This window comes from Escherichia sp. 93.0816, assembly GCF_013368855.2.
GTDB classification, from domain to species: Bacteria; Pseudomonadota; Gammaproteobacteria; order Enterobacterales; family Enterobacteriaceae; genus Escherichia; species Escherichia ruysiae.
In genome coordinates this window covers 115343-173013 of the sequence record NZ_JABWNC020000004.1, presented here as the reverse complement: position 1 = coordinate 173013, position 57671 = coordinate 115343, and the positions used below count along the sequence as shown (strand labels likewise).

Sequence of the window (57671 nt, the reverse complement as noted above, 5' to 3'; positions counted from 1 at the left end):
ACTGTAAATTTCTGATTGCCAACATAACTAAAGGCGCCAGGCCAGGGATCGGCAACGGCACGCACCATGTTGTGGAGTACACAAGCCGGTTTATGCCATTCCAGGCGGCTGTCCTCCGGTGTTCTGCAACCAAAACAGGTGGCTTCGTTCTCACGCTGGGCGATTTCCAGAATATTACCGTGTTTAATCGCGGGTAATGTCTGTTCCAGCAACTGACGCGCGGCGTGGCACAATTTATGATGTAGCGTAATGGCAATATCGTCTGGCGCAATGGCAACGCGCAGTTGGGCAATAATGGCTCCGGCATCGGCGCGTTTCACCATTCGGTGCAACGTAACGCCTGTTTCCGTTTCACCGTTCACCAGCACCCAGTTCAGCGGCGCGCGACCACGATATTTCGGTAACAGCGAACCATGCAGATTAAATGCGCCTGCGGTAGCAAGCTGCAAAATATCGCCACTGATCAGATGGCGATAATAAAAAGAGAAAATCACATCAGGTGACAGTTGGGCTATGCGTTCTACCCACAGCGGATGATTAACATTATCTGGCGCATAAACCGGAATGTCTCTTTCCGCCGCCAGACGAGCCACCGAACCATAAAAGGCTTTTTCACCGGGATTATCAGTATGGGTAAAAATGGCGCTAATTTCGTAACCGGCAGCCAGCAGAGCTTCAATACCGAGGCATCCCATATCGTGGTAGGCAAAAACGACGGTTTTCATTATTCATTTTCCTTGCTGGATGGACGGATAACTTGCTGAACAAAATAGCGGGGGCGGGCGCGGACATCGGTGTAGATCCTGCCGATATATTCACCGAGCAAGCCCATGCCGATAAACTGAGCACCAATAAAAGTAAACAGCACGGCAAACAGCATAAAGACGCCCTCTGCCGCCCATTGTGGCCCGAGGGTCAGGCGTAAAATCACCAGCAGTACCGCGATGCTAAAACCTCCAATCGCAATAATGCTGCCGAGCAGACTCAGCATACGTAGCGGCGTAGTGGTAAGGCAGGTCACCAGGTCGTACATCAAATTAATCAGGCGCATAAAGCTGTATTTGGATTCACCAAATTCACGCTCGGCATGATGCACTGGAATTTCAATGGCGCGGCGGGCAAAGATATTCGCCAGAATCGGGATAAAGGTGCTGCGTTCATGGCAGTGCAGCATGGCATCGACAATATGCCGGCGATAGGCGCGCAGCATACAGCCGTAGTCGCCCATCGCTTTGCCGGTGGTGCGCTGGATCAACCGGTTAATCATCTTCGAGGCGGATTTACGAAACCAGCTGTCCTGGCGGTTCTGGCGCACAGTCCCTACCACGTCGTAACCTTCATCGGCTTTTTCCACCAGGTGGGGGATTTCTTCTGGCGGATTCTGGAGATCGGCATCAAGAGTAATAATTAAGTCGCCGGTAACGTGACTGAATCCCGCCATAATTGCCGAATGTTGTCCGTAATTGCGATTAAGCAAAATAGACACAATATGGCTGCCCTCCGCTTGTGAGGCATCGACCAGCATTTGCGCGGAATTGTCGTTGCTGCCGTCATCAATCAGCAGAATTTCATACTCTTTCCCCAGCGATTCACAGACTGTGGTGGTGCGCCTGATTAATTCCGGTAAACTTTCCTGCTCGTTATAAACGGGAATAACCACCGAGACTTTCTTAACAGGGTGGATTTCAAACATGGCTTAATGTCCTGCGAGTTGCTGAAGGGCAGTGATGACGCGGTCGGCATCGGTGGTGGTCATATTCGGGAAAAGCGGCAACGAACAGATGCGTTCGCTATTCCATTCCGTATTCGGCAACGACAGCGTGGGAAAACGCTTGCGATAATATTTTTGCGTGTGGGCGGCGCGGAAATGTAACCCGGTTCCAATGCCTCTTTCTTTTAACGCTTCCATCAGAGCATCGCGGCTGATACCACAACGTTGTTCATCAACACGTATGATAAACAGATGCCAGGCGTGAACGTGCGACCATGCAGGAACGCTTAAAGGCTGGAAAGGGAGAGTTGCCAGTGCTTGCTGATATTGCAGGGCAATGTCGCGACGGCGAGTATTTAGTTGCTCTAATTTATTCAACTGCGTCAGAGCTATTGCAGCGTTAATATCGGTCAGATTGTACTTATAGCCCGGCGTTAATACTTCAGCCTGCGGCGCGCGTCCCCAGGTTTGCCTGTCATATGCATCGACCCCCAGACCGTGAAATTTCAGCATCCGTAGCTGACGGGCGAGGTTTTCATTATCGGTAACGATCAGGCCGCCTTCCGCGCAGGTAATATTTTTGATGGCGTGGAACGAAAAAATAGCGGTGCCCTTTGCACCAGTATGCTGACCTTTGTAATACGTACCGACGGCGTGGGCGGCATCTTCAATGACCGCGATACCGTGGCGTTCAGCAATGGCGCGAATGGCGTCAATATCTGCTGGCGCTCCGGCATAATGCACCGGGATAATCGCTTTGGTGTAGGGCGTAATGGCCGCTTCGATCGCTTCAGGCGTGATCATCAGCGTATCGCGATCAACGTCCACCATCACCGGCGTTGCGCCCAACAGGGAGATCATATTGAGGGTTGAAACCCAGGTCATGGAGGGTGTGATGACTTCATCATCAGCGCCAATCCCCAGCGCCATCAGCGTGATATGCATTCCAGCAGTGGCCGAGCTGACTGCGATGGCATGTTGATTTCCTGTCAACTGGCAAAAGGCCGCTTCCAGTGCCTGATTCTTCGGACCAGTGGTTATCCAACCGGATTCGAAAACCTCTTGAACTGCAGCGAGTTCTTCCGCGCTTATTGCCGGACGCGAAAAAGGTAAAAAGTCTGACATTGTTTTTCCTTCGGCCATTGAATACCTTTCCCTGCTATTCGCTAATATTTGTCATAGGGAATGTTATGTGTATTTTGCCATTTGGAATGAAATTCTAAGGGTGGAATATTAATTTAACCTTAAGGAATGAATATAAGGCTTAAATATTATTTTTTTTGTTTTTGTATCTTATTCAGGCTTTTAATTTGACAAAATTTAAGGCATTTTGCGTGCATCGTAATGTTTTAATACTATCCCAGCCACTATTTACCGGTGAAAATGTCGTTTGTTTTTGCGGTCATTTAGCTGGCTACGCTTGTCTATAGGTGGAGCTTAAGTGTTAGCTTTTAGTCGGACTTCGTTGAAGTCTAAAAAATATATCTACATTTTACTGGTGCTTGGGGCGATTGCGGGGCTGGGTACACATGCTGCCTGGAGCAGTAATGGTTTGCCGCGTATCGACAATAAAACGCTGGCCAGATTAGCGCAGCAGCACCCGGTTGTGGTTCTGTTTCGCCATGCGGAACGCTGCGACCGTTCCTCTAATCAATGCTTGTCAGACAAAACAGGCATTACGGTGAAAGGTGCTCAGAATGCCCGTGAACTGGGCAAAGCTTTTAGCGCGGACATCCCTGATTTCGATCTTTATTCCAGTAATACCGTTCGGACTATTCAATCAGCGACCTGGTTTTCTGCTGGAAAAAAACTGACGGTAGATAAACGGTTTCTACAATGTAGAAATGAGATTTATAGCACAATTAAGGAGTTGCAAAGGAAAGCGCCAGATAAAAATATCGTTATTTTCACCCATAACCATTGTCTGACCTATATCGCTAAAGATAAACGAAACGTGACATTTAAACCAGATTATCTGGATGGGCTGGTAATGCATGTGGAAAATGGCAACGTTTTACTGGATGGTGAGTTTGTTAATCGGTGATTTGTTAATATGACAGCCAATAATGGCTGTCATTACTGTTACATCAGGCCTTTCAAACGTAATGTTTTCTGAGTGGCGACATTCAAATCATAGTGAGCAAGATCTTCAGGTTTTACCCATGCGTATTCCTGAAACTCTTCGTTAATTTTCACTTCACGGTTGGCAGAGACGCAGTCAAAGATCAGGTAAATCATATAAATCTCTTCCTTGCGACCATCTGCATACGTCTTGATGCGGATGTCATCACTGAACGTCCACGGCGTGATGTCAGTAAGAATCAGTTGCTCGCCCAGCTCTTCTCTGATTTCACGACGTAATGCTTCTTCAATGCGCTCACCGGGTTCTACGCCGCCGCCAGACAGCGCCCATTGTCCGGGGAAAACGCCGCGATCATCGGCCATTTTACACAGCAGATAAGCACCATCATTTTGAATTAAGGGACAAACTATAGTCCGTTGCCGCATGGGAATATTCCTTACAACTGAAAATAAAACAAAAGAATACGGCAATGGATCAACACGTGAAAGCGGCATTGGCCTTTTTTGCGACGATAACCGCGATGATTATTTTTCTGGCAATCAATTTTTGGTGGCTACTTTTTCTGCACTTAATTATTAAAGAAGTATTTAGTTACAATAAGTTAGCAGATCGCTTTTTTCACGCATTGAATCCTCTGTGTCAGGCAGTACAATCCCGCAGCTTTGGGGACTTTTAATTATCTTCTTGCGGGAAAAGGTAAAAATGAAAAAATTTGCACTGCCAGTTCTGGCTGGAATGCTATTGGTTTCTGCATCGGCAAATGCGATAAGCATTAGCGGTCAGGCGGGAAAAGAATATACCAATATTGGCGTCGGTTTCGGTACTGAATCGACCGGTCTGGCATTAAGCGGTAACTGGACACATAACGATGACGACGGTGACGTCGCGGGCGTTGGTCTGGGATTGAATCTGCCGCTGGGACCGTTAATGGCAACTGTGGGCGGTAAAGGCGTTTACACCAACCCGAACGACGGCGATGAAGGCTATGCCGCAGCGGTAGGCGGTGGCTTGCAGTGGCAAATTGGCGATAGCTTCCGTCTGTTTGGCGAGTATTACTACTCTCCGGATTCGCTCTCCAGCGGTATTAAAAGTTATGAAGAAGCGAATGCTGGCGCGCGTTACACCATCATGCGTCCGATCAGCATTGAGGCGGGCTACCGCTACCTGAACCTGTCGGCTAAAGACGGCAATCGCGACAACGCGGTGGCTGACGGCCCGTATGTTGGGGTTAGCGCCAGCTTCTGATGCCTTCCGGCGCGGCGTTCTGCCGCGCCATTCAGTTTCTTACTACGCCTTATCTCCCTTTGCGTTATAGTGATTCGATAACAAAAGCAGGAGATAACCATGTTAAAAGTGGAAATGTTATCCACCGGGGATGAAGTATTACACGGGCAAATCGTTGACACTAACGCTGCCTGGCTGGCGGATTTTTTCTTTCATCAGGGGGTGCCATTATCTCGCCGCAATACAGTGGGCGATAACCTTGATGATTTAGTGACCATTCTTCGCGAACGTAGTCAGCACGCCGATGTGCTGATCGTCAATGGCGGACTGGGGCCGACCAGCGATGATTTAAGCGCACTCGCCGCAGCGACCGCCAAAGGTGAAAGCCTGGTTCTTCATGAAGCCTGGCTCGAAGAGATGGAACGCTATTTCCGCGAACGCGGTCGTGTAATGGCGCCGAGCAACCGCAAACAGGCGGAGCTGCCTGCCAGTGCAGAATTTATCAATAATCCGGTTGGTACGGCCTGTGGTTTTGCTGTGCAACTTAACCGTTGCCTGATGTTCTTTACCCCAGGCGTGCCGTCGGAATTTAAAGTGATGGTTGAGCACGAAATCCTGCCGCGCCTGCGTGAGCGTTTTTCTTTGCCGCAACCGCCGGTTTGTCTGCGGCTGACCACTTTTGGTCGTTCAGAAAGCGATCTGGCGCAAAGCCTGGATTCGTTGCAACTGCCACCAGGTGTGACGATGGGCTATCGCTCCTCCATGCCGATTATTGAACTGAAACTCACCGGACCGGCAAGCGAGCAACAGGCAATGGAAAAACTGTGGCTGGACGTTAAACGTGTTGCCGGACAGAGTGTGATTTTCGAAGGCACCGAAGGGCTGCCAGCGCAAATCAGCCGCGAACTGCAAAGCCGCCAGTTAAGTCTGACGTTGAGCGAGCAATTCACCGGTGGCTTGCTGGCTTTGCAACTTTCTCGCGCGGGGGCGCCATTACTGGCGTGTGAAGTGGTTCCTTCACAGGAAGAAACCCTGGCGCAAACTGCGCACTGGATAACGGAACGCCGAGCTAACCATTTCGCCGGGCTGGCGCTGGCGGTTTCTGGTCTGGAAGATGAGCATCTCAACTTTGCGCTGGCTACGCCAGACGGCACTTTCGCCCTGCGAGTACATTTCAGCACCACGCGCTACAGCCAGGCTATCCGTCAGGAGGTGTGCGCAATGATGGCGCTTAATATGCTGCGCCGCTGGCTAAACGGCCTGGATATTGCCAGCGAGCATGGCTGGATTGAGGTTGTGGAGTCGTTGACGCTGTCGCCACAGGGGGCGTGAAAGAGGGCGTGCCGGAGAGAAGGCTTTTACCCGGCACGTTGTCGCGTTCATTGCAGGCTTAATGGGGTGAGATCGGCATCGGTTAGCTGGGTTGTTGCCAGCACAATCTTACGTTCAAAGCCTTGTTCCAGCATTCGCAAGGCGATTTTAATGGCTTGTTCATGCATGCCTTCCTGCAAACCTTCTAATTTACCTTCTTGCAAGCCTTCAATCTTACCTTCTTGCCAGCCAATTTGGTGTCCTTCCTGCCGTAGCCGTTCAGCAATGGTCATTAATCTCTCCTTTTAATGACAGTTCGGAATATCAGCATCAGTGAGTTGGGTTGTCGCCAGCACAATCTCACGTTCAAAGCCCTGCTCCAGCATACGCAAGGCGATTTTAATGGCTTGTTCATGCATGCCTTCCTGCAAGCCTTCTAATTTACCTTCTTGCCAGCCTTCAATCTTACCCTCCTGCCAGCCAATTTGATGTCCTTCCTGCCGTAGCCGTTCAGCAATAGTCATCAATCTCTCCTTTTGTAGTGGTGAACGTTCGGCAATCTCCTGAATAAAGCGGGTGAAACGGGAGGTATCGCCACATTGCAGGAGATAATTAAACAGTGTTTGCAATTGGCTGTCATTAGTGAAGCCCTTAATCAAAAGCGTGGTGATCCTGTCGACCATGCCGATTAAATCGCGGTCGCGAATATGTTTTTGAATAAGTTCCAGCAGGGCTATACGCCGATGTTGCATGATCTCATCGTCAGGTACGATGGTGATATCCACCAACGGAAAAGCTTCGGTGTACAACTGCCGGGCAAGTTGCGGATCGTTAAATTCATCCAGCCAGTTGAGAGAATACGGGTAGGGCGAGGTTTCGCCATGATAAAACAGCAATGGCACTACCAGCGGGACTTTGTCATAACCTTTATCCTGGTGACGCTGCATGGCGGCGGTGGCATAGCGCATCAGCCGAAAGGCCATATTCTTTTCCGCAGAACTTTGATGTTCAATTACGCAGTAGATATAGCCGTCACCTTCGCTGGTTTCTACCGACCACAAAACATCCGAGTAGTAAGCGCGTAAGCTTTTTTCAATAAAACTTGTGGGTTCCAGCCTTAACGTATGCAGATTACACAGCTTACGTAACGGTTCCGGTAGATGTATTTCCAGAAAATCCCGTGCGGTATCGGGTGAGAACATAAAGGTTTTAAATACCGCATCATGCGGGGAAGAGGTTGTTGATTCAGTCATGGTTGTCCGTCACCTGATATTTATGATGACGCGACATTACGGTTATCCCAGGCCTTTGACATCTGCCAGTTTCAGCCTTTGCGAGACGTTTTCAGAGGAATTTTCATTGTGATGAAACGCATACATTGGGTACGGAATCGCGCACGCAAAAATGCCCGATAAGCAATGCGCTTACCGGGCATCAGAAGGGAGTTTAAGCCAGCGCCTGAGCCAGCAGCGTAATCGGATGTTCGCAGCGAAGACTTGTGGACATCTCAATCTGCCATTTGCAGGTTTCGCAGTCGGTAACCACCAGATCCGCGCCGCTCTCTTCTATCTGGCGGAACAGCGGTGCACCGATGGCTTGTGAGGCGGGGTAGTTCTCTTTTTTGAAACCGTAAGTACCCGCAATACCGCAGCACTGGGAATCCAGCACCGTTAACTCAAGCCCTGGGATCTTACGTAAAAGTTCCAGGGTGTAGAGCGTCCAGCCCATTTTTTCCATATGGCACGGGGTGTGATAGACCACTTTTAGCGGCAGTGATTTCAGCGGCAAGGTTTTGCCTTCGTCCAGCTTGCGCCACAGCCAGCGGGTCGCCAGTTCGATATGATCGCGCAAGCCTTTGTTGTCGACATTCAGCACTTCCGGGTACTCGTCGCGCAAGGCAAACGTACAGGTAGAGGAGGTGGCAATGACCGGAATGCCTTTTACCCCCACAGCTTCGCGGATCGATTCCACGTTAGTGATTGCCTGTTTACGCGCTTTATCGGTAAAACCGTTGGCGATGAGTGGCACACCGCAGCATTTCTCTTTGCTGAGCAGTTGTACGCCGGTGCCCATCGCGTTGAGCACTTTAATTAAATCCTTGCCTAACTGTGGATGGTTGTAGTTAACGAAGCAGCCGTGGAAAAAGGCCACCTGGTCTTTATATTGCGCCTGCTGCGCAGCCACGCTGCGATACCAGCGACGGAAAGTGCCGAAGGAGTATTTCGGCAGCGTGCGGCGATGGTCAATTTTTAACGCCGCATCAAGCAGTTGTCGCACTGGTTTCAGCGAGGTAGCGGTGTTGACGATAGGCGCGAACGGCGTGGAAACACTGCCCATCAGGTCGGTATGACTCAAAACGAAATTGCGCAGCGACGGGCGCGTGGTGTCATATTTCGCCCGCGCGCGCTGGATGATATCGCCAATCTTCACATCGGACGGGCAGGCGACTTCGCAACGTTTGCAGTTAATGCAATATTTCAGCGCCTCGTCATACAGGGCACCATCTTTCAGACGCAGACGTTCACCGTCCGGCCCGGCCTGTTTTGGCCCCGGATAGCCAGGATTAACCCGGCTCACCGGGCAGGCGGTGGTACAGACGGTGCACTTAATGCAATTTTCGAAGCTGGTATCGTTCATTGTTGGCCTCCTGCGCGTTGGGCAATCTGTTGAGCAGCATGTAATGCACTGACAGCACAAACGCCGCCGCCGCATCCCTGAGCGATAGGATCATATCCGCCCAGCACCGATCCGATGGCAAACAAGTTTTCTACCGTCTGGCCTGCCTGCGATGGGCGTAGCGCCTCATCAGTGGTTACACCGAACTGCTGCCATGGTTGCGCCGCAAAAAAATCACTTCGATACCACTCACCCCGCGTGGCGGTTTGCAGCACATCAAGGCCGAGAATCGGCTCGCGAATGCCGTTGCGTTCCGCGACCAGTCCGCCGCTAAAGAAGCTGCCGCTGGCGAGAACCGCGAAACGTGGACGCAGCGGGATGTCGGCGTGATTGCGGGTCCAGATTTCATTCACCACGCCATTTTTACAGGTCACTTTTTTCACTTCATCGCCCGGCATCCATACACCGCCCTGGCGCACGAACTGACGTTGAAGCTGATTTTGCAGACGAATGCCCAGCACGGAAGGTGGCAGTGTCGGCAGTAACATTAATGAACAGGGTAATTGTTCGTTCAGCCAGCGCCAGAGTCTGTCATCAGCCAGGCCGAAGCAGGCTGGCATCAGGATCATTTCACAGGTGTTGGCGACAGGGATAAGCGCATCAAGCAACAGTGGCCAGTTTTCTTCGTTATCAAGGAAACGGGCAATATTTACCGCGCGGAACTCGGTGGCGTTATTACGTAGCACATCCAGTTCCGGCAGTTCAATTTCTGCGGTTTCAACCGAAAGATCCAATTCACGTAACGAAGCTGCTGCAAGATGCGCCTGAAAATCCATCAGCCCGCTGATACCCACCACACATATTTTCTTCGCTGGCAACGGCCAGACGGGGACTTCTGGCGAGCTTAGCCAGGTTGAGCGCAGAGTGCCGAGCGGTGTAACTCGCTGGTGAGCCAGTTCAACGCTACCCTGCAATTGCGCACCGCTTTCAGCGATCAATGCCTGCGCCTTGCAAGCGAGATCGAGCACGCGCTGTGAGCCGAGAACACTGTAAGGATGGGCAGGAGCCTGATGGTACAAAGATTCCAGGCCGTCGTGAATGTCTGTCACCGTTTGACCGTCAGGCAGATGGCTCAGTAAATCCAGCGATCCGGACGAAAAATGCAGCGCGCTTTGACCACGAGTGACAATCGCACAGCGCAGGCCGTGTTTTTGCAGTTGCAGACCGCAGAGTAATCCGGCAAGACCGCCGCCCATAATGACAGTATCAAATCGCATCTTTCTGCTCCTTCTCCAGACCACACAGTCCCTGATAAACCCAGCGGGTAAATTCGCTTTCGCGCAGCGCATCGCCCCAGGCAACAGGTTGCACGCCTTTCCAGCGTTCGTTCAGGAAGGTGGAAAGTTGCTCGATAGATTGCGCAGAGGTGGTGACATTAAAGCGTTGCAGCAGTCCGGCGGCGCGGCAGGCGCAGAGTTCGCCCTGGCAGGTGCCCATTCCCACACGGGTACGACGGCGCAAATCTAACAGACTGTTAACGTTTAAATTTTCTACTGCATATTGCACTTCGCCTGCGGTAACGGCTTCGCATTCACAGACCAGGCTGCGGTGCAAACGGCCTTCACTTAACCAGGCGGGCGTACGATCGCCGTGACGGTAAACCGCAGAACCGCGCAGCGGGGCTGGGAGGGAGATGATTTTTTGTAGCGTGGCTTCAGCCGGTTCCTGTGAACCTGGTAGCGGCGTATCGGCAGTGATGCAGGGGCGCGTGTTGCCCAGTTTGCGGCACACCGCGTCAGTAGCCCATTCAGCCATCAGGCGGTAGGTCATCAGTTTGCCGCCGGTGATGGTGATAAATCCGTCAAGACCATCGCGTTCGGCGTGGTCGAGCAGCACGATGCCGCGACTGACGTTACGTCCGCTCGGGTCATCATCGCTGGCAACCAACGGGCGCACGCCAGAGTAGGCTCGCAGAATACGCGTTTTCGCCATCACCGGAGCCAGTTTTTCCCCTTCACGCAGCAGAATATCCACTTCTTCTGCCGTCACTCTGTTGTCGTCGATCTCATTGTAATCAATACGTAAAGAGGTGGTTCCAATCAGCGAAATGGTATCGCCGGGAACCAGAATATCGGCATCAGAAGGTTTACGGCAGCGGTTGATCACATGCTGATTAATGCGGTGATCCATGATCAGCAGCGATCCTTTTGCCGGGAACATGCGAATACGCAGATCGGCATATTCGGCAATATGTTGTCCCCAGATCCCGGCAGCATTAACCACCACAGGTGCATGAAGTGCCTGGGTTTCGCCGGTGAGATGGTTACGCACACGAACGCCACACACCGTCGCGCCTTCACGAATCAGGCCAGTGACTTCGTGGGCGGTAAGGATAACCGCACCGTGTTCTTTTGCATCGAGCATATTTGCTGCGGTCAAACGAAATGGGTCAACGGTGCCATCCGGGACTTTCACTGCACCTATCAATGCCGGGTTAACGGAAGGTTCGATAATGCGCGCTTGCTGCGGATCGATGGCTTCTGCGCTTATTCCTGCTTCTTCGCAGGCGCGAATAAAAGTGGTTTGAAAGGAGAGGTCATCTTCCGGCAGGGTGATAAACAGGCCGTTGGTCGGCTCAACACAATGACGCGCAATGCGTTTTAATATCTTGTTTTCACTAATACATTCGCGGGCCGATTCCGTATCGGTTACCGCATAGCGCGCGCCGCTGTGTAGCAGACCGTGGTTACGCCCGGTCGCGCCTGTGGCGATGTCATGGCGCTCAACCAAAATCACGCGCAGCCCGCGTAGGGCACAGTCGCGGGCAATCCCGGCTCCCGTTGCGCCGCCGCCAATGATAATCACGTCACTTGATTGCGAGTCGCGAGTTTTCATTGTTATCCCTCTGAAGTTCGTTTTTTACCATTTAGCCATAGTAAAAACATGAATTGTTTGATTTCGCGCATATTCGCTCATAATTCGAAAGTGAAACGTGATTTCATGCGTCTTTCGGAACATTTCAATCATTGTGTTTAATAATGTGTGCGGTAATTCACATTTAATTTATGAATGTTTTCTTAACATCGCGGCAACTCAAAAAACGGCAGGTTCTTCTACTGAATCAGGCTGTTAATCATAAATAAGACCATGGGCCACGGAGGCTATAAATGTTGAGTATTTTTAAACCGGCGCCACACAAAGCGCGCTTACCTGCTGCGGAGATCGACCCGACCTATCGTCGATTGCGCTGGCAAATTTTCCTGGGGATATTCTTTGGTTATGCTGCTTACTATCTGGTTCGTAAGAACTTTGCTCTCGCTATGCCCTATCTGGTGGAGCAGGGATTCTCGCGTGGTGATTTAGGTTTTGCGCTTTCAGGGATCTCAATCGCCTATGGATTTTCGAAATTCATCATGGGCTCGGTATCGGATCGCTCGAATCCGCGCGTTTTCCTGCCAGCAGGTTTGATTCTTGCTGCGGCAGTGATGCTGTTTATGGGATTTGTGCCGTGGGCGACTTCCAGTATTGCGGTGATGTTCGTGCTGTTGTTCCTCTGCGGCTGGTTCCAGGGGATGGGGTGGCCGCCGTGTGGTCGTACCATGGTGCACTGGTGGTCACAGAAAGAACGTGGCGGCATTGTGTCGGTGTGGAACTGTGCGCATAACGTCGGTGGTGGTATTCCGCCGCTGTTGTTCTTGCTGGGGATGGCCTGGTTCAATGACTGGCACGCGGCGCTTTATATGCCGGCTTTCTGTGCCATTCTGGTGGCGCTTTTCGCTTTTGCCATGATGCGCGATACTCCGCAATCCTGTGGTCTGCCGCCGATCGAAGAGTACAAAAATGACTATCCGGACGACTATAACGAAAAAGCGGAACAGGAGCTGACCGCGAAGCAGATTTTCATGCAGTACGTGCTGCCGAACAAACTGCTGTGGTACATCGCTATCGCCAACGTGTTCGTTTACCTGCTGCGCTACGGCATCCTCGACTGGTCGCCAACCTACCTGAAAGAGGTGAAACACTTCGCGCTGGATAAATCTTCCTGGGCCTACTTCCTTTATGAGTACGCGGGCATTCCGGGCACCCTTTTGTGCGGCTGGATGTCGGATAAAGTCTTCCGTGGTAACCGTGGCGCAACCGGCGTCTTCTTTATGACTCTGGTAACCATCGCCACCATCGTTTACTGGATGAACCCGGCGGGCAACCCGACCGTAGATATGATTTGTATGATTGTCATTGGCTTCCTGATTTATGGCCCTGTCATGCTCATCGGTCTGCACGCGCTGGAACTGGCACCGAAAAAAGCGGCAGGTACGGCGGCAGGCTTTACCGGACTGTTTGGTTATCTTGGTGGTTCTGTGGCCGCAAGTGCGATTGTCGGCTATACCGTTGACTACTTTGGCTGGGATGGCGGCTTTATGGTGATGATTGGCGGCAGCATCCTGGCAGTTATCTTGTTAATTGTCGTGATGATTGGCGAAAAACGTCGCCATCAGGAATTACAGCAAAAACGCAACGGAGGCTAATGGCATGAAATTGACGCTGAAAAACCTTAGCATGGCGATCATGATGAGCACTATAGTCATGGGAAGCAGTGCAATGGCGGCGGACAGCAACGAAAAAATAGTCATCGCCCATCGCGGTGCCAGTGGATATTTGCCGGAGCATACGCTGCCAGCAAAAGCGATGGCGTATGCGCAGGGAGCGGATTATCTGGAACAGGATTTAGTGATGACGAAGGATGACCATCTGGTTGTTCTGCACGATCACTATCTCGATCGCGTTACTGATGTCGCCGATCGTTTCCCGGACAGGGCACGCAAAGACGGTCGTTACTACGCGATAGATTTCACGCTGGATGAAATTAAGTCTCTGAAATTTACCGAAGGCTTCGATATTGTAAACGGCAAAAAAGTGCAGACTTTCCCCGGACGTTTCCCGATGGGTAAGTCTGACTTTCGTGTCCACACTTTCGAAGAAGAGATTGAATTTATTCAGGGATTAAATCACTCGACGGGGAAAAATATTGGCATCTATCCAGAAATTAAAGCGCCGTGGTTTCATCATCAGGAAGGGAAGGATATTGCGGCTAAGACTCTGGAAGTGCTGAAAAAATATGGTTACACCAGCAAAGGGGACAAAGTTTATTTGCAATGCTTTGATGCTGATGAGCTGAAACGCATTAAAAATGAGCTGGAACCGAAAATGGGCATGGATCTCAATCTGGTTCAGTTGATTGCTTATACTGACTGGAATGAAACTCAGCAGAAACAGCCGGACGGAACCTGGGTAAATTACAGCTATGACTGGATGTTTAAGCCGGGCGCCATGAAGCAGGTGGCGGAATATGCTGACGGCATTGGCCCCGATTACCATATGGTCATTGATGAGACATCGCAGCCGGGCAATATTAAACTTACTGGAATGGTGAAAGATGCACAGCAGAATAAGCTGGTAGTGCATCCTTATACCGTGCGGTCGGATAAACTGCCGGCATATACGACCGATGTGAATCAACTGTATGACGCCCTGTATAACAAAGCAGGTGTTAATGGGCTGTTTACGGACTTCCCGGATAAGGCAGTAAAATTCCTCAATAAAGAGTAAGTTCAGTGTCGGATGGCACGTAAGTGCCATCCGGTATATCTCTTCATTCAAAGCCTCATCTACGTCATAGTAAAATAGCGGACATATTTAATTCTTCAATAAAGTCTGTTGGTTATCCTTACTTGCTGTTCTTTAGAGCGGGATGACTTGTTCCCGGCAAAAGAAATCCATTAAGAAACACTTTTTATTAAGTTTTTCTTAAGGTAAACACCTATAGTCATTGTCGTTAATAATAAAGACAGGCGACAGGGTATGGCAGTTTCAGCAAAACACGATGAGTTCAATCATTGGTGGTCTACAGAAGGTGACTGGGTTGAGGAGCCGAATTACCGCCGCAACGGTATGAGCGGGGTGCAATGCGTCGAGCACAACGGCAAAAAGTTGTACGTGAAGCGCATGACTCACCACTTGTTTCATTCTATCCGCTATCCGTTTGGGCGTCCGACGATTGTTCGGGAGATAGCTGTAATAAAAGATCTGAAGCGCGCCGGTGTGATTGTGCCGAACATCGTTTTTGGTGAAGCGGTGAAAATTGAGGGTGAATGGCGCGCGTTGCTGGTGACTGAAGATATGGCGGGGTTTGTCAGCATTGCTGACTGGTATTCACAACACGCAGTAACGCCTTATTCCGACGATGTACGGCAAGCAATGTTGAAAGCGGTGGCGCTGGCATTTAAAAAGATGCATAGCGTTAATCGTCAGCATGGTTGCTGTTATGTTCGCCATATCTATGTGAAAACAGAAGGTAAGGCAGAAGCCGGTTTTCTTGATCTGGAGAAAAGTCGACGTCGTCTGCGTCGCCATAAAGCGATTCATCATGACTTTCGCCAGTTGGAGAAATATCTGGAGCCGATCCCGAAAGCGGACTGGGAGCAGGTGAAAGCGTATTATTCTGCCATGTAATCGTTGTAGGCCAGATAAGACGCGCAAGCGTCGCATCTGGCGCTAGTACCCGATCACATCTCGATTTCAATATCGCCTTTTGCCCGGCAACAACAGGGCAAAATTTCCCCAGGTTGAATGAAGGCTAACGGTTCGGCAATCCAGTCTACCTGACCTGCGACAAGGCGCGTGCGACAGGAGCCGCAGTAGCCTTCGCGGCACTGATACTCAACCGCCACATTGTGGGATTCCAGCGCCGCCAGAAGAGAAGGGTGTTCATCCTGGCACAGCAGTTGTGTGCCAGTGATGCGCAGGGTAACGCGAGCCATCAGAGTTGGAAGTTACTCAAATCGTCGGTGTCTACTTCCGAGTCAATCTGACCGACCAGATAAGAACTGACTTCTACTTCCTGCGGAGCCACCTGCACGTTATCCGACACCAGCCAGGTGTTGATCCATGGGATCGGGTTGGAGCGCGTCTGGAACGGCAGATCTAAACCAACCGCCTGCATACGGATATTGGTGATGTACTCGACGTACTGGCAGAGAATGTCTTTATTCAGACCAATCATCGAACCGTCACGGAACAGATAATCCGCCCAGTCTTTCTCTTGCTGTGCCGCCTGAACAAACAGGTCATAGCACTCTTGTTTACACTCTTCGGCAATTTCCGCCATCTCAGGATCGTCCGCGCCGCTGCGCAACAGATTCAGCATATGCTGAGTACCAGTCAGGTGCAGGGCTTCGTCACGGGCAATCAGGCGAATAATTTTGGCGTTGCCTTCCATCAGCTCACGTTCAGCGAATGCGAAAGAGCAGGCGAAGCTGACGTAGAAGCGGATCGCTTCCAGCGCGTTAACGCTCATCAGGCAGAGATAAAGTTTTTTCTTCAGCTCGCGCAGGCTAACGGTCACGGTTTTGCCGTTGACGGTATGGGTGCCTTCGCCCAGCAGATGCCAGTAACTGGTCATTTCGATCAGTTCGTCGTAGTAAGCTGAAATCCCTTCTGCGCGTTTCTGGATCTGCTCGTTGGTGACGATATCATCAAACACAACAGACGGATCGTTAACGATATTACGAATGATGTGCGTGTAGGAGCGGGAGTGAATAGTTTCCGAAAACGCCCAGGTTTCTACCCAGGTTTCCAGTTCGGGAATGGAAATCAGCGGCAGCAGCGCCACGTTCGGGCTACGACCCTGAATAGAGTCCAGCAGCGTCTGATATTTCAGGTTGCTGATAAAGATGTGTTTTTCGTGCTCCGGCAGCGCCTGATAATCGATACGGTCGCGGGAGACGTCAACTTCTTCCGGACGCCAGAAGAAAGAGAGCTGCTTTTCGATCAATTTTTCGAAGATTTCATATTTTTGCTGATCGTAGCGAGCCACGTTGACCGGCTGACCAAAGAACATGGGTTCTTTGAGCTGATCATTCTTCGTCTGTGAAAAGGTGGTATATGCCATGAATGTGTCCTGTTGGGAGTTTAATGCCGGATAAGGCATTTTACGCCGCATCCGGCATCCAGAGCCTGATGCGACGCTGGCGCGTCTTATCAGGCCTACAAATTCGAGCCGTAGGCCGGATAAGGCGTTCACGCCGCAGCCGGCATCTCAATATCAGATCTTACATGCGCCGCTTTCGCAGCCATCGTCCTGGATTGACGGCACCAGATCGTCCTGCGCGTCTTCAGCGCCATCACGGGTGTTCTGATAATACAGCGTTTTGACCCCGAATTTGTAGGCGGTGAGCAGGTCTTTCAGCAACTGCTGCATCGGCACTTTTCCTGACGGGAAGCGTGACGGATCGTAGTTGGTGTTAGCAGAGATCGACTGATCGATAAATTTCTGCATGATACCCACCAGTTGCAGGTAGCCATCGTTACCCGGCATTTCCCACAGCAGCTCATAGGCGTCGTGCAGGTGTTCGTAGTCCGGCACCACCTGGCGCAGAATACCGTCTTTCGACGCTTTAATGCTGACGTAACCGCGCGGCGGTTCAATACCGTTAGTGGCGTTGGAGATCTGCGAAGAGGTCTCGGACGGCATCAGAGCAGAAAGCGTGGAGTTACGCAGGCCGTGCGTTTTGATTGACTCACGCAACGCTTCCCAGTCGTAATGCAGCGGTTCATTGGTGATAGCATCCAGATCTTTCTTGTAGGTATCGATCGGCAGGATACCTTTCGCGTAAGTGGTTTCGTTAAACCACGGGCACGCACCTTGTTCTTTTGCCAGCTCATTAGACGCTTTCAGCAGGTAATACTGAATGGCTTCGAAGGTTTTATGCGTCAGGTTGTTGGCGCTGCCGTCAGAGTAGCGTTTACCGTGCTTCGCCAGGTAGTAAGCGAAGTTGATTACACCAATACCCAGCGTGCGACGACCCATCGCTCCGCGTTTGGCTGCCGGGATCGGGTAATCCTGATAATCCAGCAGCGCGTCGAGTGCGCGTACCGCCAGAATCGCCAGCTCTTCCAGTTCATCCAGGCTATTAATTGCGCCCAGGTTGAAAGCAGACAGCGTACACAGCGCGATTTCACCGTTTTCGTCGTTGACGTCATTCAGCGGTTTGGTCGGCAGGGCGATTTCCAGGCACAGGTTAGACTGGCGCACTGGTGCAATAGCCGGATCAAACGGGCTGTGGGTGTTGCAGTGGTCAACGTTCTGAATATAGATACGACCGGTAGACGCACGTTCCTGCATCATCAGCGAGAACAGCTCAACGGCTTTCACACGCTGTTTGCGGATGCTGTCGTCTTTTTCATATTTAGTGTACAGGCGCTCAAATTCTTCCTGATCGGCGAAGAACGCGTCGTATAACCCTGGCACATCGGACGGGCTGAACAGGGTGATATCTTCACCTTTCAGCAGGCGGGTATACATCAGTTTGTTGATTTGTACCCCGTAGTCCATATGACGCACGCGGTTGCCTTCAACCCCACGGTTGTTTTTCAGCACCAGCAGGCTTTCTACTTCCAGATGCCAAATTGGGTAGAACAGCGTTGCTGCACCACCGCGCACACCGCCCTGGGAGCAGGATTTCACAGCGGTCTGGAAATGCTTGTAGAACGGAATACAACCGGTGTGGAACGCTTCGCCACCGCGAATCGGGCTACCCAGCGCACGAATACGCCCGGCGTTGATACCGATACCGGCACGCTGGGAGACGTATTTTACAATCGCGCTGGATGTCGCATTGATGGAATCCAGGCTGTCGCCGCACTCAATCAGTACGCAGGAGCTGAACTGACGAGTCGGGGTACGCACGCCGGACATGATTGGCGTCGGCAGCGAAATTTTAAATGTGGAAACCGCGTCGTAAAAACGCTTCACGTATTGCAGACGCGTTTCACGCGGGTAGTTTGAGAACAGGCAGGCAGCAACCAGAATATAGAGGAACTGGGCGCTCTCGTAGATCTCGCCGGTGACGCGGTTCTGTACCAGATATTTCCCTTCCAGTTGCTTAACGGCAGCGTAAGAGAAGGTCATATCACGGTCGTGATCGATAAACGTGTCCATCTGCTTGAACTCTTCTTCCGTGTAGTCTTCCAGCAGATGATTATCGTATTTGCCCATTTCGACCATTTTCTTCACATGGTCATACAGCGCAGGCGGCTCAAACTGACCGTAGGCTTTTTTACGCAGGTGGAAAATTGCCAGGCGCGCGGCGAGGTACTGATAATCCGGTGCTTCACGGGAGATCAGGTCTGCGGCAGCCTTGATAATGGTTTCGTGGATGTCAGAAGTCTTGATACCGTCATAAAACTGAATGTGGGAGCGCAGTTCGACCTGGGAAATCGAAACGTTATGCAGTCCTTCTGCCGCCCAATCCAGAACGCGATGGATTTTGTCGAGATTGATGCGCTCTGTGCTACCGTTGCGCTTTGTCACCAGCAGATTCTGATTCATGTATGTAGTACCTGTTCTTTCCGAAATAGTTTCATGCAGACTACCTGTAGTGAGGGAAGCCGCTACAAACACTATATATAGGGGGTATGTTTGGGATTCACTGCAAGATAGTGTGAAAATGGCCCTCTTGCAAGTGCATAACTTTGTGGATAACTCGCGACGGAAAAGGCGACTTCCACGCACCTTAGGTCAGACAAGGTGTTCGGGAAAGTCAATGGGAAGAGAAAAAATTGTTAAAAATAACCGTTCGGTGATTTCTTGAACGTTCAATTTAAGATAATTATTGATCCAGGTTATTTATTGCGCTTATGTCAGATGTGGCGAAAATTGATACCATCACAAACTCATATCATGTCGACACTTATTGTTATGTTTATGATGTGAGCAAATGTAAAGGGGGGGAGTTCACGAAACAGATATTTTTTAATCAGTAGATGTAAAATTAAAGTTTGCGATATTGACTATTCCAGGTAAACAAGAAATGAATTAATCAGTTTAATATGTTTTAATTATCATAGTTTAATAATTAAGTAAGCTTTGAAAGAAATAATTTATACCTTTCTGGAAATATTATTATTAGTCGCTTATTTTAAAAATTTCTTGTTTACAATTGGTTATTATCTACAATCGCAATATGCCTTTTAATGATAGCGTGTTATTTCTCACAGGCTGTCAGATCATGAATAAAAAATGGATTATTTTTATCAGGAAAGGGTATCTGTTAATTTTCCCGGCTGTCGTTGCTTGCGTGTTTACGCGTGCAAACGCGGCGTCGCAGATTCTGGCTTCATGTCAGGGGGTTAATGTTTCTACCAGTTGCCTGGCCAGTCGCCAGAGCCTCTCAGGTAGTATGCAGACCTGGAGTGTTGCTGACGGGCAATGGCTTATTTTTTCCTCTATGGCAAATGATGCCAGTGGCGGAGCGGTATTTTTACAACAAGGAGCTGATTTCATATTGTCAGCACAAGGTGGAACAGGTATGACTCTGTTCGAAAATAATACCGTGAGTGGTGAATATAATAATGGAGGTGCTATCTTTGCGAAAGAAAACTCAACGCTGAATCTTACTCAGGTTATCTTCGACAGTAATGTGGCAGGAGGATATGGCGGGGCAATCTATTCTGCGGGTACAAATGACGCTGGTGATATTGATCTTAGCGTTACCAATGCTGTATTTACAGGTAATATTGCTAACGATGGCAAAGGTGGCGCAATTTATTCGATTAATAATAATGTTTACTTAAATAACACGATTTTTAATAATAATCGGGCATATACATCAACAAGTTACAGTGATGGCGATGGTGGCGCTATCGATATCACCGATAATAATACGGAAACCATTCACCCATCAGAGTTCACAATAATTAATAACACCACGTTTACAGATAATATTGCTGAAGGTTACGGTGGTGCAATTTATAGCAGTAGTGCGAACTCTCCCTATCTTATTGATATTTCGGTTGATGCCAGCTACAGCTACAACGGTGGCGTTTTGGTGGATGAGAACAACAGTGCCACAGGATATGGCGATGCGCCATCTGCGTCGGCGGGCGGCTTTATGTACATCGATTCAAGTCAGGTCAGGTTTGATATCGCTGGTAATAAAACGTTGATTATTGGTGACCTGAGCAACGATGGTGCGCTCGATTCCATTGCCGGAACCGGAAGTATCAGCAAAACCGGCGCAGGCGAACTGGTGCTTAATGCGGATAATAATAATTTTACCGGCGAGATGCGGGTTGAAAACGGTGAAGTGACGCTGGGGCGTAGCAATTCGCTGATGAATGTTGGCGATGATCGTTGCCAGAGTAATCCACAAAATTGCTATGGCCTGATGGTCGGCAGTATCAGTCATCGGGATGATCAGGCAGAACTTAACGTTGGCGCAACACAGCAGACTTTTGTTCACTCACTGACGGGTTTTCAGAATGGCACTTTAAATATTGATGCTGGCGGTAACGTGACTGTAAATGCCGGCGGGTTTAGCGGAACTATTGAAGGTGGAGGACAACTGACCATTGCCGAAAATGGTAGCTATGTGCTGGCGGGGGCGCAGTCGATGGCACTGACCGGCGATGTCGTGGTAGAAGATGGCGCAATTCTCTCGCTGGCGGGAAACGCGGCGGATCTGGCGGCGATGCAGGACGATCCGCAGTCAATTGTGTTAAACGGTGGCGTATTAGATCTCTCCGATTTCACCACCTGGCAGAGCGGTATGTCAGAGAACGATGGGCTGGAAATCAGTGGCAGTGGCGGTACGGTAATTGGTCAGCAGGACGTTGTCGATCTTTATGGTGGTGAGGATTTGCATATTGGCGATGACGGGAAAAAAGGCGTCTATGTAGTGGTAGATGCAGGCGATGGACAGGTAAGCCTGGCGAATGACAATCAATACCTCGGCACAACACAAATCGCTTCCGGCACGCTGGTGGTGAGCAACAATTCTCAGCTTGGTGATACTCACTATAACCGCCAGGTTATCTTCACTGATAATCAACAAGATAGCGCGATGGAGATTACGGCTGATGTCGATACTCGCTCTACGATAGCTGGTCATGGGCGTGATATCGAAATGCGCGCTGATGGCGAAATTGTGGTTGATGATGGTGCTGTGACGCAGTGGGGCGCATTGATGGCCGACAGCAGTGGACAGCAGCAGGACGCGGGAACCACACTGACGAAAACCGGTGCAGGAACGCTGGAACTGACTGCCAGCGGCACGGCGCAGTCGGCGGTGCGAGTGGAAGAAGGTACGCTGAAAGGTGATGTTGCGGATATCTTTCCTTACGCTTCGTCGCTGTGGGTTGGTGACGGGGCAACGTTCGAGACTGGCGCGGATCAGGATATTCAGTCTATTGATGCCAGTTCCAGCGGCACTATCGACATCAGCGATGGCACGGTTTTGCGTTTAACCGGGCAGGATACGTCTGTGGCGCTTGACGCCTCATTGTTTAACGGTGGCGGTACGCTGGTGAATGCCACCGATGGCGCTACGTTGACAGGCGAGCTTAATACCGACCTTGAAACTGACAGCCTGACTTATCTTTCAGGTGTGACGGTCAATGGTGATCTGAGCAATACTTTCGGCGCGGTCAGCCTGCAAAATGGCGTCGCTGGCGATACCCTGACCGTAAACGGTGATTACAACGGTGGCGGTACGCTGTTTCTCGACAGCGAATTAAACGGCGATGACTCGGTAAGCGACCAGTTGGTGTTGAACGGCAATACCGCTGGCAGCACGACCGTGGTGGTTAACCCCATTACTGGCATTGGCGAGCCGACATCTACAGGTATAAAAGTGGTTGATTTCGCTGGCGATACCACGCAATTTCAAAATAATGCGCAGTTCAGTCTGGCGGGCAGCGGCTACGTCAATATGGGCGCTTACGACTATACATTGGTGGAAGAGAACAACGACTGGTATTTGCGATCACAAAAAGTCACGCCACCATCGCCACCTGATCCGACTCCCGATCCCACGCCGGCTCCAGATCCAACGCCCGCTTATCAGCCGGTGCTGAATGCAAAAATTGGTGGATATCTTAATAACCTGCGGGCGGCAAATCAGGCGTTTGTGATGGAGCGACGCGATCACGCAGGTAGCAACGGTCAGACGCTGCATTTGCGTATTATCGGTGGACGTTATCATTACACGGCGGCGGGGCAGCTGGCTCAGCATGAAGACACCTCTACGGTGCAGCTTAGCGGCGACCTGTTTAGCGGGCGATGGGGCGATGATGGCGAATGGATGCTTGGGATTGTAGGTGGCTACAGCGATAACCAGGGCGACAGCCGCTCGAATATGACCGGAACTCGCGCCGATAACCAGAACCACGGTTATGCCGTTGGGCTGACTTCGAGCTGGTTTCAGCATGGTAGCCAGCAGCAGGGGGCGTGGCTGGATAGCTGGCTGCAATATGCGTGGTTTAGCAATGATGTTTCCGAACAAGGCGACGGCACGGATCATTACCACTCGTCGGGGATTATCGCCTCGCTGGAAGCAGGGTATCAGTGGTTACCGGGGCATAGTGTGGTAATCGAACCGCAGGCGCAGGTGGTTTATCAGGGCGTGCAGCAGGATGATTTTACCGCCGCTAACCGTGCGCGGGTGTCGCAATCGCAGGGCGATGATATTCTGACGCGTGTCGGGATACATAGCGAATGGCGTAATACTTTCTATATCACGCCAACCCTGGATTTGAATTATTATCACGATCCCAATTCGGCGGAAATTGAAGAAGATGGCAGCAATATCAGCGACGATGCGGCGAAGCAGCGTGGTGAAATAAAAGTGGGGATAACTGGCAATATTAGCCAGCGAGTTTCCCTGCGCGGCAGTGTCGCGTGGCAGAAGGGAAGTGATGATTTTGCCCAGACGGCAGGATTTTTGTCGATGACGGTGAAATGGTAATTGTTGTCCGCCCGGCATCGTTGCCGGATGCGGCGTAAACGCCTTATCCGACCTACGGGGGAGTCATTTGTAAGCCTGATAAGACGCGGCAAGCGTCGCATCAGGCATTGGTACGGTTGCCGGATGAATCCGGTCAACAATCTCACTTATTCTGCGTGTGCAGCATATAGTTCACATCCACGCCGGGGCCGAGTTTAAAGGAATTAGTGATCGGGTTGTAATGCAGCCCGGTCATATGACGCTCTTTTAAACTGGTCTGATCTACCCAGCCCAGCAGTTCTGCCGGTTTAATAAATTTCTTCACATCATGCGTGCCTTTAGGCACCATGCGCAAAATATATTCCGCGCCAACCACCGCCATCAGCCATGACTTGCCGTTGCGGTTAAGCGTCGAGAAAAAGACATCGCCGCCCGGTTTCACCAGTTGCGCACAGGCTCTGACCACTGACTGCGGATCGGGGACGTGCTCCAGCATCTCCATGCAGGTCACCACATCATATTGCCCGGCATGTTTTACCGCGTGCTCTTCCACGGTTTCCTGCACGTAATCTACCTGAATGCCGCTTTCCAGTGCGTGCAGCTTTGCCACCTGCAATGGCTCAAAGCCCATATCCAGACCGGTCACCGTCGCGCCTTCGCGCGCCATACTCTCGGCCAGAATGCCGCCGCCACAACCGACATCGAGCACCTTTTTGCCAAATAAACCGCCAGCACGCTCGGCAATATAGCCCAGACGCAGCGGGTTAATGCGGTGCAGCGGTTTGAACTCACCTTCAAGATCCCACCAGCGGGAGGCGACGGCTTCAAATTTAGCGATCTCTTCGTGGTCTACGTTATGGTTTACCGGCGATTTTTCGGCATTCATTGGCACTTCTACTCCGTAATTGGCAAGACAATCGAGTATATCAGGCATTGCAGGTGAATAAAGCGTATAGGTTTACCTCAATCTGCGCGGCTGTGTTATAATTTGCGACCTTTGAATCCGGGATACAGTAGAGGGATAGCGGTTAGATGAGCGACCTTGCGAGAGAAATTACACCGGTCAACATTGAGGAAGAGCTGAAAAGCTCCTATCTGGATTATGCGATGTCGGTCATTGTTGGCCGTGCGCTGCCAGATGTCCGAGATGGCCTGAAGCCGGTACACCGTCGCGTACTTTACGCCATGAACGTACTAGGCAATGACTGGAACAAAGCCTATAAAAAATCTGCCCGTGTCGTTGGTGACGTAATCGGTAAATACCATCCCCATGGTGACTCGGCGGTTTATGACACGATCGTCCGTATGGCGCAGCCATTCTCGCTGCGTTACATGCTGGTAGACGGTCAGGGTAACTTCGGTTCCATCGACGGCGACTCTGCGGCGGCAATGCGTTATACGGAAATCCGTCTGGCGAAAATTGCCCATGAACTGATGGCCGATCTCGAAAAAGAGACGGTCGATTTTGTTGATAACTATGACGGCACGGAAAAAATTCCGGACGTCATGCCGACCAAAATTCCTAACCTGCTGGTGAACGGTTCTTCCGGTATCGCCGTAGGTATGGCAACCAACATCCCGCCGCACAACCTGACGGAAGTCATCAACGGTTGTCTGGCGTATATCGATGATGAAGACATCAGCATTGAAGGGCTGATGGAACACATCCCGGGGCCGGACTTCCCGACGGCGGCAATCATTAACGGTCGTCGCGGTATTGAAGAAGCTTACCGTACCGGTCGCGGCAAGGTATATATCCGCGCCCGTGCTGAAGTGGAAGTTGACGCCAAAACCGGACGTGAAACCATTATCGTCCACGAAATTCCGTATCAGGTAAACAAAGCGCGCCTGATCGAGAAGATTGCGGAACTGGTAAAAGAAAAACGCGTGGAAGGCATCAGCGCGCTGCGTGACGAGTCTGACAAAGACGGTATGCGCATCGTGATTGAAGTGAAACGCGATGCGGTCGGTGAAGTGGTGCTCAACAACCTCTACTCCCAGACCCAGTTGCAGGTTTCTTTCGGTATCAACATGGTGGCATTGCACCATGGTCAGCCGAAGATCATGAACCTGAAAGACATCATCGCGGCGTTTGTTCGTCACCGCCGTGAAGTGGTGACTCGTCGTACTATTTTCGAACTGCGTAAAGCTCGCGATCGTGCTCATATCCTTGAAGCATTAGCCGTAGCACTGGCGAACATCGACCCGATCATTGAACTGATCCGTCATGCGCCGACGCCTGCAGAAGCGAAAACCGCGCTGGTTGCTAATCCGTGGCAGCTGGGCAACGTTGCCGCGATGCTGGAACGTGCGGGTGACGATGCTGCGCGTCCGGAATGGCTGGAGCCAGAGTTCGGCGTGCGTGACGGTCTGTACTACCTGACCGAACAGCAGGCCCAGGCGATTCTGGATCTGCGTTTACAGAAACTGACCGGCCTTGAGCATGAAAAACTGCTCGACGAATACAAAGAGCTGCTGGATCAGATCGCGGAACTGCTACGTATTCTTGGCAGCGCCGATCGTCTGATGGAAGTGATCCGCGAAGAGCTGGAGCTGGTTCGTGAACAGTTCGGTGACAAACGTCGTACTGAAATCACCGCCAACAGCGCCGACATCAACCTGGAAGATCTGATCACCCAGGAAGATGTGGTCGTGACGCTCTCTCACCAGGGCTACGTTAAATATCAGCCGCTTTCTGAATACGAAGCGCAGCGTCGTGGCGGGAAAGGTAAATCTGCCGCACGTATTAAAGAAGAAGACTTTATCGACCGACTGCTGGTGGCGAACACTCACGACCATATTCTGTGCTTCTCCAGCCGTGGTCGCGTCTATTCGATGAAAGTTTACCAGTTGCCGGAAGCCTCTCGTGGCGCGCGCGGTCGTCCGATCGTCAACCTGCTGCCACTGGAGCAGGACGAACGTATCACCGCGATCCTGCCAGTGACCGAGTTTGAAGAAGGCGTGAAAGTCTTCATGGCGACCGCTAACGGTACTGTGAAGAAAACCGTCCTCACCGAATTCAACCGTCTGCGTACCGCCGGTAAAGTGGCGATCAAACTGGTTGAAGGCGATGAGCTGATCGGCGTTGACCTGACCAGCGGCGAAGATGAAGTAATGCTGTTCTCCGCCGAAGGTAAAGTGGTGCGCTTTAAAGAGTCTTCTGTCCGTGCGATGGGCTGCAACACCACTGGTGTTCGCGGTATTCGCTTAGGCGAAGGCGATAAAGTCGTCTCTCTGATCGTGCCTCGTGGCGATGGCGCAATCCTCACCGCAACGCAGAACGGTTATGGTAAACGTACCGCAGTGGCGGAATACCCAACCAAGTCGCGTGCGACGAAAGGGGTTATCTCCATCAAAGTGACTGAACGTAACGGTTTAGTGGTTGGTGCGGTACAGGTTGATGACTGCGACCAGATCATGATGATCACCGATGCCGGTACGCTGGTACGTACCCGCGTTTCGGAAATCAGCATCGTGGGTCGTAATACCCAGGGCGTGATCCTCATCCGTACTGCGGAAGATGAAAACGTAGTGGGTCTGCAACGTGTTGCTGAACCGGTTGACGAGGAAGATCTGGATACCATCGACGGCAGTGCTGCGGAAGGGGACGATGAAATCGCTCCGGAAGTGGACGTTGACGACGAGCCAGAAGAAGAATAATTTTATTTCTTCATGCCAAAAGGGAGCCATCTCCCTTTTTTGAATTGAAAAGTCCAGGCTGTAAAGTCTGGGCTTTTGTCGTATTAGGGCGCGATAAAGTTGTGCATCGCCCATAAAAAATGGCTGGCTTTACACAAGGAATGTGGCAATGAGTGGTGAAAAAAAGGCGAAAGGCTGGCGGTTTTATGGCCTTGTAGGTTTTGGTGCAATAGCACTGCTTTCCGCTGGCGTCTGGGCATTGCAATATGCTGGCAATGGGCCAGAAAAAACGTTGTCGCCGCTGGTGGTGCACAACAATCTGCAAATCGATCTCAATGAGCCGGACCTCTTTCTCGACAGCGACTCTCTAAGCCAGCTTCCCAAAGATCTCCTTACCATTCCTTTTCTTCATGATGTCCTGAGCGAAGATTTCGTTTTTTATTATCAGAACCATGCCGACCGTCTGGGCATTGAAGGCAGCATTCGCCGCATTGTCTATGAGCACGATCTCACGCTGAAAGATAAGTTATTTTCCTCGTTATTAGACCAGCCTGCGCAGGCGGCGTTATGGCACGATAAACAAGGCCATCTTTCACATTATATGGTGCTGATCCAGCGCAGCGGCTTAAGCAAATTGCTGGAGCCATTACTGTTTGCTGCCACCAGCGATAGCCAGTTAAACAAGACGGAAATCAGTAGCATCAAGCTAAATAACGAAACCATTCCTGTTTATCAGTTGCGCTATAACGGCAATAACGCCCTGATGTTTGCGACTTATCAGGACAATATGTTGGTGTTTTCCAGCACAGATATGCTGTTTAAAGATGACCAGCAGGATACCGAAGCTACGGCGATCGCAAGTGATTTGTTGAGCGGTAAAAAACGCTGGCAAGCCAGCTTTGGCCTGGATGAGCGTACTGCCGAAAAAACGCCAGTACGCCAGCGCATCGTGGTCAGCGCAAATTTGCTGGGTTTTGGCTACCAGCGATTAATGCCTTCTTTTGCTGGCGTGCGCTTCGAAATGGGCAACGACGGCTGGCATAGCTTTCTGGCGTTAAATGATGAATCCGCAAGCGTAGATGCCAGTTTCGATTTCACGCCCGTGTGGAACAGTATGCCTGCCGGAGCCAGCTTCTGTGTGGCGGTGCCGTATTCGCACGGTATTGCCGAAGAGATGCTTTCGCACATCAGCCAGGAAAACATCAAGCTGAATGGAGCGTTAGACGGTGCTGCCGGGATGTGCTGGTACGAAGACTCAAAATTGCAAACCCCGCTATTTGTTGGTCAGTTTGATGGCTCAGCTGAACAGGCGCAACTGCCAGGGAAACTGTTTACGCAAAATATTGGTGCGCAAGAAAGCAAAGCGCCAGAAGGTATATTGCCGGTAACCCAGACACAGCAGGGCGAAGCGCAAATCTGGCGTCGCGAAGTGAGTTCCCGATATGGTCAGTATCCGAAAGCGCAGGCGGCGCAACCAGATCAATTAATGTCGGATTATTTTTTCCGCGTGTCGCTGGCAATGCAGAACAAAACGCTGCTTTTCTCCCTCGATGACACGCTGGTTAATAACGCGCTGCAAACACTGAATAAAACCCGCCCGGCGATGGTGGATGTGATACCCAATGACGGCATCGTTCCGGTCTATATCAATCCACAAGGTGTGGCGAAACTGCTGCGTAACGAAACGCTGACCAGTCTGCCGAAGAATCTCGAACCGGTTTTTTATAACGCCGCGCAAACTTTATTAATGCCGAAACTGGACGCTCTATCTCAACAACCGCGTTATGTGATGAAACTGGATCAGATGAAACCGGGCGTCGCCTGGCAGTGGCTACCTGTCAACTGGCAGCCGTTATGAGGCGCGGACTTCTGGCGCTGATCTGCTGGCTGTGTTGTTTTTGCGCTCAGGGTGAAATGCTGAATGTCGAACAGTCGGGGCTGTTTCGTGCCTGGTTTGTGCGTGTTGCTCAGGAACAACTCCGCCAGGGACCAAGTCCACGCTGGTATCAGCAGGATTGTGCGGGCCTGGTGCGCTTTGCGGCGAACGAGGCGCTGAAAGTTCACGACAGCAAATGGCTAAAAAGTAACGGTTTATCTAATCAATATTTGCCGCCAGAGATGACGCTAACACTTGAACAGCGGCAACTGGCGCAAAACTGGAATCAGGGGAACGGAAAAACAGGCCCCTATGTGACCGCAATTAATTTGATTCAGTACAACAGCCGTTTTATAGGCCAGGACATAAACCAGGCGCTGCCTGGCGATATGATTTTTTTCGATCAGGGCGATGCTCAGCACTTAATGGTCTGGATGGGGCGTTACATCATCTACCACACCGGAAGCGCCACGAAAACTGACAACGGAATGCGCGCAGTCAGTCTGCAACAACTTATGACATGGAAGGACACCCGATGGATACCCAACGATTCCAATCCCAATTTCATTGGCATTTATCGTTTAAATTTTCTGGCGCGATAGCGGCCTGTCTGTGCCTGTCTCTTGTGGGGACGGGAATTGCTAATGCTGATGACTCGCTTCCTTCCAGTAGCTATGCGCCGCCAGCCGGAGGAACTTTCTTTTTGCTCGCTGACAGCAGTTTTAGCAGCAGTGAAGAGGCGAAAGTGCGGCTGGAAGCGCCGGGGCGTGATTATCGGCGTTATGAGATGGAAGAGTACGGCGGCGTGGACATTCGCCTGTATCGTATTCCTGACCCGATGGCATTTTTGCGCCAGCAGAAAAACCTGCATCGCATTGTGGTGCAACCGCAATATCTGGGCGACGGGCTGAACAATACGCTGACCTGGCTGTGGGATAACTGGTACGGCAAATCTCGTCGCGTGATGCAGCGTACTTTTTCTTATCAGTCACGGCAGAATGTGACTCAGGCGTTACCCGAATTACAGCTCGGCAATGCCATCATTAAACCTTCCCGTTACGTGCAAAACACTCAGTTTTCACCACTGAAAAAATACCCGCTGGTGGAGCAATTCCGTTATCCGCTATGGCAGGCAAAACCGGTCGAGCCGCAGCAAGGGGTAAAACTGGAAGGCGCATCCAGCAATTTCATCTCGCCGCAGCCGGGCAACATCTATATTCCTCTCGGCAAACAAGAGCCGGGACTGTACCTCGTCGAGGCAATGGTAGGTGGGTATCGGGCGACAACGGTGGTGTTTGTTTCCGATACCGTGGCGCTGAGTAAAGTATCGGGCAACGAGCTTCTGGTATGGACCGCTGGCAAAAAACGGGGTGAAGCTAAACCTGGTTCGGAAGTTCTGTGGACTGACGGTCTTGGCGTGATGACACGTGGTGTGACTGATGATAGTGGCACCTTGCAGTTACAACATATATCGCCGGAACGTTCATACATTCTGGGTAAAGATGCTGAAGGCGGCGTTTTTGTCTCCGAGAACTTCTTCTACGAAAGCGAAATCTACAACACCCGCTTGTATATCTTTACCGACCGCCCGCTGTATCGGGCAGGCGACCGTGTTGATGTTAAAGTGATGGGGCGCGAGTTCCACGACCCGTTGCATTCATCGCCCATCGTCAGCGCCCCGGCAAAACTCTCGGTGCTGGACGCCAACGGCAGCCTGTTGCAAACCGTCAATGTCACGCTGGATGCGCGCAATGGCGGGCAGGGAAGTTTCCGCCTGCCAGAAAATGCCGTTGCCGGAGGTTATGAGTTACGTCTTGCTTACCGCAATCAGGTCTATAGCAGTAGTTTTCGCGTAGCCAACTATATAAAGCCACATTTCGAGATTGGTTTAGCTCTCGACAAAAAAGAGTTTAAAACTGGCGAAGCGGTCAGCGGCAAACTGCAACTACTCTACCCGGATGGCGAACCGGTAAAAGATGCCCGCGTGCAGTTAAGTTTGCGCGCTCAGCAACTTTCGATGGTTGGTAACGATTTGCGTTATGCCGGACGTTTCCCGGTGTCGCTGGAAGGTAGCGATGCTGTTTCGGACGATAAAGGCAATGTGGCGTTAAACCTTCCCGCCGCCGATAAACCGAGCCGCTATTTACTGACTGTCTCCGCCAGCGACGGCGCGGCATATCGTGTCACCACCACCAAAGAGATCCTCATTGAACGCGGTCTTGCGCATTACTCTCTAAGCACCGCCGCGCAATACAGTAATAGCGGCGAGCCGGTTGTTTTTCGTTATGGCGCGCTGGAAGCCTCAAAACAGGTTCCTGTTACGTATGAATGGTTGCGTCTCGAAGACCGCACGAGCCATAGCGGAGAGCTACCGTCAGGCGGCAAATCCTTTACCGTCAATTTCGATAAACCTGGCAACTACAATCTGACATTACGCGATAAAGACGGCTTAATTCTCGCTGGGTTAAGTCATGCCGTCAGCGGTAAGGGCAGCACGGCGCATACTGGTACGGTAGATATCGTGGCGGATAAAACGCTGTACCAGCCAGGTGAAACCGCGAAGATGCTGATTACCTTTCCGGAGCCAATTGATGAAGCATTATTGACGCTGGAACGCGATCGCGTGGAACAGCAGTCGCTGCTTTCGCATCCGGCAAACTGGCTAACGCTACAACGTTTAAACGATACCCAGTATGAAGCCCGGGTTCCAGTGAGCAATTCCTTTGCGCCTAACATCACTTTTTCGGTGCTGTATACCCGTAACGGTCAGTACAGTTTTCAGAATGCCGGGATCAAAGTTGCCGTTCCCCAGCTGGATATTCGGGTGAAAACGGACAAAACCCATTACCAGCCAGGTGAACTGGTCAATGTTGAATTAACCTCGTTACTGAAGGGGAAACCTGTTTCCGCGCAGCTAACGGTTGGCGTGGTCGATGAAATGATCTACGCGCTGCAACCGGAAATCGCGCCGAATATCGGCAAATTTTTCTATCCGCTGGGGCGTAACAATGTGCGCACCAGTTCTAGCTTGTCATTTATCAGCTACGACCAGGCGCTCTCCAGCGAGCCGATTGCGCCTGGCGCGACTAACCGCAGCGAGCGGCGAGTAAAAATGCTGGAACGTCCACGACGCGAAGAAGTTGATACCGCTGCATGGTTGCCGTCGCTAACCACAGATAAACAAGGCAAAGCGTATTTCACGTTCCTGATGCCTGATTCGTTAACCCGATGGCGTATTACCGCGCGAGGGATGAACGGCGACGGGCTGGTTGGGCAGGGGCGTGCTTATCTGCGTTCGGAAAAAAATCTCTACATGAAGTGGAGTATGCCAACGGTATATCGTCTGGGCGACAAACCGGCGGCAGGGCTGTTTATCTTCAGCCAGCAGGATAACGAACCTGTGGAACTGGTGAGTAAATTTGCGGGCGCTGAGATGCGTCAGACGCTGACGCTGCACAAAGGGGCGAACTATATTTCGCTGGGGCAGAACATTCTGCAATCTGGTTTGTTAAGCGCAGAGCTGCAACAAAATGGGCAAGTGCAGGACAGCATTAGCACAAAACTGTCTTTTGTTGATAACACCTGGTCCGTTGAACAGCAGAAAAACGTCATGCTCGGCGGTGGCGATAACGCGCTGATGTTGCCCGAGCAGGCGAGTAACATCCGGCTACAAAGTAGTGAAATGCCGCAAGAGATTTTCCGCAATAACCTTGATGCGTTAGTCGATGAACCCTGGGGCGGCGTGATCAACACCGGTAGCCGTCTGATCCCGCTAAGTCTCGCCTGGCGTTCGCTTGCCGATCATCAAAGTGCCGCCGCTAACGACATTCGTCAGATGATTCAGGATAACCGTCTGCGGCTGATGCAACTGGCGGGGCCCGGAGCGCGCTTTACTTGGTGGGGTGAAGATGGCAATGGCGATGCCTTCCTGACGGCATGGGCATGGTATGCCGACTGGCAGGCCAGCCAGGCGCTTGGCGTAACGCAACAACCGGAATACTGGCAGCATATGCTCGACAGCTACGCGGAGCAGGCGGATAACATGCCGTTACTGCATCGGGCGCTGGTGCTGGCGTGGGCGCAGGAGATGAATCTGCCGTGCAAAACGTTGTTGAAAGGGTTGGATGAAGCTATCGCCCGGCGCGGAACTAAAACTGAAGATTTCTCTGAGGAAGACACCAGCGATATCAATGACAGCCTGATCCTCGATACACCGGAATCTCCACTGGCAGATGCGGTTGCTAACGTTTTAACCATGACGTTGCTGAAAAAAGCGCAGTTGAAGTCCACTGTGATGCCACAGGTTCAGCAATATGCGTGGGATAAGGCAGCAAATAGCAACCAGCCGCTGGCGCACACGGTTGTGCTGCTCAATAGCGGTGGCGACACCACCCAGGCGGCCGCCATTTTAAGTGGTTTGACCGCTGAGCAATCCACTATTGAACGCGCACTGGCCATGAACTGGCTGGCGAAATATATGGCGACGATGCCTCCGGTTGTGTTACCTGCGCCTGCGGGCGCATGGGCCAAACATAAGTTAATCGGAGGGGGCGAATACTGGCGTTGGGTTGGTCAGGGCGTGCCGGACATTCTCTCTTTTGGTGACGAATTATCGCCGCAAAACGTGCAGGTCCGCTGGCGTGAACCGGCAAAAGCGGCTCAACAAAGTAACATTCCGGTGACCGTTGAACGCCAGTTGTATCGGCTTATCCCTGGTGAAGAAGAGATGAGCTTTACTCTGCAGCCGGTGACCGGTAATGAGATCGACAGCGACGCGCTGTACCTTGATGAGGTAACGCTTACCAACGAGCAGGATGCATCTCTGCGCTACGGTCAGGTAGAAGTACCGCTGCCGCCGGGAGCCGATGTTGAACGGACAACGTGGGGCATTTCGGTCAATAAACCCAACGCTGTGAAACAGCAGGGGCAGTTGCTGGAAAAAGCGCGTAATGAAATGGGCGAGCTGGCCTATATGGTGCCGGTGAAAGAACTGACGGGAACGGTCACTTTTCGTCATTTGCTGCGCTTCTCGCAAAAAGGGCAATTCGTTCTGCCGCCTGCTCGTTATGTGCGTTCCTATGCGCCTGCACAGCAAAGCGTTGCGGCAGGGAGCGAATGGACCGGGATGCAGGTGAAATAAGTGAACTGGCGCAGAATCGTCTGGCTATTGGCGTTGGTTACTCTGCCAACGCTTGCGGAGGAGACGCCGCTACAACTGGCGCTGCGGGGCGCGCAGCATGACCAACTGTATCAGCTTACTCCGTCAGGCGTGGCAAAAGTCACGACGTTACCTGACACGCTCACCACACCGTTAGGGAGTTTGTGGAAACTGTATGTTTACGCCTGGCTGGAGGATACTCAGCAACCGGAGCAGCCCTACCAGTGTCGCGGTAACTCCCCGGAAGAGGTTTATTGTTGTCAGGCAGGGGAGAGCATAACGCGTGATACCGCACTGGTACGTTCCTGCGGACTCTATTTTGCGCCGCAACGGTTGCATATTGGCGCGGATGCATGGCGGCAATATTGGCAACAGCGTCAGGCACCAGCGTGGCTGGCATCTCTATCTACGCTGAAGCCAGAAACCTCGGTAACGGTTAAATCGCTACTTGATTCATTAGCGACGTTACCCGCGCAAAACAAAGCTCAGGAAATCTTACTGGATGTGGTGCTGGACGATGCGAAAATCGGTGTCGCGTCCATGCTCGGTAGTCGGGTACGGGTGAAAACCTGGAGCTGGTTTGCCGATGATAAGCAGGAAATCCGCCAGGGGGGCTTTGCCGGCTGGTTAACCGATGGTACACCGCTGTGGGTAGCCGGTAGCGGCACCAGTAAAACGGTACTGACCCGTTATGCGACGGTGCTTAATCAGGTTTTGCCTGTACCAACGCAAGTTACCAGCGGGCAGTGTGTGCAGGTTGATCTGTTTGCACGTTATCCTTTGAAGAAAGTCACCCAGGAGAAAAGCACAAAGTCCGTATCGCCTGGCGTGCTCAATGGGCGCTATCGTGTGACGTTTGCCAATGGTAACCACATTACGTTTGCCAGCCACGGAGAGACGTCATTACTGAGCGAAAAGGGCAAACTGAAATTACAGTCGCATATCGATCGTGAAGAGTACGTTGCCAGAGTTCTGGATCGCGAGGCGAAAAGCACGCCTCCAGAGGCTGCGAAAGCCATGACCGTGGCGATTCGCACTTTTTTACAGCAAAACGCCAATCGGGAAGGTGATTGCCTGACCATCCCCGACAGCAGCGCCACGCAGCGTGTTTCTGCTTCGCCAGCCATCACGGGGGCGCGGACAATGACCGCCTGGACGCAGGATCTCATCTATGCGGGCGATCCAGTTCATTATCACGGCAGTCGCGCTACCGAAGGTACGCTCTCCTGGCGGCAAGCCACCGCCCAGGCGGGGCAGGGCGAACGTTACGACCAGATACTTGCCTTTGCTTATCCCGACAACAGCCTTAGCCGCTGGGGAGCGCCACGCTCTTCCTGCCAGTTATTACCCAAAGCGAAAGCCTGGCTGGCGAAAAAAATGCCGCAGTGGCGTCGTGTGTTACAAGGCGAGACGGGTTACAACCAACCAGACGTGTTTGCGGTCTGCCGTTTAGTCTCAGGTTTCCCCTATACCGATCGGCAGCAGAAACGGTTGTTTATTCGTAATTTCTTTACGCTTCAGGATCGGCTTGATTTAACCCACGAGTATCTGCATCTGGCCTTTGATGGCTATCCCACCGGGCTGGATGAGACGTATATCGAAACGCTGACCCGACAATTATTAATGGACTAATGCTATGCGAAAGATTTTTCTTCCGTTGTTACTGGTGGCGCTTTCTCCTGTTGCTCACGGCGAAGGTGTGCAGGAAGTCGAGATTGATGCGCCGCTCTCTGGCTGGCATCCGGCGGAGGGTGAAGATGCCAATTTTTCACAATCGATTAATTACCCCGCGTCGTCCGTCAATATGGCCGATGATCAAAATATCTCAGCGCAGATCCGTGGCAAAATAAAAAATTACGCTTCTGCGGGTAAACCCCAGCAGGGTCGAATAGTAGTTAACGGCGCCAGTATGCCGCAGAGAATTGAATCCGATGGTTCATTTGCGCGCCCTTATATTTTCACCGAAGGCAGCAACAGCGTGCAGGTCATCAGCCCGGATGGGCAAAGCCGACAAAAAATGCAGTTTTACTCAACGCCGGGTACAGGAACGATTCGTGCACGTTTACGGCTGGTTCTCTCGTGGGATACGGATAATACCGATCTCGATCTCCATGTCGTTACGCCTGATGGCGAACACGCCTGGTACGGTAACACGGTGCTGAAAAACAGTGGCGCACTGGATATGGATGTCACGACGGGGTACGGTCCAGAGATTTTCGCCATGCCAGCGCCGATTCACGGGCGCTATCAGGTGTATATCAACTACTATGGCGGGCGCAGCGAAACGGAATTGACGACTGCCCAACTGACGCTGATCACCGATGAAGGATCGGTCAATGAGAAACAGGAAACCTTTGTTGTCCCGATGCGTAATGCTGGTGAACTGACGCTGGTGAAAAGTTTTGACTGGTAATTAATGAGGTGACTTTCACTGTCGATGTTTAAGAAAACGCCCGATGACTTTCGCTATCGGGCGTTTTTGTTCGTTAATTCAACCGTTCAATCACCATCGCAATTCCCTGACCGCCACCAATGCACAGTGTTGCCAGACCCAGCGTTTTATCGCGTGCCTGCATTGCATGTAATAGCGTGACCAGAATACGTGCACCGCTGGCGCCGATAGGATGCCCCAGCGCGATGGCTCCGCCGTTGACATTCACTTTCTCAGGATCAAAGCCCAGAGTTTTCCCAACGGCAAGGAACTGCGCAGCAAATGCTTCATTGGCTTCGATGAGATCAATGTCTGCCAGTTGCAGCCCCGCCAGTTGTAATGCTTTTTGCGTGGCAGGTACTGGCCCCATACCCATCAATGCGGGGGGCACGCCGCCGCTGGCATAGCTTTTAATGCGCGCCAGTGGTTTAAGGCCTGCCGCCAGCGCCGCCGATTCTTCCATAATCACCAGTGCGGCAGCCCCGTCGTTAATGCCAGACGCGTTCCCGGCGGTGACCGTTCCGGCTTTGTCGAAGGCCGGGCGCAATGCAGCCAGAGCTTCTGCAGTAGAATCTACTTTCGGGAATTCATCGCGTTCGAAGACGATGTTTTTCTTCCGTGTGACAACATTTACCGGGACGATTTCGGCGGTAAAAGCACCGGACTCAATGGCTGCTGCCGCTTTACGCTGTGAGTTTAGTGCCAGTTCATCCTGCATTTCACGGGTAATTCCGTACTCTTTGGCCACGTTCTCGGCGGTAATCCCCATATGATAACCGTGAGTGGCGCACATCAGGCCATCGCGCAGGATCACGTCATAAACCTGTCCGTCTCCCAGGCGATAACCAGAGCGTGCTTTTGCATCGAGTAAATAGGGCGCTAAACTCATGTTCTCCATTCCACCCGCTACGATGCTCTGTGCCTGACCAGCCTGAATTGCCTGGGCGGCAAGCGCCACGCTTTTCAGACCCGAACCACACACTTTGTTGACCGTAAATCCGCACACCGTTTCTGCCAGTCCGCTTTTTAGCAGTGCCTGACGAGCCGGATTTTGCCCCAGTCCGGCCTGCAATACGTTACCCATAATCACTTCATCGACGTGTTGTGAATCGAGTTTTGCGCGTTCAATGGCGGCCTGAATTACTGTTGCCCCCAGGTCGATGGCGCTGGTGGAGGCGAGTGAACCGTTAAAACTACCGATGGCAGTACGTACCGCACTGACGATGACACAATTTTTCATTTTATATTCCTTCTGTCTGTAGAGTTGCCGTCAGAACAGCGTTAAACCAATGACGAAAATGACGCCGGAGAAGAGCAGGGCAGTGATGCAATAGCCCATAATGTCGCGGACACCGAGTCCGGCGATTGCCAGTGCTGGCAGTGCCCAGAACGGTTGCGCCATATTCATCCATTGCTCGCCGTAGGCGATCGCCATTACCGATTTACCGAGATCAGCGCCCAGCGCCTGGGCTGCGGGTATCACGAAAGGTCCCTGAATAACCCAGTGACCGCCGCCAGACGGAACGGCGAAGTTAATCAGTGCAGAACTAAAAAAGGTCATTACCGGGAAGGTATCTTTGTTCGCAACATTGATGAAGAATTCGGTAATGAGTCCGCCCAGACCGGAATGCTCCATCATCAGTTGGATCCCAGCATAGAAGGGGAATTGCACCAGAATACCGGCGGTACTGCGTGCTGCCGCGCTGATAGCACGCATATAAGCCATTGGCGTTTTATGTAGCAGCAGACCCGCAATCATAAACATCAGGTTGACGGTATTGATGGTGATGTTGAAGCCATGTTCGCTGAAGTACATCGCCAGGTACGCGATACCGAGTGCGCCGATGATCAACGTCAGGATGCGGCTTTCTTCCAGTCGCTCGGATGGTGGAGCATCTTTCGGTAGCTGCTTCTGAAAATCAGCCTCTTCCATGAGTAGTTTCGGATCGATACTCACCACGTCGGATGGTTTTGGCATCATCATGCGGGTGATAAATGGCATCACCACAATCAACGCCACAGTGATGAAAATATTAAAACCACTGAACAGAGTATCGCCCACCGGGATAATCCCGGCGATATGCTCAACCGGGTTGCCCGGTGTTGCAGCCAACAGAGGCATTGAGCCAGAGAAGCCGCCACCCCAGGTGAGAAAACCAATGTAGGCGCAGGCAATGAGCAACGGATAATCAGAACCGGGTACTCGCCGGGCGACTTCACGGGCGAACATTGCGCCGACAACCAGACCAAATCCCCAGTTGATGACACAAGCGACGGAACCGAAGAAAGTGACCAGCATGACGCCCTGTACGGGCGTCTTTGCGGCGGAGGCGGCAGTGCGCAGCAAGCTTTTCACCGGAGCGGAGCTGGCAAGGGCATGACCGGTAACGATGATCAGCGCCATCTGCATACCAAACGCCAGCAAGTTCCAGAAACCGTCACCCCACATTTTCACCATGCTGATCGGCGTTTGTGGTGTTAACCAAAGCGCGATCACGAACGTTAGCAACGTCAGCAACATGGCAAAGATCAGAGGATCGGGAAGCCACCGGCTGACAAAGCGCGTCATAAAACGCGAGATGCGACCAATCATAAATCACCCCGTTGCGTATTCAGATCGGTGGCTACTTCAAACTGAGCTTCGGTTTTTGCACGCACGGTGGCTAAATCACACCCGTCGGCAATTTCGGTGAGCCACATTTTGCCGTCAATAAAACGAAAGACAGCCAGTTCAGTGACCAGCATATGCACCGCGTGTTGCGCAGTGAGCGGCATGGTGCAGCGGCGCAAAATTTTCGGAGAACCATCTTTGGCGCAATGTTCCATGGCAATGATCACTTTGCGCGCCCCGGTCACCAGATCCATCGCGCCACCCATACCGGGCACCATTTTCCCAGGCACTACCCAGTTCGCGAGGTTGGCTTCTTCGTCTACCTGCAAACCACCGAGCACGCAGGCATCAATATGACCGCCACGGATCAGCGCAAATGACATGGCGCTGTCAAACATGGCTGCACCAGGCAAAACACCACATGGCTGTCCGCCAGCGTTCACCAGATCTGGATGCGCTGTTGTGACCGGGCCTAAACCGAGGAAGCCGTTTTCCGATTGCAGAGTGATATGAATGCCTTCTGGCAAATAGTTGGCGACCATCGTCGGCAGACCAATGCCAAGATTCACGATGTCACCATCACGAAGCTCTTGCGCCACACGGCGCGCAATACGTTGTTTCGCATCCATTATTTGCTCTCCTGTGAAACGATGATGTGGTCGATAACGGCACCAGGGGTGACAATATGGTCAGGTTGCAGCTCACCGACTTCGACCAGTTCATCTGGCTCCACCAGCGTGATATCAGCCGCAAGGGCAATCAGGGGGTTAAAGTTGCGGGCGCTAAGTTGATAGGTCAGGTTGCCAAGTGGGTCGCAACGATGAGCGCGAATGAGCGCCAGGTCGGCGCGCAGCGGGCGTTCAAGCAGCCAGGTTTTGCCGTCGAGTGTCAGTGTCTGTTTGCCTTCCTCTACGACGGTGCCGACACCAGTTGGGGTGAGAAAACCACCAAGTCCAGCTCCACCACAGCGAATTTGCTCGATTAGCGTACCTTGCGGCACCAGAACGACGTCCATCTCACCAGATATCATGCGCCGACCTGTTTCCGGGTTGGTGCCGATATGTGAAGCAATCACTTTGCGGACTCGACCATTGACGATGAGCGGACCGATGCCGGTATCAACAAACGCGGTATCATTGGCTATCAATGTCAGGTCGCGAACACCAGATTCCAGTAATGCTTCAACCAGGCAGGATGGAGTGCCAATCCCCATAAATCCGCCCACCATGATGGTCATGCCGTCACGAAAGAAGCCGGAGGCGTCTTGTAATGTCATCAATTTTGTTTTCATTATTTATCCCTCTTGCATACACCGTTGTGGGTACAGTCAGGGAATAGCAAGGGGAGTGCCAGAATGAGAATATTGGATGTTGTTTCTTAACTTATTGAATAGAAAAGAATAAATTAGATGGAGATTAAGAAGGAGATTGAGCGGCTATGCAGAAATTTGCGCACTGTGCAAATTTCTGCATAGCAAGTTTTGGTGTTATACATCCGCCGGATCGATACCGTATTCCTGGAGTTTATACATCAATGCACGGCGACTGATACCCAGCATTAAAGCTGTGCGGGTTCTGTTTCCATCTTGTTGTTCCAGCACTTCCATAATGATGCGTTTTTCGACGCGTTTAATTTCCTCTTTTAAATTACGCTCACCGACAGGGGCTGTTTTTGCCTCTCCAGCATTACAGACTGGCTGACGAATCTGTGGCGGAAGATCCTCAGAAAAAATGATCGGGCCTGAGTTCATCACGACGGCGCGTTCAATGACGTTGGAAAGCTCTCGAATATTTCCCGGCCATGACCAGGTGGTAAGCAGTGACATTGCCATCGGATCGATGTCGATAATATCGCGCTGATTCTCACTACTGAATTTTTGCAAAAAGTGATTAGCTAACAGGGAAATATCTTCCCGACGATCGCGCAGAGGCGGCAGTATTAAATGAATAACGTTAAGGCGATAAAAGAGATCTTCACGGAAGGTGCCTTCTTTTACCATCGCCTGCAAGTCACGGTTGGTGGCGGCAATGATGCGGATATCAACTTTTATGGTCTGATGACCGCCAATCCGTTCAAATTCCCGTTCCTGCAGAATGCGTAGTAATTTGGCTTGCAGTACCAGCGGCATTTCGCCAATTTCGTCGAGGAGCAGAGTCCCCTCGTTGGCGCGCTCAAATAATCCCTGACGCAAGGTTTGTGCACCAGTAAATGCGCCTTTTTCATGACCAAACAGTTCACTTTCGAGCAACGATTCCGGCAGCGCCGCGCAGTTGACTTTAATAAACGGCCCCTTTGCCCGCCGCGAATTGTAGTGAATCGCTCTGGCAATCAACTCTTTCCCGGTGCCGCTTTCACCGCTAATCAAGACGCTGGCCTGAGAAAGGGCAATTTTGGCGGTGTCTTTGCAGATGTCCATCATCGCCGGGCTATTGGTGAGAATGTGCCCCCATTGCCAACTGGTGCTCAGTGCCTGGTGCAGATGACGGATCTCTTTTTTCATTGACTGGAGTTGTAAAGCGCGCTGAACGATTAAATTCAACTCATCGAGATCAAACGGTTTAATAACATAGTCGAAGGCTCCGCAGCGTAGTGCTTCGACGGCGGTTTCCACTTCAGCATAGGCCGTCATCAGAATAACGGGTGTCCGGGTCTCATGGCTGCGCATCTCCTTTAGTGCCTTGATGCCGTCCATCTCTGGCATGCGGATATCCATCAACACCACGTCAGGGTGAATATCGGCAAACAGGTGTAATGCTGTGCGTCCGTTGTTCGCACAATGTGTTTCGTATCCTTGTAGTGCAAAAGCGGTGCTCAGCATACGGCGAACATTATCTTCATCATCAACAATAAGGATGCGATTAATAGCGGTCATACGGTCTGATTTCCCTGTGGGTTGATCGGTAAAATAAGGGTGAAGGTTGCGCCGTAGCCCGGCAAACTGGTGACGCGAATATCACCCTGATGGGCGTTAATGATGCGTTGACTTAACGCCAGACCAAGCCCGGTTCCTGAGGCTTTGGTGGTGAAAAAGGGATCGAAGATCTTTTTTTGCAGCGAGAGATCAATGCCACAGCCGTTGTCTTCTATCGAAATGGCCTGTTGTGAGTCGCTGTACTGCCAGGTTCGAATGCGAATTTTCCCTCGTGCACTGATAGCCTGGACGGCATTGATCAGGATATTCAGTAGTACCTGTTTGAGCAGTTCACGATCGGCGTTAATCGGGCTTAATTCATTATCCAGTTCGCTTATGAAGTCGACCCGCGCTTGTACGCCGGCGGTTTGTACCAGTACCAGAGTTTCTTCAACCAATGCATTGAGGCTGACTTGTTGCCATTGACTGTGGCGTGGGCGTGAAAAATCGAGCAATTGCTGAATGACTTTGTTAATTGAGTCGATTTCTTTGAGTACTACGGACAGATATTCCTGATGTATTGGGTCAGTGGTTTGTTGGCGCAAGATCTGTACATAACCACGAATAGCCGTCAGCGGATTACGGACTTCATGCGCCACGCCAGCCATCAGCTCACCCAGTGTGGCGAGGCGTTCAGCTTGCGCCATGCGGCGTTGGGTTTCTTTGCGGGCAGTTAAATCAGAGAAAATCACCAAAGCACCTATCATTTCACCATGCGTGTTATGAATACGGCTGGTAGTGACACTGATTTCAATGGTGCGGTCTCGGCCTGGAAAACTGATCTCCAGCGCCACGTGTTCGGTGCCATGTTCCAGCGTATCCAGAACGGGACTGTAGAACTGAGTATTGTCGAACAACATGGAGTAAGGCTGCCCTACCAGTTCATGACGTTGATAGCCAGTGATGACTTCTGCTGCTGGGTTCATGGTGGTTACATCACCCTGGCGGTCGATGGCAATGACGCCATCGGCAGCGTTTTCAATAATCAGATCGTTAAGTGTCCGCGTTTCACGCAGTGCCTGGGCGAGGTTGTTAACACTCTGACTGATTTGCCCCATTTCACCGGGCAATTGTGGTAATCGAGTGGGAATATTTTGCGCCAGAGTCGAGAGGCCATCGGTGATGATATCTATATTGGCGCTCAGGCGACGGGAGAAAAGCACAATCAACAGCAGGCTTATCAGCAAACCGGCGGTGAGTACAATGATAATCCTCACATCCATTTTCCAGGCCTGGCGGCGAATATCTTCGGTTAATTCATTGGCCCAGATATAACCGAGGACTTCACCATTACGTTCAATGGGGATCATTGAATTCAAAATATCGCCGCGCACCTGCCTGCCTGAATAAACCAAAGGGGTATTTGTTCGCATAACTTCGCGACCAGGGTGATCCGCAGCAATCGTCACGCCCACATTATTCTGATATAGCGATGAAGGCGCGTAGGTGATTATCGCATCCAGCGTCTTGTTATAATAACCAGCGCCTATGCCAGGAAAGGCGCGAGTAATATTTTCGGTAATGGGGGCAAGCTCTGCATTCAATGCGCGGATACGCTCCTCACGCGGTAAGTCGATATAGAGATCGTAGCGATCGCCTAACGCCTGATTAAGCAGGTTGAGCACGGCAGAAAGTTTTTTCTCTTTTTCAGATAAGACTGCTGAACGTCCTTCCGTTTCTACGATATAACCAATAGTAAGCGTTGGGACAATGACCATCAGGATTGCCATCAGGATCATTTGATTGCGTAAGCGGCGAGGATATATCCATTTCATATTACGCGTCCTTTTCTCCATCAGTATTGTTCCGGCATAGCACTATTATTGGGGGTTAAGGTGATGATTTCTCGGCGGTGTATCATATTACCGAGAAGAGAGAACATTGCGGTGGCACGCTTTTACCGCTACCTTAACCACACTCCATCGGTCACCTGAGGCGGAGCTTCGCCCCTTTGAAATACCTTGCTTCTTTTCGCACAACCCTGAAAGTCTCGCGCTATATGTTCAGAGCATTGGCGTTATTGCTCTGGCTGTTGATTGCTTTTTCATCAGTGTTTTACATCGTCAATGCCCTGCATCAGCGAGAATCAGAGATTCGTCAGGAATTTAACCTGAGTTCCGATCAGGCTCAGCGGTTTATTCAGCGCACTTCTGACGTGATGAAAGAGCTGAAGTACATTGCTGAAAATCGCTTATCTGTAGAAAACGGCGTGCTTTCCCCGCGTGGGCGAGAAACGCAAGCGGATGTGCCGGTGTTCGAACCATTGTTTGCCGATTCCGACTGTTCCGCGATGAGTAACACCTGGCGCGGCTCTCTGGAGTCGCTGGCGTGGTTTATGCGCTACTGGCGCGATAATTTCTCTGCAGCTTACGATCTCAACCGCGTATTTTTGATCGGCAGCGATAACCTCTGCATGGCAAACTTTGGCCTGCGTGATATGCCGGTTGAACGCGATACCGCCCTGAAAGCTCTGCATGAACGCATCAATAAGTATCGTAATGCTCCGCAGGATGACAGCGGCAGTAACCTTTATTGGATCAGCGAAGGCCCGCGTCCTGGCGTTGGATATTTCTACGCGCTGACGCCGGTGTATCTGGCGAACCGTTTGCAGGCTTTGTTGGGCGTTGAGCAAACCATTCGGATGGAGAACTTCTTCTTACCAGGTACATTACCGATGGGGGTTACTATCCTTGATGAGAATGGTCATACCCTGATTTCGTTGACCGGACCAGAAAGCAAAATCGAGGCTGAACCGCGTTGGATGCAGGAACGTTCCTGGTTTGGTTATACACCTGGCTTCCATGAGCTGGTGCTGAAGAAAAATCTGCCGCCATCATCGTTAAGTATCGTTTACTCGGTGCCCGTAGATCAGGTGCTGGAACGCATTCGTATGCTGATACTTAACGCTATTTTGCTGAATGTTATTGCCGGTGCGGCGCTGTTTACACTCGCGCGGATGTACGAGCGGCGTATTTTCATTCCGGCAGAAAGTGACGCCCAGCGACTGGAAGAACACGAGCAGTTTAATCGCAAGATTGTCGCCTCCGCGCCGGTGGGGATCTGTATTTTGCGTACCGCTGATGGCGTCAATATTTTGAGTAACGAACTGGCGCATACCTATCTCAACATGCTTACGCATGAGGATCGCCAGCGGCTGACGCAAATTATCTGCGGGCAGCAGGTCAATTTTGTCGATGTCCTGACCAGCAACAATACTAATCTGCAAATCAGCTTTGTTCATTCTCGCTATCGTAATGAAAACGTGGCGATTTGCGTACTGGTCGATGTTTCTTCGCGCGTGAAGATGGAAGAGTCGTTGCAAGAGATGGCGCAGGCAGCAGAACAGGCGAGTCAGTCGAAATCGATGTTCCTTGCTACCGTCAGCCACGAGTTGCGAACGCCGCTGTATGGCATTATCGGTAACCTGGATCTGTTGCAAACCAAAGAGTTGCCGAAAGGCGTTGACCGTCTGGTGACGGCAATGAATAACTCTTCCAGCCTGCTGTTGAAAATTATCAGCGACATTCTCGATTTCTCGAAGATTGAATCGGAACAGTTAAAGATAGAGCCACGTGAGTTTTCACCGCGTGAAGTGATGAACCATATCACCGCCAACTATTTGCCGCTGGTGGTGCGAAAGCAGCTTGGTTTGTACTGCTTTATTGAACCGGATGTGCCGGTAGCTTTAAACGGCGATCCGATGCGTTTACAGCAGGTTATCTCCAATCTGTTGAGTAACGCCATTAAATTTACCGATACCGGCTGCATTGTTCTGCATGTCCGTGCTGATGGCGATTATCTTTCTATTCGCGTTCGCGATACTGGCGTGGGGATTCCGGCGAAAGAAGTGGTGCGGCTGTTCGATCCCTTCTTCCAGGTAGGGACGGGCGTACAGCGTAACTTCCAGGGAACCGGTCTGGGGCTGGCGATTTGTGAAAAACTGATCAGCATGATGGACGGTGACATCTCGGTAGAGTCTGAACCAGGTATGGGAAGCCAGTTTACGGTACGTATTCCGCTGTATGGTGCGCAATATCCCCATAAAAAAGGTGTCGAAGGATTAACGGGTAAACGCTGCTGGTTGGCGGTACGTAATGCGTCACTATGCCAGTTTATCGAAACCAGCTTGCAGCGCAGTGGTGTAATCGTTACAACATACGAAGGTCAGGAACCCTCACCGGAGGATGTGTTGATCACCGATGAGGCGCTGAGTGAAAAATGGCAGGGCAGAGCGGTGGTGACGTTCTGCCGTCGGCATATTGGTATTCCGCTGGAGAAAGCGCCCGGTGAGTGGGTGCATAGCGTCGCCTCGTCGCATGAACTGCCTGTGCTACTGGCGCGTATCTATCGGATAGAAATTGAAAGTGATGATCCTGCCAACGTTCTGCCGTTGACGGACAAAGATTCCACCAGCAATGACGACATGATGATTCTGGTGGTTGACGATCATCCGATTAATCGTCGCTTACTAGCCGATCAGCTCGGATCGTTGGGTTATCAGTGTAAAACGGCAAATGATGGTGTCGATGCGCTTAATGTACTAAGCAAGAATCATATCGATATCGTGCTTAGCGACGTCAACATGCCGAATATGGACGGTTACCGGTTAACGCAACGTATTCGTCAGTTAGGGCTAACGTTGCCGGTAATCGGGGTGACTGCCAATGCGTTGGCTGAAGAGAAGCAGCGGTGTCTGGAGTCCGGTATGGATAGCTGTCTGTCGAAGCCCGTGACGCTGGATGTCATAAAACAGACGCTGACGATGTATGCCGAGAGGGTCAGGAAAGCGCGGAAATCGTAGGAGCGGTTGGTGCAAACGCCTGATGCGACGCTGGCGCGTCTTATCAGGCCTACGTTTGTGTAATGTATTGAAATATTGGGATTTGTAGGCCGGATAAGGCGTTTACGCCGCATCCGGCGGTCGGTGCTTATCTGGCCTGTCGGGAGATTACTCTTTATCTGCCGGACTTAAGGTCACAGAAGAGAGATAATTCAGCAGGGCGATATCGTTCTCGACACCCAGCTTCATCATCGCGGATTTCTTCTGGCTGCTGATGGTTTTGATGCTACGGTTGAGCTTTTTAGCAATCTCGGTAACCAGGAAACCTTCTGCAAACAGGCGCAGTACTTCACTCTCTTTAGGTGAGAGACGCTTGTCGCCGTAACCACTGGCGCTGATTTTCTCCAGCAGACGAGATACGCTTTCCGGGGTAAATTTCTTGCCTTTTTGCAGCGCGGCGAGAGCTTTTGGCAGATCCGTAGGCGCGCCTTGTTTCAGGACGATCCCTTCGATATCCAGATCCAGTACCGCGCTAAGAATTGCCGGGTTGTTGTTCATGGTCAGAACAATGATCGACAGGCTTGGGAAATGACGCTTGATGTATTTGATCAAGGTGATCCCGTCGCCGTATTTATCTCCAGGCATGGAGAGATCGGTAATCAACACGTGCGCATCCAGTTTCGGCAGGTTGTTGATCAGTGCTGTGGAATCTTCAAATTCGCCGACAACATTCACCCACTCGATTTGTTCAAGTGATTTGCGAATACCGAACAGTACTATCGGATGGTCATCGGCAATAATTACGTTCATATTGTTCATGTAATAGGCTACCTTGCTACAGCAAGCTCTTGACATAGCTGTCAATGTCGCTGATGTATTTTTCTGTTCCTGGGACATCCTTCTCGCGAATAAGATGTTCCAGCGTTTCACATAACTGCTTGCCGGGTACCAGATTTAGCATGGCAAACACGCCTTTAAGACGATGAGCCGTTTGGGCTAATGCAGCAAAGTCACTGGTTGCTGCTTCAGTATATAGCCTCTTAACATCATCCGGTACTGTGTCTACAAAGAGCGCATAATAGCCGCTGGCATGGAGTTGTGCATTTTCATCTCCACCCATAGGCGATTCTGTCACCTCTTCCTGCGCCAGTTGCACTTCAATTAATTGTAAGACCGCTTCCTGCATAGCATTGCTCATATTGAAGTTGACGCACAATTGACCAGGCCCAATTTCCCGTACGCCAGACTCATCATCGCTTAAAAGCAAGCCAGAGGCAGTAAGATTAGACGGATTATCCGTTAAAAAGATATCATAATCCTGACTAATTAATCTTTCATCGGGTGTGATACAGGTTGCACCCCAATTTTCTAACTGGCGAGTGACAATATTCCGAATTTCTGTGGAAGTTACATCCACCATCACGGTGACATCATCCAGTAAACGTTCTTCTTCCTCTTCAACGTCCGGGGTAGCAGGGGGCATTTTTATATGCACGGAGTAGCGTGTACCAAGCCCGTCCCGCGTTTTAATGTTTAAATGACCGCCCAGTTTTCGCGCCAGTTGATCGCTCAACCAGAATGCCAGCGGGTCCGCCTTGCCATAGCGATCGCTTTGGGTCTGGTTGATGAACGGGAAGTGTAAATTATCCATTTCATGAATGCTTACACCGTCTCCGGTGTCCAGAATGCGGAAAGTCAGACGTTCGTCAGAGGATTCATCCTGATCAACCTCAAGGGTAATTTTTCCCAGTTGCGTTGAGGTGACGGCATATTGCATCAACAGCAGCAAAATACGGCGTAAAGCATCGCGATCGCCACGGCGCATATCGTGTGCTTTCAGATGATTGTTAATCAGTAGTTGCAGGCCTTTGCGCTTCATTGCCGGTAGCACAGCAGGCACCACTTCATCGATTAAATCCTGTACGGAGAAAAGCTCGGTCTCGCTCTTCCAGCTATCGTCCGCAAGCATGTTCGCTAGCTGAATTTCATCGACCAGGCGCACCAGCACATCAGCCTGATTTGCCAGTTGTTTGCTTTCCGGGGAGTTGAGTTTAGCCGCACTCTCCGCCAGTGACCGTGCGGGTTCTTTCAGCGCATCGCCAATGTTTTGCATAAAGGCCATCCGGCCCTGCTGGTTTTTCTCGTACAGACGCTGCGCCTGCTTGAGTTTCTTGTTCACCAGCACCTCGCGATCCTGATCGCGAATGATGAAGATTTGCGTACGCGGCGCTATCTGGCTGCGGAACATGCGAATTTCATACAGCTCGTTATTGACGGTCGCCTGAATAATCCCCTGATGCTGTTCTGCCATGGTGGTGATGTTTTGCAGATTCAAATGCGGCAGCAGATGGTCGGCAATCTTATTGCTGATAACTGTGCGATTCGATTCCTGATCGTGAACCAGCAGACCGAGTGGCAGCAGTGACACAATCTCTTCATTTATTGCTCGCAAAATACGCAGTTCGTTATTCACAGCGGTGCTGGGAACGCTTTCTGTGCTGCGCCCGGAGAAATGGCGAAAAGTGGTGTAACCAAAAAGCGCCAGTGCCAGCAAACCAATGTTCAGCAGCAGTGGCAGCAGAATGTTTTGCAATGTATCCAGTAGCAAAGTGCCGTAAGGAACCTGCCAGACCAGCCGCATATCGGTGGAGTTGAGCGCCGAAGAGATTTCAATCTTCGAACTATTAAAGTTAATGCTGACGCTATCCGTTGCTTCTTTCTCATTATTATTGTTACCCGCAGTACCTGCTTCTGGTTCAAGACGGAAGCTATCCAGCGGCATCCCTGGCGGGATTAGATCATTAATAGGCAGATCAAATGCAACCACCGTTGCCAGATGTCCCGGCTGGTTAAAGGTTGTACGCAAGGTAAAATAATGACCGTTCTGCCAGGCAAGACGGCGCAGGTTAGAAAAACTTTCACGTTCATCCAGGGCGTTAGCCTGTTGCAGCATCTCCGCGCGACGAGAATCAACAATGTCACTAACAGTCGATTCTTTAAATCCGGAGGTGAGATCTTTTAACGGCAGGGTCGAGATAAGAATCAGGCTGTTATCCTGACCGTTCAGATAATACATCGACCACGGTACATTTTCTGCGCCCCATAATGTGTCCAGATAAGTAGACATTCGTTGGGTCATCTCAAGCGTTGAGTTGTCGTGAGAACCAAAGATCAGGGCTTCTGTTTTGCGACGCGGTTTTTCCAGATAATAGACATCCTGTTTCAGACGCGTCTCTTGCAAACTTTCACTGGTGGAAGGCGAAGTCGTTGCAGCGATGTTGTCGTAGATCTGCCAGGTCACGTAACGCCAGGTATCGACGCGCTTTTGTATAGCATGAGTAATGTCGACAATCTGGTAGCTTTTATCTTTCAGCCAGGCGTTGACTGCGCTTTGTACCATTACACCCATCATCACCAGCAACACAATGATCAACAGTAAAAAGAAGCGGGTAATGCTCCCCGGTAGGAGTGAAAAGCGGGTCGTGGCCGTTGTCTCTTTCTGACGCATTCGTGTTTATGACCTGTTAAAACTTCGCGAAGTGATAGGGCAGTATAAAGGGTACAGTGCGAAATTCCAGACTATTACCCGATAGATGATTCTCTATTCCTCAACGATATGTCTCGTTCTGCCCGATGGGAAATAGATGTACACACCGCATTCTGCTGTACAAATAATCTGCAAAAAAGAAGAGCGAAATTAATTACGGATAAAGAAAAGATGGCGGGAATTATATCTTGTTAATTTTTTGTGAAATTGTTAACAAGCGTTATAATTTTCCAGCGGTAGTACAAAAAAATAAAAGTTGTGTAAAGAAGGGTAAAAAAAACCGGATGCGAGGCATCCGGTTGAAATAGGGGTAAACAGACATTCAGAAATGAATGACGGTAATAAATAAAGTTAATGATGATAGCGAGACATATTTTAGTTGCGAGTGAAGATTTTGTTTTGGCATTCAGTGCTATCAAGTACTTAAGAATAAGTTATTGATTTTACCTTTGAATTATTATTGCTTGATGTTAGGTGCTTATTTCGCCAATCATCAAGAATCTTAAAAAGTTCCATCATATTTACATTTTGAAACATCTATAGCGATAAATGAAACATCTTAAAAGTTTTAGTATCATATTCGTGTTGGATTATTCTGCATTTTTGGGGAGAATGGACTTGCCGACTGATTAATGAGGGTTAATCAGTATGCAGTGGCATAAAAAAGCAAATAAAGGCATATAACAGAGGGTTAATAACATGAAAGTTAAAGTACTGTCCCTCCTGGTCCCAGCTCTGCTGGTAGCAGGCGCAGCAAACGCTGCTGAAGTTTACAACAAAGACGGCAACAAATTAGATCTGTACGGTAAAGTAGACGGCCTGCACTATTTCTCTGACAACAAGTCAGAAGACGGCGACCAGACCTATGTACGTCTTGGTTTCAAAGGCGAAACTCAGGTTACTGACCAGCTGACCGGTTACGGCCAGTGGGAATATCAGATCCAGGGCAATACCTCTGAAGACAACAAAGAAAACTCCTGGACCCGTGTGGCATTCGCTGGTCTGAAATTCCAGGACGTTGGTTCTTTCGACTACGGTCGTAACTACGGCGTTGTTTACGACGTAACTTCCTGGACCGACGTACTGCCAGAATTCGGTGGCGACACTTACGGTTCTGACAACTTCATGCAGCAGCGTGGTAACGGCTTCGCGACCTACCGTAACACCGACTTCTTCGGTCTGGTTGACGGTCTGAACTTTGCTGTTCAGTACCAGGGTAAAAACGGTAGCGTAAGCGGCGAAGGCATGACCAACAACGGTCGTGGTGCTCTGCGTCAGAACGGCGACGGCGTTGGCGGTTCTATCACTTATGATTACGAAGGCTTCGGTATCGGTGCTGCAGTTTCCAGCTCCAAACGTACTGATGCTCAGAACACCGCTGCTTACATCGGTAACGGCGACCGTGCTGAAACCTACACCGGTGGTCTGAAATACGACGCTAACAACATCTACCTGGCTGCTCAGTACACCCAGACCTACAACGCAACTCGCGTAGGTTCCCTGGGTTGGGCGAACAAAGCACAGAACTTCGAAGCTGTTGCTCAGTACCAGTTCGACTTCGGTCTGCGTCCGTCTGTAGCATACCTGCAGTCTAAAGGTAAAAACCTGGGTGTCGTTGCTGGTCGTAACTACGACGACGAAGATATCCTGAAATATGTTGATGTTGGTGCTACCTACTACTTCAACAAAAACATGTCCACCTACGTTGACTACAAAATCAACCTGCTGGACGACAACCAGTTCACCCGTGCTGCTGGCATCAACACTGATGACATCGTAGCTCTGGGTCTGGTTTACCAGTTCTAATCTCGATTTATGTCGAACAAAGGGCCTGCGGGCCCTTTTTTCATTGTTTTCAGCGTACAAACGCAGTTTTTTGGTGTACTCTTGCGACCGTTCGCATGAGGATAATCACGTATGGAAATAAGCTTTACCCGCGTGGCATTGCTGGCTGCCGCGCTCTTCTTTGTTGGTTGCGATCAAAAAACACAACCCGCCAAATCCCACGCTACTGAAGTTACCGTTCTTGAAGGCAAAACGATGGGAACCTTCTGGCGTGCCAGCATCCCTGGCATTGACGCCAAACGCAGTGCTGAACTTAAAGAGAAGATTCAGACCCAGCTGGACGCCGACGATCAGCTGCTTTCGACCTATAAAAAAGACTCCGCGCTGATGCGCTTTAACGACTCGAAAAGTTTGTCGCCGTGGCCGGTAAGTGAAGCGATGGCCGATATCATCACCACCTCGCTGCGCATTGGCGCCAAAACCGATGGCGCGATGGATATTACTGTCGGGCCGCTGGTGAATCTGTGGGGCTTTGGCCCGGAACAACAGCCGGTACAAATCCCGAACCAGGAACAGATCGACGCGATGAAAGCCAAAACGGGTTTACAGCATCTGACGGTCATTAATCAGTCACATCAACAATATCTGCAAAAAGATCTGCCGGATTTATATGTCGATCTCTCTACCGTCGGCGAAGGTTATGCGGCAGATCATCTGGCACGCTTAATGGAGCAGGAAGGTATTTCCCGCTATCTGGTGTCGGTGGGCGGCGCGCTGAACAGCCGTGGCATGAACGGCGAAGGGCAGCCGTGGCGGGTGGCGATCCAAAAACCGACCGATAAAGAGAACGCGGTTCAGGCCGTGGTTGACATCAATGGTCACGGTATCAGCACCTCCGGTAGCTATCGCAACTATTACGAGCTGGACGGCAAACGCCTTTCCCATGTTATTGATCCGCAAACCGGGCGTCCCATTGAACACAATCTGGTATCCGTGACGGTGATTGCCCCGACGGCTCTGGAAGCCGACGCCTGGGATACAGGTTTGATGGTGCTCGGGCCGGATAAAGCCAAAGAAGTCGTTCGCCGGGAAGGGCTGGCAGTCTATATGATCACCAAAGAGGGCGATAGCTTTAAAACCTGGATGTCGCCGCAGTTTAAAAGCTTCCTTATCAGCGAAAAAAATTAAAGCGCAAGATTGTTGGTTTTTGCGCAATGGTGACCGGGCAGACTAAAGGCTATCCTTAACCAGGGAGCTGATTATGAAAAACGCCACACGCTTAACTGACGATCAACGCTGGCAATCTGTCTTAGCCCGCGACCCGAACGCCGACGGCGAATTTGTCTTCGCCGTGCGCACCACGGGCATCTTTTGCCGTCCGTCTTGCCGCGCCAGACATGCCTTGCGGGAAAACGTTTCTTTCTATGCCGATGCCAGCGAGGCGCTTGCCGCTGGCTTTCGCCCCTGCAAACGTTGTCAGCCAGACAAAGCCAATCCCCAACAACATCGCCTTGATAAAATTACCCACGCCTGCCGACTGCTGGAACAGGAAACGCCTGTAACGCTGGAAGCCTTAGCCGACCAGGTGGCGATGAGTCCGTTCCATCTGCATAGATTGTTTAAAGCGACTACCGGAATGACGCCGAAAGCCTGGCAGCAGGCCTGGCGCGCTCGCCGATTGCGGGAGTTTCTGGCAAAAGGGGAGAGCGTGACTCAGGCGATTCTCAATGCCGGATTCCCCGACGGCAGCAGTTACTACCGTAAAGCCGATGAAACGCTGGGCATGACGGCTAAACAGTTTCGTCACGGTGGCGAAAGCCTGGCTGTGCGTTATGCGCTGGCTGATTGTGAGCTGGGTCGTTGCCTGGTGGCAGAAAGCGAGCGGGGGATTTGCGCGATATTACTGGGTGATGATGACGCGACATTAATCAGTGAACTGCGGCAGATGTTTCCCGCTGCCGACAACGCACCCGCTGACCCGACGTTTCAGCAGCATGTGCGTGAAGTGATCGCCAGCCTCAACCAGCGAGATACGCCGCTGACGTTGCCGCTGGATATTCGCGGCACCGCTTTTCAGCAGCAAGTCTGGCAGGCGCTGCGTACCATTCCTTGCGGTGAAACTGTGAGTTATCAGCAACTGGCAAACACCATCGGCAAACCGAAAGCGGTACGTGCCGTGGCAAGTGCCTGCGCCGCCAATAAGTTAGCGATCGTTATACCTTGTCATCGGGTGGTACGTGGTGATGGCACACTTTCTGGTTACCGCTGGGGTGTTTCGCGTAAAGCACAGTTGCTACGCCGTGAAGCTGAAAACGAGGAAAAATAATGTTGGATCTGTTTGCTGATGCTGAACCGTGGCAAGAACCCCTGGCACCTGGCGCGGTGATCCTGCGCCGTTTTGCCTTTAATACTGCGGAGCAACTGATTCAGGGAATCAGCAATGTCGCCCGCCAGTCACCGTTTCGCCAGATGGTCACACCCGGCGGATATACCATGTCGGTGGCGATGACCAACTGCGGGCGTCTGGGCTGGACCACCAATCGACAGGGTTATCTCTATTCGCCCATTGATCCGCAAACAAATAAACCGTGGCCTGCCATGCCGCAGAGTTTTCATAATTTATGTCAACGTGCGGCTACGGCGGCGGGCTATCCAGATTTCCAGCCAGATGCTTGTCTTATCAACCGCTACACTCCTGGCGCGAAACTGTCGCTGCATCAGGATAAAGACGAACCGGATCTGAGCGCGCCGATTGTTTCTGTTTCTCTGGGCTTACCCGCGATTTTTCAATTTGGTGGCCTGAAACGTAATGATCCGCTAAAACGACTGTTGCTGGAGCATGGCGACGTGGTGGTTTGGGGCGGTGAATCGCGGCTGTTTTATCATGGCGTTCAACCGCTGAAAACGGGGTTTCATCCACTCACCGCCGACTGCCGCTACAACCTGACTTTTCGTCAGGCGGGTAAAAAAGAATAAAAATAAGAATTATTATTGCTGTGCGCGCGAAGATGTTTAAACTGCGGGCTGTAATTCATTGTCCGGGTTTTCTGCATGGAACTTCTTGTACTTGTCTGGCGGCAGTATCGCTGGCCATTTATTAGTGTGATGGCGCTAAGCCTCGCCAGTGCGGCATTAGGCATTGGCTTAATTGCTTTTATCAATCAGCGCCTTATCGAAACGGTGGATACCAGTCTGCTGGTGTTGCCGGAGTTTCTGGGGTTATTGCTGCTGTTGATGGCAGTCACTCTCGGATCGCAACTGGCGCTCACCACTTTGGGTCATCACTTCGTTTACCGACTGCGTAGTGAATTTATCAAGCGGATTCTCGATACTCACGTCGAGCGCATTGAACAACTTGGTAGCGCCTCGTTGTTGGCGGGGTTAACCAGCGATGTGCGCAATATCACCATTGCTTTTGTGCGTCTGCCGGAACTGGTGCAGGGGATCATTCTCACTATCGGTTCAGCGGCGTATCTGTGGATGCTGTCGGGCAAAATGTTGCTGGTAACGGCTATCTGGATGGCAGTCACCATCTGGGGCGGTTTTGTGCTGGTGGCGCGGGTGTACAAACATATGGCGACCCTGCGTGAAACCGAAGACAAGCTGTACACGGATTTTCAAACTGTACTCGAAGGGCGCAAAGAGCTGACTCTGAACCGGGAACGCGCCGAGTATGTGTTTAACAACCTCTACATTCCTGATGCGCAAGAGTATCGCCATCATATTATTCGCGCAGACACCTTCCATCTTAGTGCCGTGAACTGGTCGAACATCATGATGCTGGGCGCAATCGGTCTGGTGTTCTGGATGGCGAACAGTCTCGGTTGGGCTGATACCAACGTTGCCGCGACCTATTCGTTGACGTTGTTATTCCTGCGTACGCCGCTGCTTTCGGCGGTTGGCGCATTGCCGACGCTGCTGACGGCGCAGGTGGCGTTTAACAAGCTGAACAAATTCGCGCTCGCGCCTTTCAAAGCAGAGTTTCCGCGCCCGCAGGCGTTTCCCAACTGGCAAACGCTGGAGCTGCGTAACGTGACGTTTGCTTATCAGGATAACGCGTTTTCCGTTGGGCCGATTAACCTCACCATCAAACGTGGTGAACTGCTGTTTCTGATTGGTGGCAACGGTAGCGGAAAATCGACGCTGGCGATGTTGCTGACGGGCTTGTATCAGCCACAAAGCGGCGAAATCTTGCTGGATGGCAAACCTGTCAGCGGCGAACAACCGGAAGATTATCGCAAACTGTTTTCGGCAGTGTTTACCGATGTCTGGCTGTTTGATCAACTGCTGGGGCCGGAGGGTCAACCCGCTAACCCGCAACTGATTGAGAAGTGGCTGGCGCAGCTGAAAATGGCTCATAAGCTAGAGTTAAGTAACGGGCGTATTGTTAACCTGAAGTTATCAAAAGGGCAGAAAAAACGCGTGGCGCTGTTGCTGGCGCTGGCAGAAGAACGCGATATTATCCTGCTGGATGAATGGGCGGCGGATCAGGACCCACACTTCCGTCGTGAGTTTTATCAGGTGCTGCTGCCGCTAATGCAGGAGATGGGTAAAACGATTTTCGCCATCAGTCATGATGATCATTACTTTATCCACGCTGACCGCCTGCTGGAAATGCGCAACGGGCAACTTAGCGAGCTGACGGGCGAAGAGCGCGATGCTGCTTCGCGTGATGCCGTTGCCCGGACGGCATAATATTTCGACGCTGACCTGGCGGACTGCTGCCGCCAGGTCAATATTCTAAAAATCCCTTCGTTTCTAATAACCCTATAATTAATCAACGAAATTATAATGTTTCTAAAATTAGAATATAATTTATAAACATTATTTAAATGTTGTTATTTAAGTGTTACCGTTGATGCCGCGCAAATCTCACCTGCAATAAAGCGACTAAAAGTAAGGCATTAACAAGATGAAAAAAGTGACTGCCATGCTCTTCTCGATGGCCGTGGGGCTTAATGCCGTTTCGATGGCGGCAAAAGCGAAAGCGTCCGAGGAGCAGGAAACTGATGTACTGTTGATTGGCGGCGGCATTATGAGCGCCACATTGGGGACTTATTTACGCGAGCTGGAGCCAGAGTGGTCGATGACCATGGTAGAGCGCCTGGAGGGGGTTGCGCAGGAGAGTTCGAACGGCTGGAACAACGCCGGAACCGGGCATTCTGCGCTGATGGAACTCAATTACACCCCGCAAAACGCCGATGGCAG

Annotated in this window: 41 protein-coding genes and 1 pseudogene (2 of these 42 running past the window's edge); 21 read left to right on the top strand and 21 right to left on the bottom strand. The window is 51.2% G+C overall.

The features are described from left to right. The 3 genes in view from arnA to arnB are tightly spaced (at most 3 nt apart) and all read right to left on the bottom strand, a layout consistent with a single transcriptional unit that may run on beyond the window. Window positions 1-725 carry the beginning of a bifunctional UDP-4-amino-4-deoxy-L-arabinose formyltransferase/UDP-glucuronic acid oxidase ArnA gene (arnA, locus tag HEM79_RS07030; RefSeq protein ID WP_176242297.1) on the bottom strand. Its footprint begins 1258 nt before the window's first position, so only the first 725 of its 1983 coding nucleotides appear in the window; the start codon lies at window positions 723-725; the stop codon falls past the left edge of the window. Beyond that, window positions 725-1693 (bottom strand): undecaprenyl-phosphate 4-deoxy-4-formamido-L-arabinose transferase, encoded by a 969-nt coding sequence (arnC, locus tag HEM79_RS07025; protein ID WP_176242295.1) that lies wholly within the window; start codon window positions 1691-1693, stop codon window positions 725-727. The genes arnA and arnC overlap by 1 nt, the downstream gene beginning before the upstream one ends. Window positions 1694-1696: 3 nt before the next feature. Beyond that, window positions 1697-2836, bottom strand: a complete 1140-nt coding sequence (gene arnB / locus HEM79_RS07020) for a UDP-4-amino-4-deoxy-L-arabinose aminotransferase (protein WP_176242293.1) — start codon at window positions 2834-2836, stop codon at window positions 1697-1699. A gap of 316 nt (window positions 2837-3152) precedes the next feature. Here arnB and ais point away from each other — a divergent pair, with 316 nt between their 5' ends. After that, the gene (gene ais / locus HEM79_RS07015) at window positions 3153-3755 is read left to right on the top strand and encodes a lipopolysaccharide core heptose(II)-phosphate phosphatase Ais (protein ID WP_176242291.1); all 603 of its coding nucleotides are present in this window, start codon (window positions 3153-3155) and stop codon (window positions 3753-3755) included. A gap of 38 nt (window positions 3756-3793) precedes the next feature. Here ais and nudI read toward each other — a convergent pair whose 3' ends face one another. Beyond that, window positions 3794-4219, bottom strand: a complete 426-nt coding sequence (nudI, locus tag HEM79_RS07010) for a nucleoside triphosphatase NudI (protein ID WP_001249882.1) — start codon at window positions 4217-4219, stop codon at window positions 3794-3796. A gap of 56 nt (window positions 4220-4275) precedes the next feature. Between nudI and HEM79_RS07005 the strand changes: the two genes are divergently transcribed. The 3 genes from HEM79_RS07005 to HEM79_RS06995 all read left to right on the top strand — a co-directional run bounded on the left by HEM79_RS07005 (window position 4276) and on the right by HEM79_RS06995 (window position 6350). Continuing rightward, window positions 4276-4470, top strand: a complete 195-nt coding sequence (locus HEM79_RS07005; RefSeq protein ID WP_309491256.1) for a hypothetical protein — start codon at window positions 4276-4278, stop codon at window positions 4468-4470. Between the two features lie 26 nt (window positions 4471-4496). Next, window positions 4497-5039: a YfaZ family outer membrane protein gene (locus HEM79_RS07000; RefSeq protein ID WP_000712687.1), complete on the top strand. Its 543-nt coding sequence runs from the start codon at window positions 4497-4499 to the stop codon at window positions 5037-5039. Window positions 5040-5138: 99 nt separating this feature from the next. Beyond that, entirely contained in the window at window positions 5139-6350 is a 1212-nt protein-coding gene (locus HEM79_RS06995; protein WP_176242289.1) for a nicotinamide mononucleotide deamidase-related protein YfaY, read from the top strand. A gap of 47 nt (window positions 6351-6397) precedes the next feature. Here the strand turns inward: HEM79_RS06995 and HEM79_RS06990 are convergent. The 5 genes and pseudogenes from HEM79_RS06990 to glpA form a co-directional block, all read right to left on the bottom strand. Next, a pseudogene (locus HEM79_RS06990) lies at window positions 6398-6634 on the bottom strand (hypothetical protein); the annotation flags it as partial. Further along, window positions 6635-7582 (bottom strand): ISNCY family transposase, encoded by a 948-nt coding sequence (locus tag HEM79_RS06985; RefSeq protein WP_176242287.1) that lies wholly within the window; start codon window positions 7580-7582, stop codon window positions 6635-6637. Between the two features lie 193 nt (window positions 7583-7775). Continuing rightward, a complete protein-coding gene (gene glpC / locus HEM79_RS06980) occupies window positions 7776-8966 on the bottom strand; it encodes an anaerobic glycerol-3-phosphate dehydrogenase subunit GlpC (RefSeq protein ID WP_176242285.1) in 1191 nt (396 codons plus the stop codon). Continuing rightward, window positions 8963-10222 (bottom strand): glycerol-3-phosphate dehydrogenase subunit GlpB, encoded by a 1260-nt coding sequence (gene glpB / locus HEM79_RS06975; protein ID WP_176242284.1) that lies wholly within the window; start codon window positions 10220-10222, stop codon window positions 8963-8965. The genes glpC and glpB overlap by 4 nt, the downstream gene beginning before the upstream one ends. Continuing rightward, window positions 10212-11840, bottom strand: coding sequence for an anaerobic glycerol-3-phosphate dehydrogenase subunit A (gene glpA / locus HEM79_RS06970; RefSeq protein WP_176242283.1), 1629 nt, complete (start codon window positions 11838-11840; stop codon window positions 10212-10214). Before glpA ends, glpB begins: the two co-directional genes overlap by 11 nt. A gap of 272 nt (window positions 11841-12112) precedes the next feature. On the opposite strand from glpA, the gene glpT reads away from it, so the two are divergent. From glpT to inaA, 3 genes are all read left to right on the top strand, one after another. Then, window positions 12113-13471, top strand: a complete 1359-nt coding sequence (glpT, locus tag HEM79_RS06965; protein WP_016158665.1) for a glycerol-3-phosphate transporter — start codon at window positions 12113-12115, stop codon at window positions 13469-13471. A gap of 4 nt (window positions 13472-13475) precedes the next feature. Continuing rightward, window positions 13476-14552: a glycerophosphodiester phosphodiesterase gene (glpQ, locus tag HEM79_RS06960; protein ID WP_176242282.1), complete on the top strand. Its 1077-nt coding sequence runs from the start codon at window positions 13476-13478 to the stop codon at window positions 14550-14552. Window positions 14553-14804: 252 nt separating this feature from the next. Then, window positions 14805-15455 (top strand): lipopolysaccharide kinase InaA, encoded by a 651-nt coding sequence (gene inaA / locus HEM79_RS06955; protein ID WP_176242281.1) that lies wholly within the window; start codon window positions 14805-14807, stop codon window positions 15453-15455. 53 nt (window positions 15456-15508) lie between these two features. Here the strand turns inward: inaA and yfaE are convergent, their stop codons facing one another. From yfaE to nrdA, 3 genes are all read right to left on the bottom strand, one after another. Then, window positions 15509-15763 carry a ferredoxin-like diferric-tyrosyl radical cofactor maintenance protein YfaE gene (gene yfaE, locus HEM79_RS06950; RefSeq protein ID WP_000135040.1) on the bottom strand — a complete coding sequence of 85 codons (255 nt, stop codon included), beginning with the start codon at window positions 15761-15763 and terminating at the stop codon, window positions 15509-15511. Beyond that, window positions 15763-16893, bottom strand: a complete 1131-nt coding sequence (gene nrdB / locus HEM79_RS06945) for a class Ia ribonucleoside-diphosphate reductase subunit beta (protein WP_000332038.1) — start codon at window positions 16891-16893, stop codon at window positions 15763-15765. The genes yfaE and nrdB overlap by 1 nt, the downstream gene beginning before the upstream one ends. Window positions 16894-17046: 153 nt before the next feature. Continuing rightward, on the bottom strand, window positions 17047-19332 hold the full coding sequence (nrdA, locus tag HEM79_RS06940; RefSeq protein WP_001075192.1) for a class 1a ribonucleoside-diphosphate reductase subunit alpha: 2286 nt from the start codon (window positions 19330-19332) through the stop codon (window positions 17047-17049). 679 nt (window positions 19333-20011) lie between these two features. On the opposite strand from nrdA, the gene yfaL reads away from it, so the two are divergent. Continuing rightward, the gene (gene yfaL / locus HEM79_RS06935; protein WP_176242280.1) at window positions 20012-23746 is read left to right on the top strand and encodes an AIDA-I family autotransporter adhesin YfaL/EhaC; all 3735 of its coding nucleotides are present in this window, start codon (window positions 20012-20014) and stop codon (window positions 23744-23746) included. Window positions 23747-23888: 142 nt separating this feature from the next. Here the strand turns inward: yfaL and ubiG are convergent, their stop codons facing one another. Beyond that, a complete protein-coding gene (gene ubiG, locus HEM79_RS06930) occupies window positions 23889-24611 on the bottom strand; it encodes a bifunctional 2-polyprenyl-6-hydroxyphenol methylase/3-demethylubiquinol 3-O-methyltransferase UbiG (RefSeq protein ID WP_105284956.1) in 723 nt (240 codons plus the stop codon). Between the two features lie 146 nt (window positions 24612-24757). Here ubiG and gyrA point away from each other — a divergent pair, with 146 nt between their 5' ends. From gyrA to HEM79_RS06900, 6 genes are all read left to right on the top strand, one after another. Then, window positions 24758-27385, top strand: coding sequence for a DNA topoisomerase (ATP-hydrolyzing) subunit A (gene gyrA, locus HEM79_RS06925; protein WP_001281237.1), 2628 nt, complete (start codon window positions 24758-24760; stop codon window positions 27383-27385). A 148-nt stretch (window positions 27386-27533) separates the two neighbouring features. Beyond that, window positions 27534-29222 carry a DUF2138 domain-containing protein gene (locus HEM79_RS06920; RefSeq protein ID WP_176242279.1) on the top strand — a complete coding sequence of 563 codons (1689 nt, stop codon included), beginning with the start codon at window positions 27534-27536 and terminating at the stop codon, window positions 29220-29222. Beyond that, window positions 29219-29842, top strand: a complete 624-nt coding sequence (locus HEM79_RS06915) for a DUF1175 domain-containing protein (protein ID WP_176242278.1) — start codon at window positions 29219-29221, stop codon at window positions 29840-29842. Before HEM79_RS06920 ends, HEM79_RS06915 begins: the two co-directional genes overlap by 4 nt. 23 nt (window positions 29843-29865) lie before the next feature. Next, the gene (locus HEM79_RS06910) at window positions 29866-34380 is read left to right on the top strand and encodes an alpha-2-macroglobulin family protein (protein WP_183082700.1); all 4515 of its coding nucleotides are present in this window, start codon (window positions 29866-29868) and stop codon (window positions 34378-34380) included. Further along, window positions 34381-36030: a YfaQ family protein gene (locus HEM79_RS06905; RefSeq protein WP_176242277.1), complete on the top strand. Its 1650-nt coding sequence runs from the start codon at window positions 34381-34383 to the stop codon at window positions 36028-36030. Between the two features lie 4 nt (window positions 36031-36034). After that, the gene (locus HEM79_RS06900) at window positions 36035-36811 is read left to right on the top strand and encodes a YfaP family protein (RefSeq protein WP_176242275.1); all 777 of its coding nucleotides are present in this window, start codon (window positions 36035-36037) and stop codon (window positions 36809-36811) included. 73 nt (window positions 36812-36884) lie between these two features. On the opposite strand, the gene atoB is transcribed toward HEM79_RS06900, so the two are convergent. The 6 genes from atoB to atoS all read right to left on the bottom strand — a co-directional run bounded on the left by atoB (window position 36885) and on the right by atoS (window position 44126). Next, window positions 36885-38069, bottom strand: a complete 1185-nt coding sequence (gene atoB / locus HEM79_RS06895; RefSeq protein ID WP_176242274.1) for an acetyl-CoA acetyltransferase — start codon at window positions 38067-38069, stop codon at window positions 36885-36887. Between the two features lie 30 nt (window positions 38070-38099). After that, window positions 38100-39422 carry a TIGR00366 family protein gene (locus tag HEM79_RS06890; protein WP_176242271.1) on the bottom strand — a complete coding sequence of 441 codons (1323 nt, stop codon included), beginning with the start codon at window positions 39420-39422 and terminating at the stop codon, window positions 38100-38102. Continuing rightward, window positions 39419-40069, bottom strand: coding sequence for an acetate CoA-transferase subunit beta (gene atoA, locus HEM79_RS06885; RefSeq protein ID WP_000339061.1), 651 nt, complete (start codon window positions 40067-40069; stop codon window positions 39419-39421). The genes HEM79_RS06890 and atoA overlap by 4 nt, the downstream gene beginning before the upstream one ends. Beyond that, a complete protein-coding gene (gene atoD, locus HEM79_RS06880) occupies window positions 40069-40731 on the bottom strand; it encodes an acetate CoA-transferase subunit alpha (RefSeq protein WP_176242269.1) in 663 nt (220 codons plus the stop codon). Before atoD ends, atoA begins: the two co-directional genes overlap by 1 nt. 195 nt (window positions 40732-40926) lie before the next feature. Beyond that, window positions 40927-42312, bottom strand: coding sequence for an acetoacetate metabolism transcriptional regulator AtoC (gene atoC, locus HEM79_RS06875; RefSeq protein ID WP_176242267.1), 1386 nt, complete (start codon window positions 42310-42312; stop codon window positions 40927-40929). Next, window positions 42309-44126, bottom strand: a complete 1818-nt coding sequence (atoS, locus tag HEM79_RS06870) for a two-component system sensor histidine kinase AtoS (RefSeq protein ID WP_176242265.1) — start codon at window positions 44124-44126, stop codon at window positions 42309-42311. Before atoS ends, atoC begins: the two co-directional genes overlap by 4 nt. 176 nt (window positions 44127-44302) lie before the next feature. On the opposite strand from atoS, the gene rcsC reads away from it, so the two are divergent. Beyond that, complete coding sequence (gene rcsC, locus HEM79_RS06865) at window positions 44303-47152, top strand: two-component system sensor histidine kinase RcsC (RefSeq protein ID WP_176242263.1); 2850 nt, start codon at window positions 44303-44305, stop codon at window positions 47150-47152. Between the two features lie 147 nt (window positions 47153-47299). Here the strand turns inward: rcsC and rcsB are convergent, their stop codons facing one another. Together rcsB and rcsD are read right to left on the bottom strand one after the other, a co-directional pair. Then, window positions 47300-47950, bottom strand: a complete 651-nt coding sequence (gene rcsB / locus HEM79_RS06860) for a response regulator transcription factor RcsB (protein ID WP_001516743.1) — start codon at window positions 47948-47950, stop codon at window positions 47300-47302. Between the two features lie 16 nt (window positions 47951-47966). After that, complete coding sequence (rcsD, locus tag HEM79_RS06855; RefSeq protein WP_176242261.1) at window positions 47967-50639, bottom strand: phosphotransferase RcsD; 2673 nt, start codon at window positions 50637-50639, stop codon at window positions 47967-47969. Between the two features lie 738 nt (window positions 50640-51377). Here rcsD and ompC point away from each other — a divergent pair. From ompC to mqo, 6 genes are all read left to right on the top strand, one after another. After that, complete coding sequence (gene ompC / locus HEM79_RS06850; RefSeq protein ID WP_021551088.1) at window positions 51378-52484, top strand: porin OmpC; 1107 nt, start codon at window positions 51378-51380, stop codon at window positions 52482-52484. Window positions 52485-52595: 111 nt separating this feature from the next. Then, window positions 52596-53651 (top strand): FAD:protein FMN transferase ApbE, encoded by a 1056-nt coding sequence (gene apbE / locus HEM79_RS06845; RefSeq protein WP_176242259.1) that lies wholly within the window; start codon window positions 52596-52598, stop codon window positions 53649-53651. Window positions 53652-53724: 73 nt separating this feature from the next. After that, window positions 53725-54789: a bifunctional DNA-binding transcriptional regulator/O6-methylguanine-DNA methyltransferase Ada gene (gene ada, locus HEM79_RS06840; protein WP_176242258.1), complete on the top strand. Its 1065-nt coding sequence runs from the start codon at window positions 53725-53727 to the stop codon at window positions 54787-54789. After that, window positions 54789-55439: a DNA oxidative demethylase AlkB gene (alkB, locus tag HEM79_RS06835; RefSeq protein WP_176242256.1), complete on the top strand. Its 651-nt coding sequence runs from the start codon at window positions 54789-54791 to the stop codon at window positions 55437-55439. The genes ada and alkB overlap by 1 nt, the downstream gene beginning before the upstream one ends. 75 nt (window positions 55440-55514) lie before the next feature. Continuing rightward, window positions 55515-57158, top strand: a complete 1644-nt coding sequence (gene yojI / locus HEM79_RS06830) for a microcin J25 efflux ABC transporter YojI (RefSeq protein ID WP_176242254.1) — start codon at window positions 55515-55517, stop codon at window positions 57156-57158. A 217-nt stretch (window positions 57159-57375) separates the two neighbouring features. Then, window positions 57376-57671: the beginning of a malate dehydrogenase (quinone) gene (gene mqo / locus HEM79_RS06825; RefSeq protein ID WP_176242252.1), read on the top strand. 1351 nt of this gene lie beyond the right edge of the window; 296 of the gene's 1647 nt are visible here — the first part of the coding sequence; its start codon is at window positions 57376-57378; the stop codon falls past the right edge of the window.

Excerpts from the sequence above, each read along its gene's own strand:
- HEM79_RS06985 (WP_176242287.1), bottom strand. The coding sequence starts at position 7,582 with ATGACTGAATCAACAACCTCTTCCCCGCATGATGCGGTATTTAAAACC.
- ada (WP_176242258.1), top strand. The coding sequence starts at position 53,725 with ATGAAAAACGCCACACGCTTAACTGACGATCAACGCTGGCAATCTGTC.
- inaA (WP_176242281.1), top strand. The coding sequence starts at position 14,805 with ATGGCAGTTTCAGCAAAACACGATGAGTTCAATCATTGGTGGTCTACA.
- nrdA (WP_001075192.1), bottom strand. The coding sequence starts at position 19,332 with ATGAATCAGAATCTGCTGGTGACAAAGCGCAACGGTAGCACAGAGCGC.
- alkB (WP_176242256.1), top strand. The coding sequence starts at position 54,789 with ATGTTGGATCTGTTTGCTGATGCTGAACCGTGGCAAGAACCCCTGGCA.
- atoB (WP_176242274.1), bottom strand. The coding sequence starts at position 38,069 with ATGAAAAATTGTGTCATCGTCAGTGCGGTACGTACTGCCATCGGTAGT.
- apbE (WP_176242259.1), top strand. The coding sequence starts at position 52,596 with ATGGAAATAAGCTTTACCCGCGTGGCATTGCTGGCTGCCGCGCTCTTC.
- HEM79_RS06920 (WP_176242279.1), top strand. The coding sequence starts at position 27,534 with ATGAGTGGTGAAAAAAAGGCGAAAGGCTGGCGGTTTTATGGCCTTGTA.
- yfaE (WP_000135040.1), bottom strand. The coding sequence starts at position 15,763 with ATGGCTCGCGTTACCCTGCGCATCACTGGCACACAACTGCTGTGCCAG.
- glpA (WP_176242283.1), bottom strand. The coding sequence starts at position 11,840 with ATGAAAACTCGCGACTCGCAATCAAGTGACGTGATTATCATTGGCGGC.
- HEM79_RS06915 (WP_176242278.1), top strand. The coding sequence starts at position 29,219 with ATGAGGCGCGGACTTCTGGCGCTGATCTGCTGGCTGTGTTGTTTTTGC.
- yojI (WP_176242254.1), top strand. The coding sequence starts at position 55,515 with ATGGAACTTCTTGTACTTGTCTGGCGGCAGTATCGCTGGCCATTTATT.
- glpQ (WP_176242282.1), top strand. The coding sequence starts at position 13,476 with ATGAAATTGACGCTGAAAAACCTTAGCATGGCGATCATGATGAGCACT.
- glpT (WP_016158665.1), top strand. The coding sequence starts at position 12,113 with ATGTTGAGTATTTTTAAACCGGCGCCACACAAAGCGCGCTTACCTGCT.
- nrdB (WP_000332038.1), bottom strand. The coding sequence starts at position 16,893 with ATGGCATATACCACCTTTTCACAGACGAAGAATGATCAGCTCAAAGAA.
- glpC (WP_176242285.1), bottom strand. The coding sequence starts at position 8,966 with ATGAACGATACCAGCTTCGAAAATTGCATTAAGTGCACCGTCTGTACC.
- atoC (WP_176242267.1), bottom strand. The coding sequence starts at position 42,312 with ATGACCGCTATTAATCGCATCCTTATTGTTGATGATGAAGATAATGTT.
- arnB (WP_176242293.1), bottom strand. The coding sequence starts at position 2,836 with ATGTCAGACTTTTTACCTTTTTCGCGTCCGGCAATAAGCGCGGAAGAA.
- arnC (WP_176242295.1), bottom strand. The coding sequence starts at position 1,693 with ATGTTTGAAATCCACCCTGTTAAGAAAGTCTCGGTGGTTATTCCCGTT.
- rcsB (WP_001516743.1), bottom strand. The coding sequence starts at position 47,950 with ATGAACAATATGAACGTAATTATTGCCGATGACCATCCGATAGTACTG.
- HEM79_RS06900 (WP_176242275.1), top strand. The coding sequence starts at position 36,035 with ATGCGAAAGATTTTTCTTCCGTTGTTACTGGTGGCGCTTTCTCCTGTT.
- ompC (WP_021551088.1), top strand. The coding sequence starts at position 51,378 with ATGAAAGTTAAAGTACTGTCCCTCCTGGTCCCAGCTCTGCTGGTAGCA.
- glpB (WP_176242284.1), bottom strand. The coding sequence starts at position 10,222 with ATGCGATTTGATACTGTCATTATGGGCGGCGGTCTTGCCGGATTACTC.
- nudI (WP_001249882.1), bottom strand. The coding sequence starts at position 4,219 with ATGCGGCAACGGACTATAGTTTGTCCCTTAATTCAAAATGATGGTGCT.
- rcsD (WP_176242261.1), bottom strand. The coding sequence starts at position 50,639 with ATGCGTCAGAAAGAGACAACGGCCACGACCCGCTTTTCACTCCTACCG.
- HEM79_RS06890 (WP_176242271.1), bottom strand. The coding sequence starts at position 39,422 with ATGATTGGTCGCATCTCGCGTTTTATGACGCGCTTTGTCAGCCGGTGG.
- gyrA (WP_001281237.1), top strand. The coding sequence starts at position 24,758 with ATGAGCGACCTTGCGAGAGAAATTACACCGGTCAACATTGAGGAAGAG.
- atoD (WP_176242269.1), bottom strand. The coding sequence starts at position 40,731 with ATGAAAACAAAATTGATGACATTACAAGACGCCTCCGGCTTCTTTCGT.
- atoA (WP_000339061.1), bottom strand. The coding sequence starts at position 40,069 with ATGGATGCGAAACAACGTATTGCGCGCCGTGTGGCGCAAGAGCTTCGT.
- HEM79_RS06995 (WP_176242289.1), top strand. The coding sequence starts at position 5,139 with ATGTTAAAAGTGGAAATGTTATCCACCGGGGATGAAGTATTACACGGG.
- atoS (WP_176242265.1), bottom strand. The coding sequence starts at position 44,126 with ATGAAATGGATATATCCTCGCCGCTTACGCAATCAAATGATCCTGATG.
- ubiG (WP_105284956.1), bottom strand. The coding sequence starts at position 24,611 with ATGAATGCCGAAAAATCGCCGGTAAACCATAACGTAGACCACGAAGAG.
- HEM79_RS07000 (WP_000712687.1), top strand. The coding sequence starts at position 4,497 with ATGAAAAAATTTGCACTGCCAGTTCTGGCTGGAATGCTATTGGTTTCT.
- yfaL (WP_176242280.1), top strand. The coding sequence starts at position 20,012 with ATGAATAAAAAATGGATTATTTTTATCAGGAAAGGGTATCTGTTAATT.